Genomic DNA, 55,466 nt, shown 5'->3' on the forward strand with positions numbered 1-55,466 from the left:
GATGGGCGTTAGCGATCGGATGCAGTATGCTGCCGCTGCTCGCGGGACAGACCTGGCTGACCAGTGAGCGCATTTGGACGGATCACAAGTTATTGAAGCATAGCGACACAAGCTCTCGCAGATCAATGAAAGAATAGTAAGGCCCGCGCCGACGGCCAGATGTTCCACGGATATCAGCCTGCGGCATACCGCACAGCAATGTTTCCGGCCGTGATCAATCGAGACGCAGATTGCTTTTCGCGAGTTTCGCTTTTGCAGTCCGCATCACCTATACTGCGCGTTTCGTTGAAGAGGTAAATCCGAACTGCGTCACCCACTTAGATTGCTGTTATCCATGAGTAACCACCTCAGGCTCGCAATCAGTGTTCAATGAGAAAGCAGAACTGGAAGTCTGACCTGCGTGAATATCCCCCTCGTTGCGCCACCAAGAATGAAGTCGCGTATACGGGAATGACCGAAGCCTCCCATCGCCAGAATCTGTGCCCCTTCGGTCAAGGCAGCGTCCTGCAATGCCTCGTCAACGGATCTTTCGCCCAGTGTAATTGTGATAGGCTTGGCGCGGATCCCCCTATTTTCCAGCGAGGAAGCCAGAGTTCCAGCGAGATTTGACCCACTCAGTGGCTTTTCGTCCTGAACCGTCAGCACTGAGACGCGGCCGCCTTCAGCTAGCAGTGCCAGAGCATCGCCGAGCGCACGTGCAGCGACCCGTCCTCCGTCCCAGGCTATCGCGATATGTTTAAGGGCAGCAGCGCGGGCGGACGGCGGTACTAGGATGGTCGGTCGGCCCGAACCGAACACGACAGCCTGGGCCATATCTTGAGCAACCATTGTTTCCCCTGACCAAGGAAGCAACGCAACGTCGAAATATCGTGCTTGTCCGGCAGCTGCGTCCAGCACACCGCCGAGCACAGCCGTTCTAGTCGTACAGTAAACATCAAGCCTCTCTCCCGCATGCTCTTGAACCAGGGCATGCAGACGATGGCATTCGGCTTTGCTCTTCTGCTCGACCGCACGGGCCAGACCCGGGACGTCGACAAAAAAGTCGCCCAACCCCGAGGACATATAAGGAATATCGACCGCGAACGTCGTGACGTGGAGTGTGCCTCCAAGCACAGCTGCGTAACTCGTAGCCGCCAGCACCGCCCCGTCCGCAACTACCTCGGGATAGGTGGCTATAGGCATATAGGCATTACGCGTGTACATCACTAGAACCTCGACTTTTGTCAATTGCTCGGATCACCCAGGCGCCATGGTCGCTCCACGACCGAAAAAACCTCGCATTTCATCTTTGCACAAAAGTCTTGAATCAGACTTGATCCCAGTCAATCCCTAACAGATGAAATTGATTATAGTATACCGTACATTACGGTTGGGGCTGACCGGCGCGATACCATTGCGCGCGAGAGAGCATGCATGAAACGGATCAGGTCCGGATTCCTTGGCTTATAGCTGACCCCACACTTCCGCCAGCGATGAGGCACTAAGGACAAAAGACATACAGAGATAAATGATAACCCGGAATTTGATTTCGCGAAGTAGACGAGCCTATGATTTGATGTATAGCATTGGACTGTGGCTCTGACCTTGCCCGAAATTTTATGAAGTTTTGAGTTTGCTCCATACCGCGGCTGGATCTGCCCTTTTTAGAAAGCGGACGCTCTCAGGTTAGAGCATCTGGCTCAGGATCTCGCGTGGAGCTGCCGTCTGCACACTGGTGCACGGAACACTGTTCCACTGCAGTAACTTCGAGGAGGAATACGGCGTCATTCGAGATGAAGCTTGAACCAGATCGGTAGGCCGCTAAATAGGCTTTTCCAGAACATTATTGCGCCCAAAGCGGCGCTCGACGACAGTGAGGACAAGTCTTCCACGTCTTCGCTCTTGAACTAATACATGGCGGCGGGTCAAGCGATTCGGTCTTGATCTACGTCAAAGTCATATTTCTCAGTTTTGTTAAGTTCAACATTGCCTCGCAAAGTCACCGAGTACCTATGGCGGGGTAGGTCGAGGCGTCTGCTTTCCAGTGCGGAGCCTCGACCGCATTGAAGCAGCCTTGCTTTCAATCACCGATAACTGCGCAAAAAAAATCACGGTAAAATTTTGATCCACATCAAAGCCATTCACGCGGACTCTGCTAACATTTCCTTGTTCCGTAGTACGAAACCGAATGGCGCCATCGGACGGGACAGGTCGAGGCGTCGGCACCGTGGTGTAACACCTCGACCACCTTTGATAATAATAAGTTATGAGTTAGCGAAAGATATTCGTTGATGGAGATCATAAACCAAGGTTACTCATGGCAAAACGAAGTAACGTACCGGAATACATTTTTCCAAGCTTAGTTCTGCGATAACCGGAGTATTCGACTCTTTCAAGAATTTGGCATGGAAAAAGAAAAGCTCTGTTGGAAGTGTGCTCTGTCGGACTGGTGGTATGTTTTCATGCGGTTCAATACGATGCAGATGACTTGGAAAGGCGATCACAAACCGGAATGGAGTTAATTCTAAGTTAACGCTCTCTTCATGACAGAGAAAATTGGAAGGCCTGTATCTTCCTCATAATGATACAGCAGGTCACCTTCCAGAGTGGATCCGATTAACCCTTCATTGAGGGAGCTTATCGTTGGTAACTTTGAAGTTTTTGGGTGGAGCGGGGACAGTTACCGGTTCAAAATTCCTGCTCACATTCGACCACAACAACCTCCTTGTTGACTGCGGGCTCTTCCAAGGGGTGAAAAATCTTCGCGAGCTTAACTGGGCCAGCCTTCCCCTTCCCGCAGACGCGATAGATGCGGTGGTCCTTACGCATGCGCATCTGGATCATAGTGGGTATCTGCCCAAGCTCGTTCATGACGGATTTCGAGGCAAAATCTATTCGACACCTGCTACCCGGGACGTTGCAGAGTTAATATTAAAAGATAGCGCTCATCTCCAGGAAAAAGATGCCGAGCTTCTTAATCGACATTCACTTTCAAAACACAAGCCCGCTCTTCCCCTTTATACCGTGCAAGACGCGGTCAGGGCATTACAACACTTTTCCAGGGTTGAGTTTAATCAAACTGCTCTGCTTAACCACGGTGCGCGAGTTCATTTTCGCTATGCGGGCCATATCCTCGGCGCAGCAAACGTGCAGATTGACTGGGGCGGCAAGAAGATAGTTTTTTCGGGAGATATCGGTCGATATAATGATCCAATAATGCGAGACCCGGAGACTCCTCCGGATGCTGATTACGTAATTATCGAATCCACTTACGGTGATCGTCGTCATCCCGAAATTGATGCTACTGATGCACTGGGGGATGTAGCAGAACGAACATTGAAACGTGGGGGTACATTAATTATACCAGCTTTTGCTGTAGGTCGGGCCCAAGAAATACTCTACCATCTATGGAAATTGAAAGAAAGCGGACGACTTGCCGGTATACCGATCTATCTTGACAGCCCCATGGCCATTGATGCGACAGAGTTGATGAGCGCCCATATTTCCGATCATCGGTTGTCCCCGCAGGCTTGCCGCAGAGCTTTTAGCATCGCACGCTATACCAACGATGTCGACAGTTCGAAAGCTATTACAGCCAGTTCTCTTCCAAAAATTGTTATCTCCGCATCTGGAATGGCTACGGGAGGACGAGTTCTTCATCATTTGAAATCTTTCGGGCCCGACCCCAGAAATACGATTTTACTCGCAGGCTTCCAGGCAGCGGGAACGCGGGGACGGTCACTAAGAGACGGCAGCAGAGAATTGAAGATTTACGGCTCCTGGATCCCGATCAATGCGGAGGTTGTTTCATTGGAAATGCTATCGGCGCACGCGGATGCAACTGAGTTGATACGGTGGCTATCTGGTTTTAAAAGAGCGCCAAAAGGAATATTTATCGTACATGGGGAACCTGAAGCATCTGACGCCTTGCGGGTCAGGATCGAACGACAACTCGGCTGGACAAGCCTTGTTCCGCGTCAGGACCAGAAGTTCATGCTATAAACGTAACAACTTCAACTTGTGCTCCGGCGCCCTGGAATGGATACAATTGTCCTCTTCGAACGTCTTGGTCTTGCTATAGCGATTGGTGCAATCGTCGGCGTGGAACGCCATTGGCGCGACCGCGACGAAATGCCAGGGCAAAGAACGGCTGGCCTAAGGACATTTACCCTATGTGGCATGCTCGGCGGACTATCCGGTGCAATTGAGTTATATCTAAATAGTCCTGGAAGACATACCGGACTGGTCATCGCGGGCTTTTTTGGCATTTTTTCAGCAGTACTCGCGCTTTTTGAGATGAGAGAGGCCATATCCCTTCGTCGTTATAGTGTGACATCCACAGTCGTCGGTATGACGACATTTGCACTTGGTGTATTGGCTGTGATTGGTAGCCAGCCGTTCGCTGTCGCCGGCGGCGTCACTTTGGTCGCACTGCTTGCAAGCCGACATGCTCTACATACGTTCATGCGGACTTTAACATGGGAAGAGTTACGATCGGGAATTATCTTTCTTGCCATGATATTTGTGATCTTGCCGATCATTCCTGGCCAAAGACTGAAGTATTTCGGCGGATTATCTCTTTCCGATATCTGGACATTGGTGGTGTTGTTAACCGGAATATCTTTTACAGGATACTTGGCACTCAGAATATTTGGTGAGAAGCTGGGGCAAATATTGGCCGGCGGCTTGGGTGGGGTGATTTCATCGACCGCCGTCACGCTGACAAATTCCCGCCGCAGCAAACAGTTGTCGTCCTGCCATGATCTTGTGGCCGGAGCACTTGCGGCCAATAGCATATCACTACTGAAAACCTTGATAATGACCGGATTTCTTTCGTTTCCGTCAGCTATACGGCTGGCGCCGGTTCTAGTCACCGCGGCACTGATTCTGGCTACTGGATCCCTTTTCAGTGCAAGAAGTACCCAAAATGAACCCAAATTTCCGACTGCGCGCAGTCCCTTTCAACTAAATGAAATATTCAGATTGGCGCTGCTTATAACCGCCGTCACCCTCGCAGCCCGCGTTGCATCTGTATGGCTCGGTCACACCGGTCTTATAAGTGTTGCCGCACTATCAGGATTAGCTGACACAGACGCTGTTATTGTGAGCTTAGCAGCGCTACCCAGACAACTGGAACCTGATCTGGCCGCACTGGTTGTTGGGGTTGCAGTAATAACAAATACGGTTGCCAAATGTGGTTTCAGCGTTGTACTGGGATCAAGAATGTTCAGCCAGTATTTCTCACTTTTCAGCTTAACTGCGCTGTTCGTTGGAATTTTCATATACTTCATCTTGTCGTGACAGCGCATCACCCCCGTAACCACTTCAACAGGTTAAGGGGGTGATGGATTAATTGCATTCAACTCTTTTGAAGCCTCTTGCTGACGAGCAATAAAGTGGCGTCATCAGGATATGGTTCAACCGAAAACCCCTGCTCCCGCTCCAGTTCGATCGCTTCATGGTTTTCTCGGCTTTCGATTGCTTCCAGTAACTTCACACCCTGGGCTTCAGCATAACGTGCAATATGTCTTAGAAGCTCCCAGGCAACTCCTTTGCCTTTAAAATCAGCTCGAACAGAGATTGCCACCTCGCCGCGCTCAAACCGGGGATCGCATGCCAGCATGGCTGTTGCAATGACGTTGTTATTGTCGGGGAGAACTGCCAGAAAATTTTCTTTCTGCTTGTGGTCTATGTCTATCATTGACAACATTCGTTGATGGCTGATTTCTTTCGCACCGCTCAGGAAGCGAAAGCTCAAGTCCTCCGCTGAAACCTTGGAGAAGAATTGCTTGAGAGCCTGCTCATCCGTCACGTTTACCCTCCGTACATGAAAGATAAGGCCGCTTCTCGTTCCCAGCATACAATCCCAGCTATCCTTGGCAGTGTTAACCGGTTCAAGTGCATTGTCAGAAATAGACTTGGGTATGGCCGCAGCGCTGGTCTCAATGATTACTTTAATTGCCCTGGTTTTCGCGGCTTGTTGAAATGTATCATACGCATCAATGACATCATCGAGCTTGAACCGATGCGTAATTAGTTTTTTGGGGTCAATTTTACCCGACTGCACGGTACGCATGAGCATCGGAGTAGTAAACGTATCAACCAGACGTGTTGTAATCGATATGTTGTGCGCCCACAGTTTTTCCAGATGTAAGTCGACCGCGGTCCCGTGAACACCGATGTTGGCAATCCTCCCGCCAGGTGCGATGATTTCCTCACACAATTCGAAAGTTGCAGGAACTCCTACAGCCTCAATTGCGGTATCAACGCCCGTTGAACCAGCGATCTCAAATACCTCTTGAATTGCTGCTTTCCCGGTAGCATTGATGGTATCGGTAGCACCGAATCTCAAAGCCACATCGAGACGCGACTGATCAAGATCAATCACAATGATCCTGGCAGGGGAATAAAACTGGGCTGTGAGTAACGCCGCTAGGCCGATGGGACCAGCCCCAACTATTGCAATCGTACTTCCCGGTGCCACATTTCCATTAAGAACGCCGCATTCGAACCCGGTTGGAAGAATATCACTGAGCATCACCAGAGCTTCTTCGTCAGCGCCCTCTGGTATCGGGTAAAGACTCGTATCCGCGTGAGGTATTCGCACAAACTCGGCTTGAGTTCCATCAATCGTATTGCCAAGTATCCAACCACCGGTCGTACAGTGCGAATACATACCCCTTCGACAATATTCACATTTCCCGCATGAAGAAATACATGAAATAAGTACGTGGTCACCTTTTTTGAATTGGGTGACACCAACGCCCACCTCCTCAATAATCCCGACTCCCTCGTGACCGAGTATTCGGCCCGGCGTACAACTCGGCACATCTCCTTTAAGGATATGGAGGTCGGTGCCACAGATGGTCGTGCGAGTGATCTTCACTAAGGCATCGGTAGAATCCTTAATAACCGGGATGGCTTTATTTTGCAGCGATTTTTTACCGGGACCTTCGAAAACAAGAGCTTTCATCGTAATTTCTCTCAGCTGTCTGATATCAAAAGTTTACCCGTTTTAACCAAACTGTCCTTGACGTAGATCAACTCCGGCCTCCTGACGGTTTTCACGATTGCCCGTCTGAATTGAACGCAGAGAACGCCAATCCTCGCACTGGCGTACCAACTCAGCGCATTGGGGATCACTCTGCTGCGAAACACAGCCTGGAGTTTGATCATGACCGTGACAAATTTATCCGCAAGGTCGGCAGATATGGCTGAAGCGCCCGCCAAAGGCAAATTGCGTCTAGGGGCTCTTTCTGCCCTTGTAATCGGGTCCATGGTGGGACCGGGCGTATTCAACCTTCCGCTAAATATGGCCGCCGGCGAAGGTCTGCTCGCCATTATCGCCGGGTGGGGGATTACTGCTGTTAGAATGCTAGCTCTTGTCATTGTCTATCGAAAATTGCAACCCGAGTAGTTTTTGTCAAAACGTCGGCAAAAACGTTGCAATCGGGAGGCTTGAAGATGCTTCGGACATCATCAGCGGGCGTGCCGGAACATTAGTCCATCCCGCGAAAAGCGCCGCGTCGTAACTCCTTTTCGATAAGCCAATATTCAATTGACCCACGTCAATGTAGCCGTTTTCCAGCGCGCTATACTGACCGTCTGAAGCTTCAATCGAAGGAACTAACCGATGAGCTACAAGTCCATTCTGGTATCTCTGGATGTCGACGCACCAATATACAATGTCATTAGAACTGCAATCCACATTGCAGGCTGCCACGAAGCCAAACTGATCGGTCTTTGCGCCGCAGATGTAGCACTTCCTTTGGTCGGGACGGAAGATCCATCGCTTGCCATAGAAGTCTGGCAAGAAACACGCGACGACTTATCTATGCGAAGGTTCGTTCAGGTGCGAAAAGAGTTCGATCGATTGAGTGCCGGTTTTCTCAGAACCGAGTGGAGACAAGGACTGGCGGCGGCCACATCGGCTATTGTCGATGCTGCTCGGGTAGCCGATCTTGTTATCATGGCGGCATCAGATACCGCGTTCCCTGTTGACAATTACCGTCATGCAGATACGGCCGGCGTCGTATTGAGATCTGGTCGTCCCCTACTTATTCTGGGCAGAACGCTCGAGGAAATACATTTCAAGAAAATCCTGATCGCGTGGAAAGATACAAGGGAAGCGCGTCGAGCGGTAGCAGATGCTGTTCCCCTCTTACGCGAAGCAAATGAAGTTATTGTCGTAGCTGCAACTTCAGATATCCAACAAGAATTGCATGAGAGCACTAATGATATCAAAGATTTTCTGGTAGGCCATGGCGTTGTCGCCAGAACCGAGTTCATCAAAACCGACGACGAAGTGACTTCTTTGTTACGATTCATCGATGAAAGTCGGGCGGACCTAGTTGTAGCGGGAGCTTACGGACATAGCCGTTTGCGTGAGTGGGCGTTCGGGGGGGTCACACGCTCCCTTCTAAAGCAACAAGAACTTAACCTGCTTATTTCCAGTTAAGTAATATTCGTGACCATGGTGAGCATCGAATGTCACCACGGAGGACGCTAATGCATTCGTCTTCACAAACGTCACGACACATGGCAGACGAAGCAGCGTTCTGGTCGTGGCATATAGAAATTGTGTATCATGGCTCGGACCCCCTATGCAAAGGGCTCTTTGGAGGTGCACTTAGTCACCTCCTTTCAGCCATTTATCGGAATCTGGTCTCTGTCATTGTTAAATCATGACGCAAGTTTTTCTAGATGCTTACGATTGACGAGTTTCACACATCGCAGACTAAACAAACGAATAACGCCGTTACATTTGAGCCTGGAGAAGGTGCGTGACACCGTTTCGAGTGACAAGCCGAGGTAATCGGCTATATCGTTTCGTGACATCGGAAGCTCTACGATTTCCAAATCACCCTGCCGCTCCGCCATCTCCAGAAAGAATGCTGCGATGCGTTGCGTGGCGTCCTGACGCCCAAGCACGAGGAGATGTTCCTGAGCTCGCACAAGGCCTTGAATAGCCATGGGTAATAACTCAGCGTCCATGGTTCTGGAAGACGTGTTCATCGGCCAGCAGGAAACAGCTGAATGACAAAGGGTCTCTGCAAAAAAATGATGTGTTTCGCCCGATTCAAAACCAAATATCTCACCTGAAAGGCAGAACGCAGAGATTTGTCGACGACCGTCTGCCAGCAATCTGAAAATGCGTACTCCACCGAATGCCACCTTATATAGGGCATCGCATTTCTCACCTTGCGCATATATCTCGAATCCTGCGGGCAAGTATTTTTGCGTGGAGGAACCGGCTGGGACACCGTTCATCTGGAATGCATGGTTCCCTGTGACCCCGGTCGAACCGGGAGATAAAGATGCGAATTGAGTGATACTCATTGTTCATCCCTCTTTGTTCCGAATGAATAATTGCAGAGCAAAGGATGAAGTGAAATTCGGTTTTGTCCGTAAGTAAGACTACGTATTGGAACGCAATGAGTCTGACACTATTATTGCCCGTATCATGGCGACGAGCGGTCGCCCCAAAAATGGCTTGGTCAGCGGCACGACGAGTGGCAATGGCGGCATGCGGGCAATATCACTTGTTAGAAACACCATCGGTTTGCCAAAATGAACAAGTTGAGGGATGAATGTGGCAACATCACCTTCGATAATGCTGTCATCTATGATAGCGCATATTGCTGCCTTGGCGTGATTTGATGCAAACGCTGTTTCCAAATCCGGAAACGCTATTCCGGTAATTTTTTCGCTTGCAAGCAAGAATAGTATCGAATCCCGCAAAACAGGATCTGCCGCAGATATGACGACCAAAGGCCCTGCCATATTGGCGCCTCCTCATGATCTCGTCTGGAGAGGAATCGGATCAGGATAATGGTCGTGCTAAATTTGCATTATTGCTTTGTCACAGATCAAAATCTATCAGCATTGTCAATTTTCTCGACCAATGGATGACAATCCAGCCGAAATCGCCATTCGCACCAGATCGGGCAGGTTGCGAGCATGCATCTTGTTCATGATATTTGCTCGATGTACTTCGACTGTACGAGGACTGATTGCAAGATTATGACCTATGGATTTATTCGGAAGCCCCGCGACAACCAAAAGAAGAACTTCGCGTTCCCGATCGGATAGCTGCATAAACCCACTCCGCACCAACGCTTCATTGCAATCCGCGTTATGGTTGCTTAAGGCCTCAGATGCTCTACGAAGGGCCTCGACCAAATTTTCCTCCGAAAAGGGCTTTTCCAGAAAATCGACCGCCCCGGCCTTCATCGCGGTTACGGCCATCGGAATGTCCCCATGCCCAGTGATGACAATAGTCGGGATCCTGACGTCCATACGCGCAAGTTGTTGCATCAATTCAACGCCGCTCATCCCCGGCATCCTAACATCTGTGATCAAACATGCGTTACTATCGGAAGGAACCCGCGCCAAGAACTCGGCCGCGGAAGGATAGATGCGCACCATGAATCCCATAGCGGTTAGCATGAAAGCCAACGACTTTCGGACAGGTTCTTCGTCGTCGACAATATGCACGCTAAGATCATTTAACAGCATGGGTGCTATCCTGTCTTAAGATCGGGAGAACAAACCGGAATACGGTTCCGAATTCTCCATTTTTCTCCATTTCAATCGAGCCACCGTGCGCATCCAGAATACGCTTTGAAATCGAGAGTCCAATCCCCATTCCATTGGGTTTACTGGTGACAAAAGGTTGAAATAGACGAGATGCGATTTCGTCCGGTATTCCTGTTCCCGTATCCATCACCTCGATCATGATATGTTTTTCATCCGACAGACAAGTGCGGATTAGAAGCTCACGTCGACGCACCTCCCGCATGGATTCGACCGCATTCCGGATTAGATTTATGAGCACTTGCTGGATCTGAATCTTGTCGGCCAAAACCTCTGTTGCATTTGTCTTGAGCTCAAACGTTGTATGTACCCCAAGCTCCCGCGATCCCACCAAGGCCAGTGCACTCGCCTCTTCAACCAGTTTCTGGACATTGACAGCTGATCTTTCCATATCACCTATAGTTACAAATGCACGCAGGCGCTGAATAATTTCGCCGGCACGCAAAGCCTGCTGTGCTGTTTCCTCAAGAGCACCCCTGAGGTAATCAGATGTTTCTTTATCCAGGCCATTGAGATATTGCACTGCGCCATGCGCATAATTTGATATTGCTGCGAGCGGTTGATTGAGTTCATGTGCCAAGACAGCCGCCATTTCCCCCAGCTCATTTAGTCTTGCCAGTCGCGCGAGCTGATTCTGAACTTCGTACAACCGGGCCTCCGTTTGCTCGCGTTCTGTCAGATCGCGAATGAACCCTGTAAAATGTCGCCCGACCGGAGAAATAGACTCTCCGACGGCAAGTTTCATCGGGAAAGTTGAACCATCCTTGCGCAATCCGACAACCACCCGATCGATACCGATAATTCTCTTTTCTCCGGTCGTAAGATATCGCTTCATATAGTCGTCGTGCTCATGTTGATAAGGTTCTGGCATCAGCATCTTGACATTTCGACCCAGCACTTCTTCCTCGGTATAGCCGAACTGTCGAACCGCCGCAGAGCTGAACGAGGTAATATGTGCCTGCTCATCAATTACGATAGTGGCGTCAGGGACCGTATCCAGTATGGAGCGGAGATGAGCTTCGCGCTCGCTTAGCTGATCTTTCGATCGATCTAAAATGCGCCTGGCACGATGTAACATCTCGCCCATCCAGACAATTATGGTTCCAACGACAACGAATGTTGTAAGCTGCAACCAAACTGCGCCATCTGGTTGCAACCATATCAAGCAAGCCACAAGCGAGAACCCCAGTGCCAAAACTCCTGGGCCCCTACCTCCCAGAATTGCTGACACCAGAATAGAAGGAACAAATAGTATGAACGGAACAGTGTTTCCCAACGCGCCTGCCAACATGAGGCGGACAATCAGCGACACACCGACAACAAAGAAAGCCAGAATATACCCAGCCATGCCTTCAAACTGGCGAGAAACGATTGCTTGCGGAAAGCGGCCATGCGATCCTGGTGAATCGGTTTCCGGCATCAAAGTCCCCATTGGTGTTTTCATACCAAAAGGATCACCGACCCCGCTATAAGAAAGTCCGCAACCCGAACACGCCCCTAAATTACAATACACTCAAATAGCTGCCCGGAAAAGCGTCGATATGACTTCACTGGAGCGATCAACGCCAAGCGTTTTATTGTGCCGCAATCTTTCCTTACTGAGAACCAGTAGCGTCTTTTCGCCATTTCGTTGCCTGCTGAGAAACAACCTTGAACTGATTTTCGGCGACAGATCTTCATGGCACCCGGTGAGAGACCGCGATTTCGCTTGTAACGGAGCGGTGGCGAACTCGTCGATGAAATTTGATCCTCGTCAACGCGCACCTGCAGATATTGATGCAGGATTACCTTATGATGAACAATTTTCAGTTTAGCGATAGAACCGATGCTGGTCGACGGCTGGCTGCCAGACTGCTCGAAGCCAAACCCAAAGAACCCATTGTTTACGCATTACCGCGAGGAGGTGTTCCGGTAGCGCTGGAAATCGCTCTCGCCTTGAGAGCACCTCTTGATCTCATTCTCGTTCGCAAAATTGGCGCGCCAGGTGCACCGGAAGTTGCACTTGGTGCCGTTGTGGAAGGCGATCCGGACGAGGTGGTGATTAATGAAAAAGTTCAGCTAGTGACGGGGGCAACCGATGCGTATATCGAGCGCGTAAAGCGGCATGAACTTTCAGAGATTCAGCGAAGGCGCTCTCTTTATCTTGACGGCCGCACCCAGATTCGCCCTGCCGGGCACACTGCCATAATTGTTGATGATGGTCTGGCCACTGGTGCCACGGCCAAAGCTGCAATTATTGCCATGAGAAGTCAGGGAGCATCCAGGGTAATTCTTGCTATTCCTGTTGGCCCGGAAGAAGCACTTGCCGAGATGAGGCAGTTTGCCGATTCAGTCATCTGCTTGCATACCGTCGCCAAATTTTCGGCGGTAGGTGAATTCTATGAAGATTTTCATCAGCTTACAGATGAAGAAACCACCGGGTACTTGCGCCAAGGCTGGAAGCTCGCCGACGAAAGCCAGATCGGAACAGTTGCGCGTCGCGTCGCAATTCCGCCCTGTAACCTGCTTGGTGACCTTTACGTACCTGCAAATCCCAAAGGCATTGTCGTGTTCGCACACGGTAGCGGATCGAGCAGGCTAAGCCCACGTAACATTTCGGTAGCCAGGCGACTTAATCATGAAGGGTTCGCAACTCTTCTTCTGGATTTGCTCACGACCGACGAGGCCACTGATCGACATAATGTCTTTGATATCTCCTTGCTTGCCGGGCGTCTGCTTGATGCTTCAGTATGGATTATCGGGGAGCCAGATGTTGCTGACCTGCCCATGGGCTTCTTCGGCGCGAGTACCGGGGCCGCGGCTGCGTTAATGGCAGCGTCAAAAATTCCAGAGCGAGTGAGAGCTATCGTGTCTCGTGGAGGCCGCCCGGATTTGGCTGGTTCGGCTCTTGCGACAGTCGCATCACCAACGCTCCTGATAGTAGGTTCCAAAGATGAACAGGTACTCAAACTGAATAATGATGCACTGTCTTCAATCAGATGTGACAAAGAAATCAGAATTGTACCGGGAGCAACCCATCTATTTGAGGAACCGGGTGCACTCGAAAAGGCTATCGGGATGGCTGCTGAGTGGTTTCAGCATTATCTGACGACCTCGTCGTCAGATGCGCCACGCTTACAATTGAGCAACACGGTTTCTACAATCTCCAAGATAAGATCCGCAGTCGAGCACCTGCCCTCCGTGGACGACGAGGAATTTGCCTGCGCTTTTGACAAATTTGCTGATGCCCGCCTGGTATTACTTGGTGAAGCATCACACGGAACAAGTGAGTTTTATCAGTCCCGGGCCGCAATTACACGTCGCCTGATCGAGAAGCACAATTTTACTATCGTCGCGGTCGAGGCCGACTGGCCCGATGCGGCAGCGATAAACCGACGCGTGCAGAATAGGCCCGCTCGTTCATCCACTTGGGCTCCCTTCACCAGGTTTCCCACATGGATGTGGCGTAACAAGGACTTTGAGGCTTTCGTGAGCTTTCTGCGTAACAATAACGTCGGCAAGCCTGCTTCAGAGCAGGTCGGCTTCTTCGGACTGGATCTTTACAATATGACGGCCTCGATTGGCGAGGTAGTATCCTACCTCGATCGTGTGGACAAAGACGCCGCTATCCGGGCTCGAAACCGTTACGCATGCATCTCCTCGTGGTCGCAGGAGCCATCGGCGTATGGTCGAGCATCTCTTTCCCAGGGATATGCATTGTGCGAGAAGCCTGTAATCCGGATGCTGGTTGATCTTCTGGAAAAGGAGCTTGAATACTGCAAAATGGATGGCTTCGATTTCTTCGAAGCGAAACAGAATGCCCGTCTGGTTGCCAGCGCTGAACGTTACTATCGCGCCATGTATTACGGCGCACATGAATCCTGGAACCTCCGGGACCAACATATGTTCAATACGCTGCAAAATATTATGACGCAGTCTGGACCGACTTCTAAGGCTGTTGTCTGGGCGCATAATTCTCATATTGGTGATGCCCGGTTCACTGATATGGGCAAGGAAAGAAGCGAGCTGAACCTTGGGCAGTTATGCAGACAGGCCTACGGAAGAAGTGCCGTGCTTATCGGCTTTGGCACACATACCGGGACGGTTGCAGCAGCGTCAGACTGGAATGCCCCAATGGAGCGCAAACAGATTCGCCCTTCCCTCTCCGACAGCTATGAATCGTTGTTGCACGACGTGGGATCTGAACGCTTTCTACTCGACCTTAGAGCCGGACGACACGATGAGGTTCGTCAAGCGTTGTCCAAACCCCGACTTGAGCGATATATTGGCGTGATATATCGGCCAGAAACAGAACGCTGGAGCCACTACAGTTATGCTTCATTGGCGAATCAGTACGATGCCTTTGTCTGGTTCGATGAAACACATGCAATCACACCCCTGTCGACAACCTCAGTTGGGGGTGAGGATGAAATGTTTCCCTTTGGCCTCTGATACCTGTGTCGCGCTCATAGCCCGCACTTATGTGACCAGTTCCATAGTAGAAACAGGGAGAAAACAATCAGTTGGCTGGCAAGCTTCGTAGGCAAAATAGTTCCGATTTCATTAAGTGATTAAAACTGAACGAAAGCGATCAGGATTGGGGTCGGGTAATCTATCGGCTCGCCCCAATCGCCCTGAAACTAATTCAAGCAGAAAATCGTGTAAAAACGGCTCCAAAAATTAAACGCACTTATTGGAATCTATATTGTCAATATTTATCATAAATTTTCAATTATAGTAAAAATTTGGAACTAGACAAAAATGACAACAATATTTCGTTGATATGCAAATTTCATTATTCATTGATGTGTTATTCATCGTATGTTCAATTCCCCCAGAACTGCTTCGAGATCGTCGGATGGTGTCTTTGTCAGATCCTTTGCAATCTCCGCTACTACCGCTTGCTTCAGATCCGGCGTCATCCTCTGACGTAGTGAACCTAACATGCGAGGTTCTGCAATTACAGTCAGCCTTACGAATTCGTGCTCAGAAAACCTCCGTTCCAGTTCCTTTATCAAAATTTCGGCAAAATGTTCCTCCTGTTGTCTTTCGGGATCCGATGAATACTCCAATGCGGAACGCCGTGTGCCCTGCGATGCGAAGCTGCGACCGGGTTTATCTGACATTATCTCTTGAAGTCGCTTGTGAGTGATGTCAAAAACACGAACGTTTCGCTGCTCATCATTCTTTTTTGCATCCAATCTAAGAATACGAGCTCTTGCTCCATCCGCGATAAGTACCCAGTGTTTCTTTTTCATGGTATAGTAATCCCGTTAATCTGGATATTTGCGCTTCAAGTGTGACGAAAACGCTGATTAAGTTGCTGAGTTAAAGCTGCAGGCATACTGGCCGACGCAACACTGCTAAGAACAGATTTACTAACACGGGCTCCGTTAAAGTATTCTCGCGCCTTTTTGCCGGATGCTTACGTCTTAAATCAACATTTCTTCAAATCATTCACGACGCGGAGCACAACTGTTATATGGAAAGCAGCTTTCTCTTTGCGGTCGATACCTAGCCCAACAATCAATTGGCAAACAAACAAGCGACGATTTCCGGAGGAGGATGTGAAAGGCAGGTTAGCGTTTTCGAATTCTCTGTTGAGCTTTCCCTTGGAACAACATCGATTAATCCGAGGGCCAGAGTTCCCGTAGCGATTTCTTCATTGAACCTCGCACTTGAACAATCTCGCCGTGAGATATATGGCGATCCAATAGTTTGAAAACCGCAGCGACAGCTGTTTCGCAATCTGCCGTATCTTCGTTGGTTAAGGTTTCTTGTACACTCCTGAGAAACGCATCTTTCGACCGTTCCCAGACGGGGGTCACTAGCGGATCCCAGCCCTCGAAATAAATACCTCGTATAAGCGTAGGCAACTGTGCAGACAGATCTGCCATTTCCTCCTGTGGTAGCCAATCACGAATTTGGTGTAGAACACAGCGTAGCAACCGGTAGGCACGCGGATGACTCCAGGACAAGTCCAAGCCTAGTTCATTTACCCATTCCTGAGCCTGCTGCGCCGAATGTGTCAACGTGGAAATTGAGGTACCAGCCATATCTGCCTCCTCCGAAGCGACAGAAAGTGCTCGGCGACCGCCTGCGGCGCCGATCTGCGTTAGCTATGCAGCCTTGATCGCGATTGTCTTCTCTGCTGTTTTTGCCTTAGCTGTCTTTGGCAGTTTGACCGTCAGAATGCCTTTGGAAAAGGTAGCCTCGACTTTGGGGGCGTCGATATCTTCAGGTAACTGGAAATTGCGGCGGAACGAGCCAAATCGCCGTTCAGACAAATAATAGTCTGTTCCCTGATCTTTCTCCTCCTCGCTTTTCTCACCCTTTATAACGAGACTATGATTGGATAGCTTCACTTCGATGTCATTCTCAGAAAGCCCTGGAAGTTCAGCAGTTATTTCGTAACTGTCTGCTTTCTCGACAACATTCATGGCCGGGGCTAATTCCCACGTCGAGGCTGCTTTGTAAGCAGACAATAGTCCAGGCCGGCGCTGTGGGAATCGCAGGTCAAAAAGAGAGAAACTATCAAACAACCGATCAATTTCATCCCGCATTCTTTCCAATGGCGACCATGCTTCCGATGTGGCAGGGACTGAAGGCTTCGTGACAGGCAAGCGCTTCGTATCGTCAACCATTTCTTCTCTCCATTTTTGGCTTTTAGCTAAGTTGTTACCGTGTTCAGTGCCAAACAGTTGATGTAGCCAACAAGTCGCTGGCCCAACGAGGAAACTTGTCCCAGAACCAAAAGTAAGCCCGCAGGAGGAAATCCACAACTTGCTCGGCTCACCACTAAAGACATCATTTGAAAAAGACATTCTTTGACACAGGTCAATTCTGAAGAACTGGGATCTTCCTAGCGCGAATTTGACCTACGGCAATGCGATACCACTTGAAAGGACCCAAACTGATTATTGTCGCCGCTGATGAACGATCGGCAATGGAGCCTTCGATGCATATTCGCACATTAACCTACGGAGAATGCTGTCACATTTTGAGTACTGGTCGGCTTGCACACCTGGCATGTATGGCGGGAAAAAAGCCTTATCTTGTTCCGATCTATTTCGCATATTCCGGCAATCATTTGTACGCTTTCTCGCTGCCGGGGAGGAAAATTGATCTTATGCGTGTCAATCCTTATATCTCAGTGGTCATCGAGCAGTGGATGCAAGGCAGAGAATGGAGAAGCGTATTAGTTGAAGGGCGCTACCAGGAAATTGCAAATGACGAGGAACATGAGGCCGAGCAGCAACATGCTTGGCAAATACTGAGTAAACACTTTGACTGGTGGGAACCCGGAGCGCTCAAGCCCGAGGCCCGTCCAATAGCCCATTGCTCCGATCATATTTTTTTCAGGATATTTGTTGACCATTTGACGGGTCGGGAAGCAACAGAAGTCTGAATTGCGAGGCACTACTCTTCAATCTCCTCAGGTTATTTTTTCGCGTGTGAGCGGATGTGCCAACCCTTTTCACAACTGATAATCCATCAAGGTTCGAAAAGGTGACAGTGGTATTGCGGCTCAGGGTTAGCATCATGAAAACATTCGCGAATTTTGATGTGGGTCAATGCGAAATGGAATAGTCCCAAGCTACAAGAATAAAGGTTGGACAGGATACGTTCTGGAAAAGCATACACAAATCGAAGGAATGTAATTTCGTCTTTATAAATATATATAATATCGTTTACCGAGGTTTAATATAATTATGAAAACTAAAATTGAATAATTCTAAATAACAATTGTTTTCGCCACTCTTGATTAACAATAGCACTAACGATATTAATTTTACTAGATGAGGATTGATATGACGCTTGATAACAACCTAAATGGCAATTACTACACGAGAGAAGAAATAATTTTACTACGGAAGCTTGTCCGCGATGCAACGCACGTTGTTCCGGAGAGCATGAGTGCCGACCGGCCTACTGAATTAGCTCTTCAGGTAATTAGAATATACAATAATCTGAGTGCTACTAAATCGCATTCTCCCATAGGCCAAAGACGCATTGCAACCGCAATATTCAACCAATTAACGCAGCAAAATCTATATACTCACCTCAAACCATCTGCCGGACCTGCTTTAGCGGGGAGCACAACCAACAGATTGACTGAAGAGGAAGAGTGAAGCCCGCCAATCTTCCCGGAAAGTCGCACCACTGCTGTTCATTGAAAAAACGAACCAGCTCTTACCAAACGATATCAAATGGCTCTTCTCTCATACAGTCCTGCTTCACAGGCCTCTCCGCGCGACTTCACTGTGAGGATTTTGATCTATATCAAAGCGTGGGTCACCTCCATCTATATACTTGGTAGTGAAGGGAGAGACTCATGGCAGCATTAAACGAAATTACATCAAGCTTTCGGCATGTTAGATTACTCCTCGCACGTGAGAAAGATCATCCAGAAGGCGCTTCACGAGAAGGTATCGATCTTCTTATTCCGCTCGATAGTAACGGTCGCCTGGACTTCAGACAGTGGAAGTCGCATCAAGAGCTTTGCCGAGTACGCTACTTCAACCAACATGGCACAGTAAAAGTTGGCCTGTTAAAGTACAGACCTGTCGATCAATGGTACATTGATTTTAAAGAAGGTGAACAGGACGATGAAGTTGGCTTTCGGCTGGGCGCGGAATCCTTTACCATTGGAGAGTATGTTGCAATAAACGCCCCTGGCAAGAACCACACCTATAGGGTCGCGCGGGTTGAAAAGCCTTGATGCAGCTAATCCAGCCCAATCAAAATCTTCCATGAAGCGGTATTGGACAACCCTACGTCAATAAATGTGGAATGGGAGTCTTCAAACATATCCTTGGTGCGACAGATGAATCGGATCTCGCCGAACGCTGCATAAAACGAAGAATCACATTCGCAAGGGCCCTGCGGGGGACGACCATCAGTAGCCCATAGATAATCTGACCCCCCAGCGCTTTAAACTGGAAATCGAGACGAACGGCATTAATCATCTCAGGATCACTACCGTGTTCGTTATCGGCCAGAGAGAAGCGTTTAAAATAAAAGCTTGAACTACCCCCAATGAGCTTAACTTTAATACAAACTTAATGACTGGATACGTTGCTGCTTTTGGAGAAAGCAATGAAACCGAACCTGATTGCCATACTGTTTTTAGTATATCTGGTCATTGCAGTCCTTATATACCTATTGCTGCGTACAGAATAATTTTCCCATAATGCGTATATTATCAATAAGATCCGTATGTAAAATTATGCGAACAACTCAACTATCTATGCAAGATCCGGCCTTATAGGCGATCTAAATTTTCTTATACTTATAATATTGAGCACCTTGCATTTTCCAAAATCATGAAACGTCTTTATGGCTCCATAGTTACCGTCCGCACTGACCTCAGCATATGCTTTCTTCGTCCATTTCAGACATTTCCTTAACCACCCAAGAGGGCTTACTGACACCTCAGGTCACCGCTTAGGCCTACCCCCTGCAACAATGAGAGTTGACGCATATCAACGCACACTCGAGAATCTTCTGCAATAATGGCCACGTTAAAAGCGCACAGGGCCTCACTCCCAGTTCATTTAGTTAACTTGCTACATAGGCGGGAGTGATTTTCATGCCCCCCGCGAAACCGCGAGCATGTTAGTCCGGGAGTTAAAGATGAGTTGCAACAAACTGTGCCTGTTATTGGCGTCATTCTTTCTGGTCTTCATTGGAAATGCTCCGGCTGAAGTTCGCGAAACGATCGCGCCAATCGCAAAAAAGGTCATCCCATCTGTCGTCACCTTGCGTGTTAAAGCAAGAGGCGAAGATGAAGTCGCGTCGCCGCAGATACCGCCGAATGCACGTGAACCCGAAGCCGGAGAGACCGCTCCATTGGCTGAGCATCCTGGATTCGAGCTTTCTGGATCTGGAATTGTGGTAGATGCCCACCGTGGCTATATCATAACGACCTACCACGTTATCGCAGCCGCTGCAGATCTGATGGTAGTGCTCCCGACAGGAGAGGAACTGCGTGCTACGGTTGTCGGAAGCGACCCGGAAACCGATATTTCAGTACTAAAAGTAAGATCCACTAACCTCGTTGAGATAACCTTCGGCGATTCTGCAAAACTTGAGGTTGGTGACTACGTTGTCGCCGTGGGCAATCCATTTGATCTGGGGCCTACGGTCACGCTTGGCATTGTCAGCGCGCTCGGGCGCGACGAGCTTGGGCTGGGACCATATGAAAATTTCATTCAAACGGATGCATCGTTGAACCCGGGGAATTCCGGCGGCGCTTTGGTCGATATGGATGGTGCGCTGATCGGTGTCAACAGCGCGATAATCGCGCCAGCTGGCGGAAATGTTGGCGTCGGCTTCGCAATTCCTGTTTCTATAGTCAGGACGGTTATGGAAAGGCTCATAAGCGAGGGTGTCGTACGACGCGGGCGTCTTGGAGTTACGGTTCAGAATCTTTCATCAATTCTTGCTAAAGCGCTTGATGTGCAAGTCAGAAACGGAGCCGTCATAAGTGAAGTGGCCAAAGGATCAACCGCAGACCTCGCCGGGCTTGCATCAGGGGATGTTATCATTGCCGTTGATGGAATGACCGTCACTGGAGCAACCGGCTTTCGAAATATTGTGGGGTTCGCCCCACCAGGACAAACTGTGAAAATTACTTTGTTGCGCGGAAGGCAACAAATGTCCATCGGCGTGACTTTGAGCGAAGATAAACTGTCAACCGAGCCTGCGGAAGCAACGAATAGGGTTATTGGAGAAGGCTTTCTGACAGGAGTTGCATTTTCCGCAGATCCGAACGGAGGTTCACTTGTCGTCTCTGTTGATGAGGGTTCAAAAGCCGCCGGAGCAGGTATCCAGACAGGCGACGTAATAGTGAGCGTCAACCGGCACGACGTCAGTTCACCATCAATGCTTTTGCAAGCTGCAACCGGTCCCACCGAAATCTTACTGCTTGGCGTTCGACGAAACGGCCAGCTGTGGTTGGTTGCTATAGAATAGCTTGGCTACTCGAGGCGGTTTTCGTCGAGGTCGACCATGATGATCTGGGCCGGTGGATAGAACCGCGCCATTGTCAGCGACACCAGCCCAATTGGCACGGAACCGACGATGGCAATAGTACTACCCGGCTGGACCTTGCCATTCCGCACACCGTATTCGAAGCCGGTCGGCAGGATATCGCTCAGCATAACCAACGCTTCCTCATCCGCCCCGTAGGGTATCTGATAGAGGCTGGTGTCAGCTGATCACGTCGGCGCCTGTCTCTTCCAAGATGCCAACAACTTCATGGCCGAGGATGCGGTCTGACGTGCAGGTCGGCACACCACCTTTGTGGATGTGTAGGTCGATGCCGCAGATGGTGATCCTGGTCACCTTCACGATCGCATGGGTCGCGGCTTCGATCTTCGGTATGAGCAGTTCTTCCAGCGACTTCTGTCCCCGGCCCTTCCTATACGAGAGCTTTCATCCGATTTCTCCTTGGTTCGCGGCAGATGCCGCCTTCGAATTTGCGGCTATCTTGCATCAACGGAAGTTTGGCAACTTTGCCCCCGGTCAATGCGTCAGCCCGCGGGCCAGATAAAAAATTAAGCAATTGGAAGATCGCTTCCGCCTTTCGCAGTCATCAAGGTTCCGTCGATGAAGAAATTGCCGCTTTCCAAGGTCTATCAGCTGATTGAACCCGGCCCGGTCATCCTGCTGACGACCAGTCACAAGGGTCAGCCGAACGTCATGACCATGTCGTGGCACATGATGATGGAGTTCACCCCACCCCGCATCGCCTGCATCGTGTCCAGCAACGATTTCAGCTTCATCGCGCTTCGCGCAACGAAGGAATGCGTGATCGCCATACCGAGCGTCGACTTAGCCGAAAAAGCCGTAAAGGTCGGCAACTGCTCGGGCCGCGACACCGACAAGTTCGCGACCTTCGGATTGACGCCGCTTCCGGCCGAGCAAGTCTCGCCACCGCTGATCGCCGAATGCTTCGCCAATTTCGAATGCCGGGTCGTCGATACCAGGATGGTGAACAGACACAATCTCTTCGTGCTGGAGGTCGTCGAGGCATGGATCGACCCGAAGCAGGTCGATCCAAAGACTATACACCATCGGGGCTATGGCGCCTTCTCGGTCGATGGCGAGGTGATTCATTTCAAGTCAGGGATGCCCTGACGGGATTTTCGACCCCTTTTGGAGGTTTTGACGCGCGTCAAAGCCAAATGCGCGAAACCGGCCCATTCTTCAACCAAATGGCCCCAAACTCTTGGAGATGCACTATGGCCTCTACAGATATTCCATCGGCTTCCGCACCTTCTCTTCCAGCATCAAAAGAGGGCAAGCTGCGCCTGGGCGCGTTGACCGCCCTTGTCATCGGCTCGATGGTCGGTTCGGGCGTGTTCAGCCTGCCGCAGAACATGGCCGCCGGAGCCGGACCGCTTGCCATCATCATCGGTTGGTGCATCACTGCCGTCGGCATGCTGGCGCTGGTTTTCGTCTATCAGTCGCTCGCTACCCGCAAACCCGAACTGGACGCCGGACCTTATGCCTATGCCAAGGCCGGTTTCGGTGCCTTCGTTGGCTTCAACAGCGCCTGGGGCTACTGGATCAGCGCCTGGGTCGGTAACGTCTCCTACGCTGTGATCGTCTTCAGCGCGCTGTCCTATTTCTTCCCGTCCTTCGGAGATGGCAACACCTGGCAGGCTGTGGTCGGTGCATCCATCCTGCTTTGGGTGATCCATTTCCTGGTCATGGCCGGCGTGCGGCAGGCGGCGATCATCAATCTGGCCGTCACCGTGGCCAAGATCGCACCCATCGTGCTCTTCATCGGCATCGTCGCCGTGGCCTTCAAGGTAGACATCTTCAACGCCGATTTCACTGGACTCGGCAATGCCAGCCTTGGCTCCATCATGAATCAGGTGAAGAGCACCATGCTGGTGACATTGTGGGTGTTTATCGGCATCGAGGGCGCCAGCGTCTTCTCAGCGCGGGCCGAACGACGCAAGGACGTCGCCACAGCTACCGTGCTCGGTTTTTCGGCTTGTCTAGCACTCTATGCGCTCGTATCGCTATTGTCTCTCGGAATCATCAGCCAGCCTGAACTGGCCGCGCTCAAGAACCCGTCCATGGCGGGCGTCCTGGAAGCCATCGTCGGTCCGTGGGGGGCGATTGTCATCAACCTGGCGCTTGTCGTCTCGGTAGTCGGCGCATTCCTGAGCTGGACGCTACTCGCCGCCGAAGTTCCACATGTGGCAGGCAACGACGGCACCATGCCGAAATTTTTCGGTCACGAGAACGAACGCGGCGTCCCCTCCACGTCGCTCCTCATCACCAATATTCTGGTCCAGCTCTTTCTGATCATCACACTGTTCGCGCAGAGCACTTATCAGGCACTCTTCTCTATCGCCTCTGTTGCTATCCTTGTGCCATATATCTTCTCGGGCGCCTATGCCGCGAAGCTCGCTTTCACCGGCGAAAGCTATGGTGTCGGAGAAAACCGCAATGGCGCAATGCTCCTCGGTCTGTTGGCGACGATCTACGGCCTCTGGCTTGTCTATGCCGCTGGCCTTTCATTCCTGTTCATGTGCGCAATCCTCTACGCCCCAGGCATCATATTCTTCATCTGGGCCCGTCGCGAAAATGGGCAGCGCATTTTCCACCCGGTCGAAGCCGTCCTTGCCGCCGCTCTTGTCGCGGTCAGTCTCTACGCCGCTTATGAAATGTGGACGGGAGCGGTCAGTGCGCTCTGAGCCAAACCGCTCTTTCAAAAAGGAACATCCTATGACTGCTCTTGGCGCTCATTCCGAAGTCGGTCGGCTGCGCGAGGTGATCGTTCACCGGCCCGATCTCAGCCTGCGTCGGCTCACCCCCGACAATTGCAAGGCGCTGCTGTTCGATGATGTGCTGTGGGTCAAACGGGCGCGGCAGGAGCACGATGTCTTCGTCGACGCGCTTCGCGAGCGCGGGGTCATAGTGCATCTGTTCGGCGAATTGCTGGCTGAGACCATGGCGATCGCTGAAGCCCGCGACTGGCTGCTTGACCGCCGCGTCGACGATTCGGTCGTCGGCTACGACATGGTCGACGAAATGCGCGGATGGCTGGACGAGATGCCTGCCGACGAGCTTGCCTCGCTGCTTGTGGGCGGCATCGCCCGCGCCGAACTGCCGTTCCAGCCGGGCGGGCTCACGGGCAAGACCCTACTGCCGCAGGATTTCGTTTTGCCACCATTGCCCAACCAGCTCTTCACCCGCGACAGTTCCTGCTGGATCTATCGCTCGGTGTCGGTCAACGCCATGTATTGGCCGGTGCGCAAGCCGGAAGCGGCCAATGTCGAAGCCGTCTATCGCTTCCATCCGCGCTTTCGCGATGCCGGCCTGACCTTTGTGTCCCCCGACAATCCCGGCCCCGGCGTTAGCTTGGAAGGTGGAGACGTCATGCCGGTGGGTGGCGGCCTGGTGCTGGTCGGTATGGGCGAGCGCACCACGCCGCAGGCTGTCGGCGGGCTCGCCCGCAGCCTGTTCGCCGCCGGCGAGGCGACACGGGTGATCGCTGCGCTAATGCCGCGCGACAGGTCATTCATGCATCTCGATACGATCTTTACCTTCTGTGACCGCGATCTGGTCACGATGTATCCCCCGGTGGTCGAGCGGCTGCGGGCTTTTTCGCTGAGACCCGGCGAAGGCACCGCCGCTGTCGACGTCGTCGAGGAGACGAAACCTTTCGTCGAGGTGGTCAAGGAAGCTCTCGGACTGAAGACGCTGCGCATCGTCGCGACTGGCGGCGATTCCTACGAGTCCGAACGCGAACAATGGGACGACGGCAACAACGTCATCGCCATCGAGCCTGGCGTGGTCATCGGCTACGACCGGAACGTCTACACCAACACACTGCTGCGCCGCGCCGGAATCGAGGTCGTCACTGTCGAGGGTGCCGAACTCAGCCGTGGCCGTGGCGGCGGTCATTGCATGACCTGTCCGATTGCACGCGATCCAATCTGAGGAAGGAGAAAATTGACATGCCCTTCAACCTACATGGCCGCAACGTGCTGACGCTCGACGATTTTTCCGGAGCGGAGATCCGCTATCTGCTCAGGCTTGCCGCGGATTTGAAGACCGCGAAGCAGGCAGGTACGGAAGTGCAGCGGCTATCACGCAAGAACATCGCGCTGATCTTCGAGAAAGATTCCACCCGCACCCGTTCAGGCTTCGAGGTCGCTGCATATGACCAAGGAGCCAATGTCACCTATATCGGGCCTTCTGGCAGCCATATCGGCCATAAGGAATCAATGAAAGACACCGCAAGGGTACTCAGCCGCATGTACGATGCGATCGAGTACAGGGGGCACCAGATCGAATTGCTGGCAGCCTATGCCGGCGTGCCGGTCTACAACGGGCTGACAGACGAGGCGCATCCCACGCAGGTCCTCGCCGATTTCATGACGATGCGCGAGTTCACCCACAAACATCTGTCGGACATGAAGGTTGCCTTCGTCGGCGAAGGACGCGATAACGTCGCCCAGTCGCTTGCCATTGGCGCCGCCAAGATCGGCATGGACATACGTATCGCATCCCCCCGGGAATTGTGGCCTGAAGACCGTTTCTGCGCCCATGTGAAAGGAATAGCTGAACGCAGTGGTGGCCGCTTCAGGCTGGACGAGGACATCAAGGGCTGCATTGAAGGCGTAGATTTCATCTACACCGACGTATGGCTCTCCATGGGAGAGAACGAAAGCGGCTGGCGCAAGCGTATCGAGTTGCTGACACCCTACAGGATCACGAGCGAACTGATGGCAGCAACCGGCAATCCTTATACGAAGTTCATGCACTGCCTGCCTGCCTTCCACGATACAGAGACAGAAGTCGGAGCCGACATTGAGTGCCAATACGGCATCAATTGTATGGAGGTCGAGGATGCTGTCTTCGAATCCGAAGCCTCCATTGTCTTTGATCAGGCTGAGAATCGCATGCACTCGATCAAGGCGATCCTCGTCGCCACGATCGGCAGCTGACATGCGTATCGTTGTGGCGCTCGGCGGCAACGCACTGCTCAAGCGGGGCGAACCGATGACGGCCGAAAACCAGCGCGCTAATATCAGGCGTGCCGCTGCGGTGCTCGCCGAGCTTGTAGCCGCTGGGCACTCGTTGGTGATCACACACGGCAACGGCCCGCAGGTCGGTCTGCTCGCGCTGCAGGCGGCAGCCTTATCAGAGCAGTCCTTTCCGCTGGATGTGCTTGACGCCGAGAGCGCCGGCATGATCGGCTACGTCCTGCAGCAGGAACTCGGCAATGTCATGAAGGAGCAGCTCTTCGCCACACTGCTTACGCAGGTCAGAGTCGATCCGGACGATCCTGCTTTCGGCAAGCCAACAAAGCCGATCGGCCCGAGCTATGATGAGGCGACTGCCCGCAGGATCGCCGCTGAGCGCGGCTGGCAGATCGGGCAGGACAACGACAAGTGGCGTCGTGTCGTCGCCTCTCCAAAGCCGCTGGCGATCCTGGAGGCCCAGGTGCTTGCTTTTCTGATCGAGCAAGGCGTTATCGTCATCTGCGCTGGCGGTGGAGGCATTCCTGTCATCGAACTGAACGATGGAAGCATCGCGGGCGTTGAGGCGGTCATCGACAAGGATTTGGCCTCGTCACTCCTTGCACGGCAGCTCAAGGCAGAATTTTTGCTCATGTTGACCGATGTCGACGCCGTCTATGTTGGCTGGGGCACGCCACAGGCACGCGCGCTTGGCCATGTGAAAGCGTCCGATCTTTCGATAAACGACTTCGCGACCGGATCGATGCAGCCCAAGGTGGAAGCCGCGGTGGATTTCACCTATGCTTCTGACCGTCGCGCTGCAATCGGCAGGCTTGAGGACGCGGTGGAGATTGTCGCCGGAAACCGGGGCACATTGATTTTGGCCGACGAGATGCTTCCCGCCAGCGGACAGTCAACATGGCCTGCATTGGATTGATCAACGTCAAGGCAATTCTTGCCTTATCTCGTATTGTTCCGGCACAGCTGAATTCCTGAGGAAGGACGCGCAAATGAGCTACAAACCCATTCTTGTAAATATAGACATCAACGGTCCCGTTGTACCGATCCTGCAGGCGGCAACAGGACTTGCCCGATGCCACGAAGCGAAGCTGATCGGTATTTGTTCCGCCGACGCACCGATGCCGATGGTCGGACCGGAGGCTGCAGCTCTCGCTGCGGAAACATGGCAGCAGATGCGGAACGACATCGAAAAGCGCTTCAAGGAAGTCCATAGGGAATATGACCGGGTGATCGCCGGCGCTATAAAAACCGAATGGCGAGAGCCTGAAAAACCCTACCCATGCGCTCGTCCAGGCATCGCGGTCGGCCGATCTCATTGTTACGGCGGCATCCGACGGAGCTTCGACAGGAGATGCCTATCGTGTTGCCGATCCCGCCAATGTCGTGTTGCGTGCAGGTCGCCCTTTGCTGGTCGTTGCCGACAGGGCCGAACATGTGCAGGCGAAGAAGATCGTCGTTGCCTGGAAAGACACACGTGAGGCCAGGCGCGCTGTGGCTGACTCTATCCCGCTGCTGGTAACCGCCAAGGAGGTGATCGTGGTCACTGTTGTCCCAGAAGCCGACGATTGCGTTCGCGACGGTCCAACCGACGTGGTCGCCTTTCTGGCTTTACACGGCATTGAAGCGAAGCCCAAACTGATCGAAGGTCCGGACGAATACATCGAACTCTTCAATTTTATTGATGGAAGCGATGCCGATCTGGTGGTTTCGGGAGCTTATGGGCACAGCCGTTTCCGGGAATGGGCCATCGGCGGCATAACGCGCTCGCTGCTTGACGAAACCAGGCTCGATCGCTTCATGCCGAGTTAAGCTGGATTCAATCTTCGCTTCTGGATGGTTGCGTCACGCTATCCGCAAAAATGAGAGTATCAATGCAGGCGCTTGGGGAGCCCCATGCAGGAAAGACGAGCATTGCAGCAATCCGCAGCCAAGACGGCCTATTGGTCCATCCCGGCGGAGCGGCTTCTCTCGGATTTGCAGGCCCGGAATACCGGTCTTTCCTCCGAAGAGGCAAAGGTTCGACTGCACGATACCGGTCCGAACGCGATCGGTCGCAAGGGCGGCGCATCGGCCGTCACCGGTTTTGCAAGGCAGTTCCGCAGCCCGCTCATCCTGATACTTATCTTCGCCGCTGTGGTCTCGGTCTTCGTCGGTGAAGGCAGCGAAGCTGTAATCATCACCGTTATCGTGCTCGCGAGCTGCGTTCTTTCCTTCACGCAGGAATATGGCGCGTCTCGCGCCATGGAAGCACTAACGGTGGGTATCGCGCGCCAGGCGCTGGTCGTACGCGACGGGAAAGATGCGTCGGTTGCGGTCGAGGAAATCATACCGGGCGACATCGTCAGACTTTCGGCAGGAAACCTCATCCCGGCCGACGGTATCCTGCTGGAAGCACGCGACTTCAACGTCAGCGAGTCCGCGCTGACTGGCGAGACGTTTCCGGTAGTGAAGGCGCCCGGCGTCTCTGCACCGGATGCACAGATCGGCCAGCGAAGCAATGCGGTCTTCAGCGGCACATCGGTGCGCAGCGGCACCGCCACCATAGTGGCGGTAAATACCGGCAAGCATACGGAATTCGCCTCCATTGCCGCGACAATCGCTCGCAGCGTGCCAGAAACCGAGTTCGCACGCGGGATCCGTCGCTTCGGCTACCTAATGACAGAGATCATGCTGGTGATCGTGATCCTAGTCTTTTTCGTCAATCTGCTTCTGCACAGGTCGACCGTCGACTCCCTGCTGTTTTCCCTCGCGCTGGCGGTTGGCCTAACGCCGGAACTACTGCCGGCGATCATCAGCGTGACGCTTGCCCGCGGCGCGCGCGCCATGGCTGCGAGCGGCGTTATCGTGCGCCGCCTCGACGCCATCGAGAACCTCGGCAGCATGGATATTCTATGCACTGACAAGACCGGCACCCTGACCGAGGGCGCCATTCATCTCGACGCATGCGTCGGGATCGACGGGATGGCTTCCGCGCAGGTGCGTCTGTGGGCGCTGCTCAATGCCTCGCTCCAGACTGGACTGGCGAACCCGCTGGACGAGGCGATAACCGCCGGCAAAAGCGAAGGGGACGACCTTGGCCTATATTCCAAGGTCGATGAGATACCGTACGACTTCGTCCGCAAGAGGCTATCGGTGGTCATACGCCAGTCGAACCAGGCAGAGGATCTAATGATCTGCAAGGGGGCCGTCCAGAACGTCGTCGAGGCCTGCACGTCGATCATCAATGCGACCTCGACCCTGCCGCTGGACGAAGCGCAGGTCAGGGAAATCAACGACAGGTTGCGCGGATGGAGCATGCAGGGCTATCGTGTGCTCGCTCTCGCGATGCGCCGCTTTTCGCGACAGGACGCATACCTTCGTGAAGACGAGACCGGCTTGGCCTTCGCCGGCTTCCTACTCTTCCTCGATCCGCCAAAACCGGGCATGGCAGAAACACTAAAGGCACTCGCGGCGCGCGGCATCAAGGTGAAGGTCGTCACCGGCGACAACCGCTATGCCGCCGCGCATCTGGCCGCATCCATCGGCCTGCCCTATCGGCAGATACTGACAGGTACGGAACTGAGCAAATTGACCAAGGAGGCCTTGTTCGGTCGCGTCGCCCGCACCGACATTTTCGCCGAAATCGACCCGAACCAGAAGGAACGCATCATCGGCGCGCTCCGCAAACGCGGCCATGTCGTAGGTTATCTTGGGGACGGCATTAACGATGCTCCGGCGCTGCACGAAGCCGATATCGGCATTTCAGTGGACAGCGCCGTAGACGTGGCGCGCGAGGCCGCCGACATGATCCTGCTCAAACGCGACCTTGGCGTGCTGCTGCGCGGGGTGGACGATGGACGCAAAACATTCGCCAACACGATGAAGTATATCGCCATCACCACCAGCGCCAATTTCGGTAACATGGTCTCCATGGCAATTGCCTCGATCACCTTGCCCTTCCTGCCACTGCTGGCCCCACAAATTCTTCTCAACAACTTCCTGTCCGACGTTCCTTCGCTGGCGCTCGCAACCGATAATGTCGATCCAGATCAGGTCCGCAAGCCGCACCACTGGGATATCGGGTACGTTCGTCGCTTCATGGTCACCTTCGGTCTTGTCAGCTCGGCATTCGATTTCGTGACCTTCGCCTTTCTGCTCCTGGTGGCAAACGCGACCGCGCAGATATTCCAGACCGCCTGGTTCGTCGAATCCCTGATTACAGAACTCGCCATTGTGCTAATCGTGCGAACCCGCAAAGCCTTCTGGCGAAGCCGCCCAGGCGCGCTGCTTTCATGGCTCACGCTGGTCCTCGCCCTTTTTGCCATCGCCATCCCTTATTTGCCAGGCGCGGACTGGTTGGGCTTCGCACCGCTGCCGGTCACTGTCGTCGGCGGGTTGGTCATCATCACGCTTGCTTATCTGGCCGCATCGGAAGCAGCCAAACACTGGTTCTTCGTCCGAGAGCGCCGGCAAGCAACAAAGCGTACCTGACGAGTGGCAACGCTGAACCGCGCTAGGCTGGTCACCCTGTTGATCCTCCTGGACCATGTTCCAACCTTCCTCCTGGATTTCACGGCTTCTGCAGTTGACGAGCCGCCCGCTATGACTTTGACTGCAATCAAGTCCATGGTTTTCGCAATGGCCATTGAAAAGGACCGTCCGCCGGAGAGAAACCCGATGCCCAGCTGAATTCTCGTCTTTCTCGGTCATCCTAACCCGAACGCGAACCGCCTGTGCAGGACGCACGCTCGGTCGGGCATAGTCTCAAGATCATCGATACTGCGACGCTCGAGTTTCCTGTTCTGCATATGATGGAGGAGTCGGGGGAGTGGCCCATGCCGGTTAATCTTGAGAACGCCGCGCAGGCGATCACGGATTGCCAAGCAGATCGTCTTTGTCTTTCCGCTTTGGCTCGGAACCATACCCGCTTCGTTGAAAGCCTTTCTGAAACTGGTGATGCGTTTAGGCGTTGCATTCGCCTGTCCGGAGGCGGGTAAGGGTAGATTCGCCAATACCCGCTCAAGGGCCACTGGTGCCGCGTGTGGTTACGAAGGGAATGCCGGCCTTCTTCGGATCGACCTACGAACTGACTGAAACATATTCCCCAGCAGCTATGGACACCGAACCCGCGATAAGGCAGCAATGCCGGCGACAAGAATGCAGCTGGCAGAAGCGACCGAAGCCGCAAGGCCGACTATGAAGCCAACCGTCGAGAGGATGCCGTTATTTGCTCTCAGAAGCGCTGCATTCAATCAGCCGGTTCTTTCAACAAGACGGCTTTCGCGATGCTGTGTGAAGCGGGCTATTGTAGAATTCCTTTCACGCAAGGGCTGTGGAAGAGAACGGAGGCGCATCGATAGCTCTCGTCGGCCTCAGGGCACGAGCACAGCCGCTCCGCTCAGACTGCCCAAGCGGAGATCGGTTAGGGCATCGTTGGCGCCCTCGAGCGGATAGATGATGGTATGGGTCCTAACCCGAGCGGCGTGGGCTATTGGAAAGAACTCCTCCGCATCCCTGCGCGTCAGGTTGGCGACCGAGAGGAGTTCACGTTCCTCCCACAGGATCGCATAGGGCATGGACGGAATGTCGCTCATGTGGATACCGCCGCAGACGACACGCCCCCCCTTGCGAACGACGCGCAATGCGGCTGGCACGAGCTCGCCAACAGGCGCAAAGATGATAGCGGCATCGAGCTCAACCGGCGGCACTTCATCTGATCCTGCTGACCAAACCGCGCCAAGGCTCGACGCAAATCGTTGCGCTTTCATATCGCCTGGGCGGGTAAAGGCATAGACTTCACGCCCTTGCCAAACACAAATCTGAGCGATGATGTGCGCGGCCGCGCCGAAGCCGTAAAGGCCGATGCGCTTGCAGTCCCCCACCTTCCTGAGCGAGCGCCAGCCGATCAGCCCCGCGCACAGTAGGGGCGCCAAGGCCACTGGATCGGCTTCTGGGTCGAGATCGAAGGCGAAGCTTGCATCGGCCACCGTATGAGTCGCAAAGCCGCCATCGCGCGTATAGCCGGTAAAGAGCGGCGCATCGCAGAGGTTCTCGGCGCCAGACCGGCAATAGGGACAGGCTCCGCAGGTGTGGCCAAGCCAAGGCACGCCGACGCGACGACCGAGCCTGGAAGTATCGCCACCCTGCCCGACGGCCTCGACGATGCCGACGATCTCATGTCCCGGCACGAGCGGCAATTTGGGGTGATCAAGTTCGCCGTCAACAACGTGAAGGTCCGTGCGACAGACGGCACAGGCTTCGATCTTCAGCATGATCTGCCCCCACCCCGCCACCTGGTTGGGCCGTTCCTCCATGACCAGGGGCATTCCTGGCATCTTGAGCACCATCGCTTTCATTGAAGCCTCCACGCAAAACATGCCTGAAAGAGCGTGAGGCGGAGAGCTTACCCGCCGCCTCACAGGTTTTCGTGCACGAGCGGGAACCCCACGCATCAACCGACAGTGATGCGGTCCTCGACCGTGTTTACGCCCGCTGCAGACCACGCCGCCCGTTCTGCCGCGCTGCGCTCGGACCAGGCGTGCACCCGGCCTTCCAGCCTGACCTTGCCGCCATCCAGGACGTTGACGCTGATCGACTGCGCCTCGATTTCCGCGTTGCGCCTCAGCGCATCCTCGATCCGCTTTTTCACGTCATAAGCAGAGGCGCGCTGCTTGATATCAATCCGGTTTGTGACACCGACGACGCCCGAAAGATCCCTCACCGCGTTGGAGGCGGCGGTCTTCTGATACTGCCACTCGACCATGCCGGTGAGCGTCAGCCATCCTTTCTGGACCTTTACCTGCACTGCGTTATCCGGCACGGACGTGTTCCAGTTGATCGTGTTTATAGCACGTTTGGCGATCTCGTCGTCAGCCGTGTGATTGGCGCCGAGAGGCCGGACTTCAATCTCCTCAGCTATGCCCTTCACACCCTTCACCCGGCGCACGACATCCTCGATCGTAGCCTTCTGGGCATAAGTCGGTACATGCCCAGTTAGTGTGACGACCCCATTCTCCACTGCCACGCCAATGTCGGCGGCGTCGATACTGGGCTCGAAATCGAGTTCATCGATAATGTCTTGTCTCAATGTACCGTCGTTCATTGTCATTTACCTCACTGTTCTGGGCGAACTCCAATTGACCGCCTTACCGGAGGAATCTGCACCAGCATTTCTCGATCGGCCTTGATCCCGGTCAAAGCTCCAGTGGAAATGGGTTGAATCCTGGCCGTCATTGGCGGCCAAGAGGTTCATGGAACATTCATTGACAGGCTATAGCGGTAGGCGTAGGTCCTGAATCGTTCGTTTGCGAGGGCAAATTGGATGGAATGCCTGAACCTGCACCGGGAACAGCGACAAGGATGATATGTTGTTCGATCATATCGGGGGCCCCTATGACCTTGCTCCGTTTGGACCCGATCAAAATCATATCCTCCGCCATCGGCGGATGCTGCTTTGGGACCGATCCAACTTCACTCTCGATGTTAACGAATTCGATTCGGCTTACGTGGCTGCAACTTAGCCTACGACACCCAGCGAGATCGTCATACGCACCAGTTCGGGGAGGCTGCGAGCCTGCATTTTTGGACATAATGTTCGCGCAATAAATCTCGACTGTACGAGGACTGATTGCGAGATCGTAGCCAATGGTCCTGTTTGGCAAGCCGGCCACGCAGCCGCCAAGATTTGGCGCTCGCGTTCCGTTAGCTGAGCGAGACGTGATTTCAGAGCCGCGACCGCCATTCCGGTCAGGAAAGTCGCTTGGGCTGGTTCGCCGACGCTGGCTTGTCGGTTGCGTGACTATTGAGAAGGCTGATGACCTCCTCTTCCGATATTTGGGGAAAGTCGTGGTAGTGATACCCTAGAGCGAAGAAGCGAGCCGGTTTGCTGAGACAGATAACCGTGTGCGCCTCACCTGCCAGTTCCGCCAGTGTGTCCGCCGGAGCCACGGGAAGCGCAACGATGATCTCACGAGGCGAGCGCCGCTTGATCGCGCGGATGGCCACCTTCATAGTGGCTCCAGTTGCCGCGCCGTCATCGACAAGGATCACGATCTTGTCTGTCATTGGTACTGGCTCACGCCCGCCGAGATAGGTGATCCTGCGGCGCTCCAGCTCGGGGCGTTCGCGATCGACGAGCATCCGCAATTCGGAATCGTCGAGGTTGTAAGCTTCCACTATCTCTCGATTGAGGACGACATCGGGTGGATTGCCGTCGACGATCGCAGCGACCGCCAGTTCGGGGTTTCCCGGCGCGCCCACCTTTCGGACAATGATAAGGTCGAGCGGCGCTTTCAGCGCATTGGCGATCTCGACCGCAACAGGAACGCCTCCGCGCGGCAGCGCCAGTACAACTGGATCGACAAGCTTAAGCTTGGCAAGCTCACCGGCCAGTTTTCGCCCTGCTTCGTTGCGGTCCCGGAACATGATTTCAATCTGCTGGCCACAATTCGCGCAGAGACTTTTTCATGGAGTTCCGGACTTGGACGATCTCCCCATGCGAAATATGCCGGTCCAGCAGCCGAAAAACGGCCGCAACCGCACGGTCTGGATCGTTCAGGAGATCGTCGGAAAAGGCTTCCTGCACACGCTCCATGAAATCAGCTTTCTTGCGCTCCCACACGGGCGTTTCGAGCGGCTTCCAGCCCTCGAAATAGACACCGCGGACAAGGACGGGGAGCTGGGACGAAAGATCAACCATCTCTTCCTGTGGAAGCCAGTCGCGCAACGTCTGCAGAACGCATCGCAACAAACGATAGGCTCGGCGTTCATCCCAATTCAGTTGATCGGCAAGCTCCTTAACCCATTGCTGTGCCTGCTGTGCAGCCTGCGTGAAATTAACGATTGATGTAGCGCCCATTTGGCATCTCCTCTTTTTGCGAACATGGACCATGGCAGCGGCGCGTCGGCGGATCGCATCGCTGCCATGGAAACGAAATCACTCTCCCTTAACCGCGATATTCTTTTCCGCCCTCTTCGCCTCGACGGTCTTGGGCAACTTCACCATGAGAAGGCCCTTGGCGAAATATGCGTCGATCTTGTCATTATCGACACCGTCGGGAAGCAGGAAACTGCGCTGGAATGAACCGTATCGGCGCTCGGACAGATGGTAGTCTTTCTGCTTATCCTCCTTTCTCTCGCTCTTTTCGCCCTTGGTCGTCAGCGTGTGGTTGGACAACTTGATCTCGACGTTCTTTTCGTCGAGGCCAGGAAGTTCCGCCGTGATCTCATAAGCATCATCCTTTTCAACGAGGTCTATCGCAGGAGCTATCTGCCATTCGGCGCGGGAGATGCGCGGCACCTCGAAACCCAGAACCTTTGACGGCAGGCGCCAGTCGAACGGCCGAAAATCGTCAAAAAGCCGATCGATCTCGCGGCGCAGGTTTTCGAAGGGCATCCGCTCTCCGGTCGTTGCGGGGGCAGCGGATTTGGTAATAGGTAGTTTGGTGGCAGCTTCGGCCATAGCTGATCTCCTTGGAGTTGAACAAATGTTCGCAGGAACCGCTGCCTACGCCCCTTCAACCTTAGGGTCTCTCCGGAGGCACTAGAGCAAGAGGACAGTGGAACCGCCTGTCGGATATCTTCGCCGATCCGGGTCCATCACTTGGCCGGTCGCGCCTGAAAACGCTTCGTTCGCCTGGCTTCACCCGATCCAGTTCAATCCAACAAAGGCCTCAGCAAACCCCGTTTGGCGCCCTCTTTCCTTGACGCGGATCAAAAACTGGTAAAAAGACGAGCCGCATCCGCACTTTGGCTCCAAGATGCTCGTCCTCGGAACCGGCACACGCTAGCTCGCCAAGTCGCTTGCATCATAATTATCCCGCCCAGGCCACTTAAGGGCGGCATTGTGCTGACAGCGGATTGCAAGCCTCTGATTTATGGCAAGTGAGGCTTTGAAAACACTTCTTTTAAATGCAAGGGACAAGAGTTGACGAAAGCTGAAGATCCATACCACCGACGATCGGTCAGGCGGCACTCAGAGAAACGTGGTTCGCTCAATCAAGCCGAAAGCCGTAAGCACCCGAAATGAAGAACCTTTCCGTGATCAACGGATTTTTGAGGAAGGGGCTCTGTTTGTCCCTGCCCTGGATCGGGAGGCCTGCAACGTAGGAGGCAGCTTTAAAACTGTCCGCCATATGGTGGATAAATGCTTTCCTGCTGTTTGACCGGGGTCAATGCCCTCCCCTGCGACAATGCTAAACTTTAAAAAAGCGCGGACGATATAAAAAATATCAGTGCGATCAGTTTGCAGGATGTCAGATGCATGCGGTGCTGGCAGCCCCTAACGTTGGAGAGAGGTTCTTGGGTATTTCAAACCAAACTGATGCAATCGCCTTGTTGACCGATATCGGCAAGCCTGGAGTTTCCGAGTCCGTCGAGATCATCGACACGCATATTTCCCGGATCATTCTTGCTGGCGACTGCGCCTTCAAGATCAAGCGCGCTGTCAAGTTACCCTATGTCGACTTCTCGACGCCAAAATTGCGGCTCGCGGCGTGCCTGAAGGAAGTCGAATTCAACTCCATCACGGCGCCGGGGCTCTATGTCGGTGTCAGGCGCATTGTGCGCAATATGCAAGGTCGGCTTACGCTGGATGGAGACGGAGAACTGGTCGAAGCAGTGATCGAGATGAAACGCTTCGACCAGTCTCTTCTGCTTGATCGCATGGCCGCGGTCGGAAAGTTGACGCCCGAACTGATGACTCAGACTGCGCGCATGATCGCCCGTTTTCACTCCCAAGCCCCGGCTGTGCATAGCGGCAGCGGCTCCGAAAATCTCGCGAGCGTACTCGACATCAACAAGGCTGGCTTTGCCACCAGCCATTGCTTCCGCGAAGAGGAAGTTACTATTCTAGACGGCGTGTTCCGAGAGACGCTTTCGCAGCACGCCGATGTTATGAACCAACGTGAGGTGGGCGGCAAGGTGCGACGCTGCCACGGCGACCTGCACCTGCGCAACATCTGCTTGCTCGACGGCCAGCCCTGCCTGTTCGATTGCATAGAATTCAACGACCAGATCGCGACGGTGGACGTGCTCTACGATCTGGCCTTTCTGCTTATGGACCTGCGTCACCGTGGTTTCCCGGAACTCGCAAATCTGGTGATGAACCGGTATCTAGATGAGACGGACAACGAGGACGGTTTCGCCCTCCTGCCTTTCCTTATGGCCATAAGGGCCGCAGTGCGCGCCCATGTCACCGGCACGCAAATCGAGGAAAGCGGCGATCTGTCGGGTTGCCTGCGCGCCGAAGCCCGTGCCTATTTCGACCTTGCCATGGAATTGCTCGAGAAGCGCCCTCCCCGCCTCATCGCCATTGGCGGGCTGAGCGGTTCGGGCAAGACCACGATCGCCGAGGCGCTCGCCGCCCATATCGGAGCGCCGCCGGGAGCCCGCATCGTGGAGAGTGACCGCATCCGCAAGGCACTGCACGGAGTACCGCCGGAAACGCGCCTGCCGGAGGAGGCGTATCGGCCGGAAGTCTCCGACCGAGTATATGGTGAGATGGTATGGCGTGCAGAACTCATCCTCGCCGGGGGTGGAACCGTCCTCGCGGATGCCGTCTTCGATAGACCGGCGGATCGCACTCGTATCGAAAAAGTTGCGATGGAACAGCATGTGCCATTCATCGGCATCTGGCTGGATGTCTCTCCCGACGTGCTGTGGCGCCGCGTCGACCAACGGCGCGGTGGCCCGTCTGACGCAACGGTCGACATCCTCTCTCGACAGCTGAAAAGGAACGCAGGTGAGATTACCTGGCGCCGCTTCGATGCCGACCGAAGCCCCGCCGATATCCTATCCGGCATCCTGGCCGCGCCGATCAACTGACATTAATCGGCATCGGGTCGAGTTTACGGCACAACAACCACTGTGCAGGGAGCCAGGCTCACCAGCTTCTGCGAAACGCCGCCAAGCAAAAGGCCCGCTAGTCTGCCACGTCCCCTCCGCCCCACAACGATGGCATCAACATTATCGCGAAAGGCCATTTCGAGGATCACCTCCGCCGGATCGCCCCAGACCGTCCGCACTTCAACAGCGGTGACTCCTGTTTTTGTCGCGATATCCCTTGCCTGACAAATCACCTGTGTGGCAAATCCCTCGACGGCATTGGTCAACGTCGCTAAGGGGCGCGCCATTCCATAATCAACAGCCCTATTTCAGAAAGCGCCCAAATGCCGCTAAGCATCCAAATTTCGAATTGACAGCACCAATATATCCATTATTCTGGATACATGGAAAATGAAGACGCAATTACGGCGCTGGCCGCCCTCGCCCAATCGACAAGGCTCGATACCTTCCGGCTGTTGGTGAAGCACGAACCAGCGGGAATCCCCGCCGGTGAACTGGCGCGTATTCTGGATGTACCGCAGAACACGATGTCTGCACATCTGGCAACATTGTCTCGTGCTGGGCTTGTGAACGGCGAACGTCAGAGCCGCTCGATCATCTATCGCGCTGATCTCGACCGATTTAGAGAACTGACCCTTTTCATGATCAAGGACTGCTGTGGCGGCAGTGCCGAGCTCTGCGCACCTCTTATAAAAAGCCTGACACCCTGTTGCGAACCGAAGACGGTCGCCCAGTAACACAAGGCCGCTGAATTCGGCCTTCCATAAACGGACTGATAAAATGACGGATCGGATCTACAACGTGCTCTTCTTGTGCACGGGCAATTCCGCACGCTCAATTTTGGGCGAGGCAATTCTGAACAAGGATGGCGAAGGACGTTTTCACGCCTATTCGGCTGGTAGTCAGCCAAAAGGCGACGTTCATCCTCTCGCAATCAAGGAACTGGATGCTCTTGGCTATTCCACGGAGAACCTGAGTTCAAAAAGCTGGGATGTGTTTTCAGGTACCGAAGCCCCTCAGATGGATTTCATTTTCACGGTCTGTGACAGCGCTGCCGGAGAGGCCTGCCCTGTCTGGATTGGCCATCCTATGACAGCCCACTGGGGCATTGAGGACCCCGCCGCTGTTGAAGGAAATGAAGCAGAAAGACAGCGCGCCTTTGCACAAGCCGCCCGTTTTCTGAAGAACCGGGTATCAGTGTTCCTGAACCTTCCCCACGCCACGATAGACCGAATGGCGCTTCAAAATCATCTGAAAGAAATCGGCACCATGGAAGGTAGCACACAGACAAACGTGGAGAATAACTGATGTCCACATTCGAACGTTATCTGACTGTCTGGGTGGCTCTGTGCATTGTCGCAGGCGTAGCTCTCGGCCATTTCTTTCCGACAGTATTTCATGCAATCGGATCTGCTGAAGTCGCCAGGGTCAATATTCCAGTCGCCATTCTCATCTGGCTCATGATCATCCCCATGTTGCTGAAGATCGATTTCAGCGCATTGAGACAGGTCACTGAGCACTGGCGTGGCATCGGCGTCACGCTCTTTATCAACTGGGCCGTCAAACCATTCTCTATGGCGCTTCTCGGCTGGCTATTTATCGGCTGGTTGTTTCGCCCTTATCTGCCTGAAGACCAGATCGATTCCTACATCGCCGGGCTGATTATTCTGGCGGCCGCACCTTGCACAGCAATGGTGTTCGTCTGGTCCAACCTGACCAAGGGCGAACCGCATTTCACTCTGTCGCAGGTCGCACTGAACGATGCGATCATGGTTGTGGCATTTGCCCCTATCGTCGGGCTACTGCTCGGACTGTCGGCAATTACTGTCCCGTGGGACACGCTCGTTCTGTCGGTTGTCCTCTATATCGTCATTCCGGTGATTATCGCGCAAATCCTGCGCAGAAGCATTCTCGCCAGCGGTGGAGAACGAGCTTTCGATGCAATACTGAAGACACTACAGCCGCTGTCCCTGATTGCGCTTTTGGCGACACTTGTTCTGCTATTCGGGTTTCAAGGAGAGCAGATCATCGCACAGCCCATGATCATTGCGATGCTAGCCGTCCCGATCCTCATCCAGGTCTATTTCAACTCTGGCCTCGCCTATCTGTTGAACCGAATTTCAGGAGAGCAACATTGCGTCGCCGGTCCCTCAGCTTTGATTGGCGCATCCAACTTCTTCGAGCTGGCAGTAGCAGCCGCAATCAGCCTTTTCGGCTTCTCATCTGGTGCGGCGCTCGCAACAGTGGTTGGCGTTCTTGTGGAAGTGCCGGTCATGCTCTCGGTCGTCTGGATCGTGAACCGCTCCAAGGGCTGGTACGAACGCGGTGCCAATCAAAAGCCAGTCACCGAAACAGGAAAACTCTGATGTCAGTTACGATCTATCACAATCCGAACTGTGGCACCTCTCGCAACACATTGGCCTTGATCCGTGCCAGCGGCGAAGAGCCTGTCGTCATTGAGTATGTACAAAATCCGCCATTGCGAGAACGACTTGTCGAATTGCTTCGAGCAATGCAGATGACGCCTCGCCAAATCCTTCGCGAGAAAGGCACGCCATATGCCGAACTGGGATTGTCCGATCCCAAATGGACCGATGATGAACTGGTCGACTTCATGATGGCGCATCCTATCCTGACCAATCGTCCAATCGTGGAAACGTCACTTGGCACCAGACTGTGCCGTCCGTCAGAACTGGTTCTCGATATTCTGGAAAACCCGGTGTCGTCATTCACCAAAGAGGACGGAGAAGTCATAAACTATGAAAGAAAGTCGCGCTGACATGGACCTGCCGAACCTCGATCAGAATTCCTTCGCATTGCCCGACCTGGATGCATTACGCGCCGACTTTTCAAAGCATAAGCCTCGCATCCTTTTGCTCTATGGCTCACTTCGTGATCGTTCCTATAGTCGGTTTCTGACGCTGGAAGCGCAGCGCCTTCTCGATGCGATGGGTGCTGAAACGCGTGTCTTTCATGCCAATGGTCTTCCTTTGCCAGACGATGGTTCAGCAGAGCATCCGAAGGTGCAAGAATTGCGTGAGGCAATGCTTTGGTCAGAAGGGCAAGTCTGGACCAGTCCCGAACGTCATGGAGCCATGAGCGCTGTCATGAAATCGCAGATCGACTGGATTCCATTGCCGGGTGGTGCAATTCGTCCGACGCAGGGCCGAACTCTCGCATTGATGCAGGTATCCGGCGGATCGCAGAGCTTCAACGCTGTCAATCAGATGCGCATTCTGGGACGCTGGATGCGAATGATCACCATTCCAAACCAGTCATCCGTCGCAAAGGCGTGGCAGGAATTCGACGACGCTGGACGGATGAAACCTTCATCCTTCTATGATCGCGTGGTGGACGTAATGGAAGAACTAATGAAGTTTACACTTCTTACGCGTGGCATCTCGGATTATCTCACAGACCGTTATAGCGAGCGCAAGGAAGAAGCTGCCAAACTCGAAAAGCGTGTTTCGTTGAAATCAATATGAGCGCTGAACGGCTTCCCATTGCGGCCATCGCCGGTCTCGGACTGACCCAGAATATCGGTTACGGCACTTTATATTATTCCTTCAGCATTCTCGCGCCGTCCATGGCGGGGGACTTCTCCGTTTCCAACGAATGGATTTTCGGAGCGCTGTCGGTTGCCCTGCTGGCAGGAGGCTTTCTGGCTCCCTGGTTAGGCAAATGGATTGATCGTTATGGCGCAGGTCGCATGATGACGATAGGCTCGATACTGGCCGCCGTCTCTCTCATACTGTGTTCGCTTTCTCCAAATGCTTTGGTGTTTGCAGGTGCGCTAACGATCATCGAAATCGCCGCAAACCTCGTCCAATATGGAGCAGCCTTTGCATTATTAGTGCAATTAGCGCCAAATTTTGCCCAGCGTAGCATCACCTATCTGACACTGATTGCAGGCTTTGCCTCGACAATTTTCTGGCCCATTACAACAACCCTTCAACATTGGCTGACCTGGCAACAGACCTATTTGCTGTTCGCTTGCCTCCATTTGTTTCTCTGCGTGCCGGTACACCTTATGCTCGCGCGTTCGATTGCAAAGAGTGGTCAGAAGCGATCAACAAATGGAACAGTCGCAACTGCCTCTTCAGGTGATCTGCCTGCCCATCAACGGCGCAAAGGTTTCGTGCTTATTCTCGTGGCATTCTCGACGCAGGCTCTCGTTGCAGCGGCCATTCTGGTCCATATGGTGCCGATGTTGGGCGCGCTCGGTCTTACAGGTTCTGCAGCTTTTATTGGAGCGATATTCGGACCTTCTCAGGTAGCCAGCCGCCTGATCAACATGCTCGGTGGCAAAAACCTCGCTCCGATCAGTCTGGCAGTAATCTCTGCCTCCTTGATGGGTTTAGCCCTCATTGTTCTGCTATTCGGTGCTCCATCCATTATTGCGACGATGATGTTTGCCTGTCTTTTTGGCTTCGGGAACGGTCTCTTCAGTATTGTCTCCGGAACGTTACCCTTGTCGCTATTCGGCAGTGATGGCTACGGTGCCATGCAGGGCAAAATCATATCAGCCAGATTAATCGTGTCCGCCACTGCACCGTTAGCGATGGCTTCCAGTATAACGAACTTTGGTGCGAGCTGGAGCCTCACTATTCTGGCTCTTACTGCCGCTTTAGGCGTCGCGATTCTCACAGGATTGAAGTTGCTTCGTTGATGTCAGCTTACAGGCAAACGTAGTTGGAACGAAACCACGGCAGTAAAGCGCATTTCGCCCAACCCGGAAGAATCAAGCTGATCGATACAATAAAAATCGAGGCCCAAGCCAAGCCGCAGACCGCCCATTTCAAACCATCGAGGGACTTTCTGCTGTGTCCGCACAGAGGTGGCTCGGGAAATCTGCACAGCTCGGATAAGTGGAATTTCTGCCTGAGTTCGGCTTAGATGCCAGGAACAGGAGATACCATGACGAGACGACCGCGCCGGAACCACAGCCCGGCTTTCAAGGCAAAAGTGGCGCTTGCTGCGATCCGAGGTGAGCAGACACTGGTGGAATTATCCCAGCAGTTCGACGTGCATGCCAATCAGATCAAGCAGTGGAAAGACCAGCTTCTTGAGGGTGCGACAGGCGTTTTCGGTGATGAAGTGAAGGCGGAACCGGCCGGACCGAGCATCGATGTGAAAACGCTTCACGCCAAGATCGGCGAACTGACCTTGGAGAACGATTTTTTGTCCAGTGCGCTCGGCAAGGCGGGATTGCTGGGCGGAAAGAAATGATCGACCGCGAGCACAAGCTGTCGGTCGTGAGGCAGGCCAGGCTCCTCGGCTTCAGCCGTGGCAGCGTCTACTATTCGCCGCGTCCAGTATCTGATGGCGATCTTGCCCAGATGCGCCGGATCGACGAGCTGCATCTCGAATATCCGTTCGCGGGAAGTCGGATGTTGCAAGGGCTTTTGAAGGGAGAAGGCCTGGAAACTGGGCGGCTGCACGTCGCCACGCTGATGAAGAAGATGGGTATCGAGGCGATCTATCGTCGCCCGAACACGTCAAAACCAGCGCCAGGTCACAAAATCTATCCCTACCTCCTGCGCAAGCTGGCGGTTACCCGGCCCAATCAGGTATGGGCGATGGACCTGACCTATATCCCCATGGCGCGTGGTTTTGTCTACCTCTGCGCCGTCGTGGACTGGTTCAGCCGTCGGGTTCTGTCGTGGCGATTATCGATCACGATGGAGGCGGACTTCTGTATCGAAGCGGTCGAGGAAGCGCTGGCTCGCTATGGAAAGCCGGACATATTCAACACCGACCAGGGATCGCAGTTCACATCCATCGACTTCACGGCGGTGCTGAAGAAAGCTGAGATTGCGATCTCGATGGACGGCAAGGGCGCGTGGCGGGACAATGTCTTCGTCGAACGGCTTTGGCGGTCGATCAAATACGAAGAGGTCTACCTCCACGCCTACAAGACCGTGTAGGAGGCCCGCGCGGGGATCGGTCGTTATCTGAACTTTTACAATACTCGACGTCCACATTCATCTCTTGACCGGCAGACGCCGGATCAGGCTTACTTCAACGCGCTGGCACCGATGATGGTGGCGGCATAACCGAGGCGGAAATCCACTTAACGAGACGCCCGAAACTGTCCAAACAAACCGAGCCACCTCTATCATCTATGGTGCCGCCTCTCCGCCGAAGCCAAGAGAGCAAGCTTGCTCTGACTTCCGCCGTAATCTCGAACTGTACAGGACGTACGGTTTTCTGCTGTATGACCGTTGCTCGTGTTCGGATATTCTGGCCCGTAAAGAGAGTTCCGATCTTGATCCTAACTAGATCGCAGCCTCGTAGCTTGCTATCGATCGCGAGATCGAACAACGCTCGGTCTCGCATCCGCCCCTCTCTATCAAGAAAGAAACGAACTGCCTAAATCTGCCGCTGTTTGAGCGGCTTCTTTAAGTAAGCCTTCCTGCCAGCGTTCCATACGGAGCGCCCAGTGCAGCAGGATCATATTGTGCGATACCCATTTGAGTTCTCCTTCGGCCACCATTGGCCGGTGGAAGAACGCGCAAATTCAAGCTTCGTTGCGTGGGGCTGGGAACTGTCGGTCAGCTTTTCGCTTTCATATAAGGAACCGGACGGTCATCTCGTTCGGTTAATGCCGCCAGGCGAATGTAGGTAATCCGATGCCTGAGCCAGTCCTACTTGAATATATGAGCCACATAGCTGATAATTTCGGCATGCGAGAACCTACTTTATCAACAAAGCCCAATTAAGCACAAAAGCATGGCCTTCGCGCTCGCCGACATCTCCACGACTTGCTATCGATTTTTGGCAAGCTGAATGTATGGCCATTCTTGAATTAAAGAGCGCTAATCCATATCTGGGATATCGCCATACTGGAAAAAAATTGCGGGCGGGCCATACTCTCCAATATCAGGATCTGCTTCGCGGCTCCAGGCTACAACTCCAATGTGCTTTCCTTGCAATTCCGCCGCTGCGCGTAAAGCACGACCCTCGGTTTCAAAAGCCATTGGGTCGAATGCAGCAACTAATTCACCCGCATCATTACGATCGAATGCCGCGACAACAATGAGCCGCGCTTTGGTCATTTTGGTGTCATTCCCTTTGTCCTTGATCATAGATGAACTTGTGAGCTTAACGCTACCGGCCGTTGCGCCCACCCTTTTTGAGGTTGACGGCATAATGCTCTTTCTCTCAAGACGTTGTTTTCGCAAGCGGAGAGTCTTGGCATCCCGCTCACTTACCTCAGCGTCCAAGATAGAACGTACAGCTTTGTCTGTGCGTGAGGCGACCGACTCTCTGCCCGATGGAATTCGCTTGAAAAGCGTATCTTTCGTAAAAGCAATCAGGGAATTTTCCGTCAAGTGAGAAGTTCCTTATGAGAAAAATAAAAAGGCCAAGCATTGCTTGGCCCAAAGCTAGTTTTTTCGCTTGTGCCAGTACATCTGTGGTCACAAGAAAGAAGAAGCCTCATTTACGCTGCCTGCAAATTACAAACAGTCATTTTCCCAGACTTGCGATCCTGTTCCAGGTCATAAGTCAGTTTCTGGCCCTCATTGAGCGTATGCAAGCCTGCGCGCTCAACTGCAGAAATATGAACAAATGCATCCAAGCCGCCATTGTCAGGCTGAATAAAGCCAAAGCCTTTTGCTGCATTAAACCATTTAACTGTGCCGGTGTTCATGTGAACCCCTTTCCTAGCAATATTGATAGCTGCGTTTGAAAAACGCAGAGATGAAACGATTTTTTAAAGGGAGTTTTCGTTCAGCGCACGGTGCTAATCGCGCAGGGATCAAAGCTCAGCAAGAAAATCTCGATGGTTTTATTTTAGTTGTTTAAATAAAATTTGTCAAACTATTAATATATTTTGGTTCATTAAATTGACGAAAAATACTTAAATCGCTTAATATTTTCATTGTTTTTACAGTGAAATAACGATTTCAAATTTATTATTTGAGAGGCCCGGTTTGGGCGCTCTCAAACGATAATTGTTAAGCCGTGCCATAGGCGGAAGACATTTCCGTCTGTGGACCTGGGTCCGTTTGAATGTCGCCCATTACTCCAGCCATAAAACTCTTCAGAATCAACGCTGACTCATTATAATGGGGTCCTGGGAGGGGCTTCATCCTGGACGTGAGATAGCCGGCCTTAATAATCATCTGCTTCAGAATGCGATGGTTTGAGTGAAAATCGCCATTATAGATATTGGAAGACATGGCGTCCTCCTTTCAAATTGCGGGCAAGGGTAATTCGACCCACGTCAGCAGAGCCCGTATTCAATCAATTCACTGACAATTTAGGATGGACTGTTTGTGATTTGATAGCAAGCGAACAATTAAGGTCACTTAGGGGCAGGATACTCGATCTGACACATCCTGAGTGATTTCATCTTCAGAAATCGAGCCCCACATAAAAAGCACCCCGCAGCGGGATCGCGCGGGGCTAGCTGGAAGGTTATCATATGCCTGCATTCAAATTTTATTCAGGGAAACTTGAAAATCAAGAACCTTTTCAATCGCTCTGTTTTTTCTCGGTATCTTCGAGGCGCGCTAAAAGTTCAAAAAAAATATCTTCGTTATTGTTGGAGGATGTCATCATCAATCCGTCTTTCAATGCATCTGCGATTGCTTGTGAGGGAAGATCACGACGCCTCACGCTGGTGGCAAAACGTCTAGCGGTTTGGTAAATGTTTGGTCGTTCTGGCATGCACCCAAAGCTTTCTCATTCTCAGTATAACAAACGTGCGGTGGCTATGTTCCGATGCCGGCAAACCGAATTAAGTTTTCAACAGAAAGCCCGGGACATTCAGGTACATCCCGGGCAGCAGTCGGCAAATGTGGTGCATGTCCTTGCCAGCGTTCTATCCGCTGAGCTTCGTACGCACCCAGCGAATAATTGGAAAGATGCCCTGCCTTAGGGACGAGCTGGGTAGGGCTACGCCATATCCCCGTGTTAAGTGAGTTTCTGGCGCGTGGCGGCTGTCATCGCCTCGTGAGATACTACGCCAGCGAGATTTTTGTTCCACGTCAAGCAAACGGATTATATTCCGTGGGAACAGTTGGCACAGCCTGCGCCGAGCCATTGTTGTTTGCCGCTGGAATTCTCTGAATGTCGTGTCGAGTCTGATATCGCTGATGAGCAAGACGGGCAGCTAGCTCACAGATGTACAATTGGTCTCTCAACCCGCTCTCGTACAACATGATGATGCTCGATGCTAATTCCGACGGAGAATAGTCGCGGTCGCTCTCTTCGAGCATGATTGCTGCATTGCTAAAGCAACTCCGCATAAAATTGACTTCCAATGGGTTATATATGCGGCTCGCTTCGTTAAATAGCGGCATAGTGGCCTCCCTTCAGCTAGTGCCAAAGCAACGCCCCCAAAACAATGAATGCGTCATGAAATTATATGGATGACTCCAACCGAATCAACCCGCAAAGTCCTCGCCGGCCAGAATGTGACCGACGAGGGTAGCGCCTGCCGAAGCGAGCCAAGCCGCTACAGACGCCGCACACCCTACTTGCAGAAAATGTGTTTGTTCCGAAAATTAGGTGAGTACGAAAACTACATCCAGCCATGCAACTTAAATTAGTGAACTAGAAGAATTCTCGCGGAAATTGATCACAATGGTGCTATACTCAAAATCCAACGCATAATTATGTGCGTTCGATCGTTGAAGATCGGATACCATCATGAACAGGCTTGAATGGTTAAAGCCCGCACTCGGCGGAGCATTGATTGGCGCCATTGCGGCAATTGCTATCGGGTTTTCCGTCGGAGGTTGGGTCACGCACGGTACTTCTGAGCGCCTGATTGTATCCAACATGTCCGACGGGGTGGCGCTTGCCCTGACGCCTTACTGTCTTGAAAAATCAAGAAACGACCCGGCCGTTGTGAACATCCTGGCTGAGTTTAAGGCCGCCCCAGCTTACTCTCGCCGTAGCCTTATCGAGAAGTCAGGGTGGGCAACACCGTTGGGTGCAGAGCAACCCAATGCCGCGCTGGCAACAGCGTGCGGCAACGAACTCGCTAAGGCGCTTTAATAGGGCGGGGAAGCTGAATGAGGAGGCTGTAATGAAAAAACAACGTAACCGTAACATTGCATTGGAAACTGTTTCTGTACGTCCGCGGCATGATGAGGACACGACGGCTAGCAGAAGTGATCTCACAAATGCTCGTGAACAGATGAGCTCACCATCAAAGGATTGGACGCAGCTAGCGAACATTCTTCGGCGTTCTTGCGGCGGATTCTCACGTTCCCGCTCGCCGCGCCATTCTTCACCGAGGAGTAAACGCAATGGCTAATGACACCACAGCTCTGGAACGAAAGGTTCTTGCACACGAGCAAATACTTCAGGTTCTCATTGGGCATCTAGCTGAAACTGAACCCAAATTTCTGGATCGACTAAAAGCGGTATTCACGCGCCATCATATTCTTGGCTCCAATGAACAGAACTACGTTAATACAGCGCAGTATGCGGAACAATTCATTCATGAAATTGAGAGGATGCAAGAGTATAAGGCGACGCGTTGATTTTCGTCGGCTCACGATAGTATTCCAAGATTCTTGATCCGCTTATTCCTAAATAAACATCAAATGTTAGCTTGTGATTTATTCCGAAAAGGTGCACGGTATATCATCAACAGCTTTTTGAAACGGGCGCTGTCGTTGGGAGAGAACAATCTCCTGCCCCAAAAATGAAGGGGGACACAGGATGTCTTCCGCTTCACACCTACCCTACTTTGGCCCCGAAGATTTCCCTTCGCTCCGCGATTTCATGCAACGCTCCGGATATTCGTTGGAGGGGTGCGAAAAACCAGAGACCCGCTTGGAAGCCGCCAAACACCTTTGTGAGATATTCAGCGACGGGCGCCATGTTCCTGTGCAAATGCTGGACATGCTTTTGGCAGTTCGCGCCCAACGCTTGTCGCAATCTAATCAAAGAGAACTGGAAACCTGGGAAAATGAAGGCGGCTACACCGCTCCGCAAGTTGCGGCAAAGCCCTCGGTCCTGCGATGGCCACCTCGAAAGAAGCTCCGATTGAGATTGGCTTGATATTATGCGTACCTCAGTATCAGGCGTTGTGTTAAGCGAGCAAAGGGTTGGATTTCGCTCCAAACAGCTCTATCCCGCGATCCGGAATATTGTGCGGATAGAACATAGGGTCCGCGAGCCGTTCAGTGCAAGGTGTTTGGCCAAACACATGCCCTCAACGCATTTACCCTGGTTGAAAACCTACTTGAGCTCCAATGCGGCGAGTTCGCATCGGGACCGAGCGGCCTATTTCGTGAGGGTATGTCGGGGCTGGTATCGTCTCAATGACACGTGATCAATCTGGCGAGGAGAAAATGTCAGCCCACAAATCTGTGGATCGTAAAATGAGTGTTTACTTGATCGCAACTCTCATAATATGCATCGATATTGGATTGATGGCATGGGTGCTGGGTTCCTATATCTATTAAGTTCGAACAGTAGGGTTCTAAAGCGTGTGCTTTCCCACCAGAATGAAGTCTGCACTTCCATGGATGCTGACGTTTCGTACGTCCACACTCAGCAAGCCATCACCTTTTTCCGATGATAACTGAACCAGCTCACCTGAATAAGCCTGCCGGAGCATCTCCATGCTCGCCCACATCGTCCCTGTTGTAAACGTCTTTTCGCCTTCTGTGAGCAGGGAGATGCTGTAGTGAACAGACCCAATATTCTTTCCCTCGCAATACAGATTGCCTGTTGAACTAAAAGTAGAGCTTGACATGATTATATCCTCAAACGGATGTTGCGATATTATGAATAATAATTAATTAGATTAAGAGATAACGAAGCACCCCAAATTATCTGGACTTGGATCGTCGAGATTTACAACTTCCGACCAGCCGCAACTTTCGAAGTTTGAACGAAGTATGAGGCAGCGGCGGGGTATTACGTCTTTTGCGCTGCAGTTTAAGCGGGAGTACGAGAGAAAGCGAGTTCGGCTCGTGTTTAGGGGCTATAGATGAACGTACTGAGTGCGTTTCCAGAGAAGCTTGTCGCCTCGTCTCTCTTGGTGAGGCGACACAGCTATAACTAATGCCGTTTGGTTTTGATCAAGTCATTGGTAGAGGTAGGGAAGCGTCCTGCAACAACTTCAGTTGACGCAACTTTCGCCTTGGACTTGTCTTGCTTTGGTTTTCTTATTTCTCGGTTACTTCTTTTCTGACCGCGGGGCATTTTGAAAACCTCCTGTCTTTCAGGATTAATTATTCCTTGGGTATCGGACCAATCCGTTGATGGTTCAAATCACGGCTGGAGATCCATCCACATTCTCAACTGTATGACGCCGAGAAAACTTCGAAAGTCGTCGCGATTGCGAGCGTCCAGATTGGAACTCTTGAATGAGCAACTTTGCTGCGACTAGGTGAGCGGTTCGGTTTTCTGCGGTATCGTAAAGCCGATAGCCAGCGCGTCGCAATATTTCGCGCATCATTCGAAAGTCGGTAGGTCCAAAGTAGGGCTTGATAATTTTGGAAGACATTTCATCCTCCTTTTATTGGGGCTGGAGTCTGCACTCGCAACCGACAGCGCCCGTTTCAAAAGCTGTCGAGACATGCACCATGCGCCTTATTTTTGAGCAAAGCAAGTGAGGCTGGGATGTGACGGCAGATAGGTTCACCTACTACTTCAAGATTTGCAAAAGAAGCTACTTCATGTCATCAGCAGCGATCCGATAAGAAGTTTGCCGAGCCTGGGCAAAAACTTCGCGGGCAACATTGTAGATCAGTTTCCGAGACGTCGGAGCAGCAAGAAGCGAAAATTCCATTGCTGCGATGACGCCATTTTTCTACAGTACGGTTTTATCGATTAGAAACGGAACCGAGGTCATTCCGTCGTAGCTGACAAAGCCTACGCCGACCTCAAAATCATCGAAACTTCTGCTAGGTCTGGAAATGAAAGGGACCTTATTTTTCTCTTTCTACCGCGCCGCCGCCATCATCATAGCGATCAGCGGACTTTGCCATTGCCTTATGCTTCTGGATGAACTGTTTCAGGGCGATCTGCAGGCGACCTTCATCACGAGTTCCCTCCTGAAACCGGCGTGCAAGATATCGTGCAGCGTCAGTGCGCAAATCCTGCGTGTCGCCAGGTTTACGAGCCTCCCTAAGAAGGCGCGAAATCATAGTAATGTTTCTGGAATTCAAGGCGATGGAAGACATTATGTCCTCCTTTGTTGCGGGTCAGGCACTTGAAGCCCGAATGACAGCACCCGTTTCAATTGCTATCGATGACCACCATGCGCCTTATGTAAGAAGAAAGCAAATAAGGCTGTAATACCAGCGCTGCTAGCTCAGACTGGGCTGCGTGGCTAGCAATGATTCCTTGGCCATTTAAACTGCAGTTTTCAACGGCGGTTCGCGGCCATCCATATTTACAATGCCAATACGTGGAGACCGCTGCGCCGACTATAAATTGTAGACTTGTCCAACTCCTTCGCAATGCGCTTCCGGGGGACTTCGGGGCCGCGAGCGGCCTGTTCGATTACGGATAGGCAGAGCGGGAAAGCAGTCTTCACCCGTAGCCGGACATGGCCGTCGCCGGCTCGGATGTTCTGATCCGTTATTCAGCGTCCCTCGTCGCCCAGCATGTGATCGGCCAGACTGCAACAGTGGCTCGCCTGATAGGCGTTCCGGCCCCGGTTCATGTGCGTCAGATTGAATGCCCGGATGGCCCGCAACGCCCGGCTCGCCGCGAGAAATTTGCCAATTGAGGGAAAGCCACGGACCTTGACGCCAAACATGTCCTCTCCGCGGGGAAAAAAATAGCTGACGTCTTCAGGGGCCACGACACAACGTTCCAGAAAAGCGTCGTCCACCTGGCCGTGATCGCGTGAATGGTCGGTGGTGAAATCGGAAAGATGCACCACGAAAAGCGCACGGATATCGTCGCCATCCGCATAAAGCGAGAAAAACTCCATCCAGCTCGCATTGATGCGGACGAGCGCCTTGCCGGGGGGCGACGGCAGACAGGAAATCGACCAGTAATGCCGCTCGGTCCGGCGCGGGATCAGGATGCAGTCGCGACCGTAGCGCCTAAGAATCTCCAGAACCTCTGGAGCCTGTGGCATGCGCAGCAGCTTCTCGAACCGGGCGGCGTATTTGAAACGCAGTTCGAGGGATTCCAGGCGCTCCTCGGCGTCGCGCAGGATCGTTTTGCCTTCCATCCAATCGCGCTGTTGCTCGAAATCGAGGAACTGGCGAAGACCGGTTCGGCTTTGTTGGCGAGTGGCGTTCATCGGCGATCGAGCAGTCTGGCTACCGCCTCGCGGACAAGGGCGGGGACACGTTCGGCGTCATCCAGATAGGCACTTTCGAGGAGACCGTCCGAAAGCGCGACGAGGAGGGACGCGGTGACGGAAGGAGCCGGATCGCCGTCCTTTGCGAGAAGGCTCTGGAGGCTATCGTGATACCAGACGCGGCGCGCATCGATGGACTGGCGCACGGCGCTGGCCGGATCTGGATATTCGGCTGCCGCGTTGAGAAACGGACATCCCCGCCAAGGGCCCGCAGTCACAGTCTCGCTGATGCGCTCCATGATCGCCGAGATCATTTTCCGGGGCGATTGCTTCGGAAGCGCAGCCACCGCTGCCCGCCCGACCCTATCGATCTCTTGGAGATAGGCGACGACGAGGTCGTCCTTCGATGGAAAGTGATTGTAGAAGGTCGCTTTGGCTACGCCGGCTTCCGCAATGATGCGGTCGATGCCGACAGCATGGATGCCTCCTTCGTAGAAAAGCCGTGTCGCGGTCTCGAGCAAACGACGACGCGCGGAACCCGCTTCGGACTGGGTTTCAGATTTTTTCTGCTTCATCGCTTGACCTTAACAGACAGGTCTGTATAGTGCAACATATAGACAGACCTGTCTGTATAAGAGGAAGCCATGCATGCGAAAGACACAGCCGAAGTCATCCACCGATTCAACCAGGCGTTTGAGGAGCACGATCCCGAGATTTTCGAGGACCTGGTCGCGCCGGATTGCGTCATGGAGTCAATCCAGCCGGCACCGAACGGCACGCGCTACGAAGGCTACGATGTCAACCTGGCGTTCTGGCAGGCCATGGCCGCAGACCGCGTCAACCGCTTCGAGGTCGAAGACACTATCGTCATGGGTGACCGCGCAAACATCCGTTGGCGGTTCCATTTCGGCGACAGCGGCTCGATCCGCGGCGTCACCCTGATACGTGTTCGTGACGGGCGGATCATCGAAGCCCTGGCCTACGCCAAGATGCCTGGTGAGTCGGCGCCGCTGCCGGAATGACGGTCGCATGCGGCCAGTCGCAAAGCACGTGAGAGAGAACCAAGCCGACGATATCCGTTCGAATCGAGCCGTGGTTCATCTGTCTACGCGGAATAGACCCGGCTCCATCGCTCAATGAGGTGAGAAGATGACCAGTGACAGCAAAATTACTCATGAAATTGTGGAACGCTTCCACAACGCATTCGAGCAGCATCACCCCGAAGACCTCGATGACCTCATCGGCGACGGCTGTGTTCTCGAAAATACGGCGCCGGCCCCGGATGGCGCGCGCTACGAAGGACGTGAGACCTGCCTTGCTTTCTGGAAGGGCGTCGCGTCATCCGACAACCTCGTCTTCAAAGCAGAGGAAATCTCCGCGATGGGCGATCGCGGAATCATCCGTTGGCAACTTCGTTGGAGCAACCGGGTAGCGGACCGGGGTCGAGACGTCAATATTATGCGCGTCCGTGACGGAAAGATCGTCGAGGGTCTGGGCTACGTGAAGGGGGGCTGATGTTCTGACCCTGAACCGGCGATCCCCGTTGATCGCTACCCAGGACTGCACGGCGGCGCGCCGCCGCAACAGGGGCGCCAGCCCGAAGGAGAGAAGCGATGATGATCAACAAAGCCGGGTACACCCGAATGAAGCCACAAGCGGGACAGTGCTGTGACGGTCATTCTCGAAGCATTCAGCGCGATTGGCGCGGCTGTTACTTGACCGCACCATTGAGATAGAGATCTTCACCTCGCTGCAGCGGCGTGAAAATGAAGTCGTCTTTTCTGAGAAAGCTGTTGAACCAGCCTAAAAGATCATCTTTGGTCGACGAGTTGCGATATCCGACCAGCTTGACGGTCAGGGGAGCACTAAAGGCTATGTCAAAGGCAGTGGCAAACTGGGTGGCGCCTGAAAGCTGAACCGAAAACATGCCACCACCGTCGTGACGGATGGAAATTTCCGCACGAGCGAAAAACTCATCGCTGTAGGTGGTGATAAGACCTGGGGCTTCCCACCAATCTTCACTCGTCAAAGCGTTTCGAGTTCCTTCGCCTTGGAAGTCGACCCGGATTTCCTGGAGGCTGCGATAGTCATCGTTCTCGAAGCGCTTCAATGGTATTTTGAGCCACTGTGTATCCAGACCCGGGTTCAACCACTGGGAGACGTCATCCTCGGGGTCATTGTCAGGATCGAAGAAGAATTTCGGAGATTTCACGTCTAAATCCAAGACGACGTAGTCATCCAGCTGCTGACCAGGCCAAGATCCACTTGAGGCCCGCAAGGTGATGCGTGGCTCTTCGACTGGAAGGTCGAGCGGATAGCTCTGATAAACAAGCTTAAAATGTCCCATGCGGTTCCCCGGTCTGAAAACTCAATGTGGATTCCTTAAGATAGCGGCTGATGGTTATACTTTACTATGTCACATCTTTCTGCAACAGATCGCTCGCAATTACTGCTTCTGCCGGGAGCAGTCGATGATTATGTGGGACCGGAAAACTTGGTCCGCTTCATCGAGGACTTCGTTGACGACCTCGATCTCAAGGCTGCCGGCTTCGTGCGGGTTGTCAGCTTGAAGTGCTTAGGCCCCTCTCCACCCCATAATGGTCGTTAGCAGTAAGAAAAAGCGGAATGACCGCTTTGGAAAGCTTGAGAATGCTAAGCTAATGTCCGGAATAAGACGCTTCACGGACATACATGGAACAGTTAGCAAACCGACTGATTACAGGCGTACGCGAGACTTTGTCTCAACAGCGGAATAAGACGGCACATTACAGACCGACAACTTTCGACCTTGATTGCAGACCTTCTCCGAACTTCGTCCAACCTCCGAAGCAGCCATCCGT

Annotated in this window: 58 protein-coding genes and 4 pseudogenes (1 of these 62 cut by a window edge); 33 read left to right on the top strand and 29 right to left on the bottom strand. The window is 53.1% G+C overall.

From position 1 onward, the window contains the following. Positions 1-137 carry the 3' end of a cation-translocating P-type ATPase gene (locus tag ABDF71_RS18630; protein ID WP_094514959.1) on the top strand. The gene continues 2,599 nt to the left of window position 1, outside the view, so the window shows 137 of its 2,736 coding nt (coding positions 2,600-2,736); its start codon lies beyond the left edge, outside the window; it ends in the stop codon at positions 135-137. Positions 138-366: 229 nt separating this feature from the next. Here ABDF71_RS18630 and ABDF71_RS18635 read toward each other — a convergent pair whose 3' ends face one another. Beyond that, positions 367-1,203, bottom strand: coding sequence for a universal stress protein (locus ABDF71_RS18635; RefSeq protein WP_094515066.1), 837 nt, complete (start codon positions 1,201-1,203; stop codon positions 367-369). Between the two features lie 1,419 nt (positions 1,204-2,622). On the opposite strand from ABDF71_RS18635, the gene ABDF71_RS18640 reads away from it, so the two are divergent. Both ABDF71_RS18640 and ABDF71_RS18645 read left to right on the top strand, forming a co-directional pair. After that, entirely contained in the window at positions 2,623-3,981 is a 1,359-nt protein-coding gene (locus ABDF71_RS18640; RefSeq protein WP_094514957.1) for an MBL fold metallo-hydrolase RNA specificity domain-containing protein, read from the top strand. A 36-nt stretch (positions 3,982-4,017) separates the two neighbouring features. Continuing rightward, complete coding sequence (locus tag ABDF71_RS18645; RefSeq protein WP_114048144.1) at positions 4,018-5,280, top strand: MgtC/SapB family protein; 1,263 nt, start codon at positions 4,018-4,020, stop codon at positions 5,278-5,280. Positions 5,281-5,338: 58 nt separating this feature from the next. Here the strand turns inward: ABDF71_RS18645 and ABDF71_RS18650 are convergent, their stop codons facing one another. Together ABDF71_RS18650 and ABDF71_RS18655 are read right to left on the bottom strand one after the other, a co-directional pair. Further along, positions 5,339-5,839: a GNAT family N-acetyltransferase gene (locus tag ABDF71_RS18650; RefSeq protein ID WP_202988017.1), complete on the bottom strand. Its 501-nt coding sequence runs from the start codon at positions 5,837-5,839 to the stop codon at positions 5,339-5,341. Positions 5,840-5,920: 81 nt separating this feature from the next. Then, positions 5,921-6,952 (bottom strand): annotated as a pseudogene (locus tag ABDF71_RS18655) (zinc-dependent alcohol dehydrogenase family protein); the annotation flags it as partial. A gap of 201 nt (positions 6,953-7,153) precedes the next feature. Here ABDF71_RS18655 and ABDF71_RS18660 point away from each other — a divergent pair. Continuing rightward, positions 7,154-7,396: a hypothetical protein gene (locus ABDF71_RS18660; protein WP_181834086.1), complete on the top strand. Its 243-nt coding sequence runs from the start codon at positions 7,154-7,156 to the stop codon at positions 7,394-7,396. Between the two features lie 216 nt (positions 7,397-7,612). Further along, positions 7,613-8,437: a universal stress protein gene (locus tag ABDF71_RS18665; RefSeq protein ID WP_114048141.1), complete on the top strand. Its 825-nt coding sequence runs from the start codon at positions 7,613-7,615 to the stop codon at positions 8,435-8,437. A gap of 224 nt (positions 8,438-8,661) precedes the next feature. Here ABDF71_RS18665 and ABDF71_RS18670 read toward each other — a convergent pair whose 3' ends face one another. The 4 genes from ABDF71_RS18670 to ABDF71_RS18685 all read right to left on the bottom strand — a co-directional run bounded on the left by ABDF71_RS18670 (position 8,662) and on the right by ABDF71_RS18685 (position 11,995). Then, positions 8,662-9,318, bottom strand: a complete 657-nt coding sequence (locus ABDF71_RS18670; RefSeq protein WP_114048140.1) for a helix-turn-helix domain-containing protein — start codon at positions 9,316-9,318, stop codon at positions 8,662-8,664. A gap of 78 nt (positions 9,319-9,396) precedes the next feature. Further along, the gene (locus tag ABDF71_RS18675; protein WP_114048139.1) at positions 9,397-9,762 is read right to left on the bottom strand and encodes a hypothetical protein; all 366 of its coding nucleotides are present in this window, start codon (positions 9,760-9,762) and stop codon (positions 9,397-9,399) included. Between the two features lie 105 nt (positions 9,763-9,867). After that, entirely contained in the window at positions 9,868-10,497 is a 630-nt protein-coding gene (gene fixJ / locus ABDF71_RS18680) for a response regulator FixJ (RefSeq protein ID WP_114048138.1), read from the bottom strand. Then, complete coding sequence (locus ABDF71_RS18685) at positions 10,484-11,995, bottom strand: PAS domain-containing sensor histidine kinase (protein WP_114048165.1); 1,512 nt, start codon at positions 11,993-11,995, stop codon at positions 10,484-10,486. Before ABDF71_RS18685 ends, fixJ begins: the two co-directional genes overlap by 14 nt. 371 nt (positions 11,996-12,366) lie before the next feature. Between ABDF71_RS18685 and ABDF71_RS18690 the strand changes: the two genes are divergently transcribed. Beyond that, positions 12,367-15,006 (top strand): erythromycin esterase family protein, encoded by a 2,640-nt coding sequence (locus tag ABDF71_RS18690; RefSeq protein ID WP_500061824.1) that lies wholly within the window; start codon positions 12,367-12,369, stop codon positions 15,004-15,006. 362 nt (positions 15,007-15,368) lie between these two features. Here the strand turns inward: ABDF71_RS18690 and ABDF71_RS18695 are convergent, their stop codons facing one another. From ABDF71_RS18695 to ABDF71_RS18705, 3 genes are all read right to left on the bottom strand, one after another. Continuing rightward, complete coding sequence (locus ABDF71_RS18695) at positions 15,369-15,812, bottom strand: host attachment protein (RefSeq protein ID WP_094515255.1); 444 nt, start codon at positions 15,810-15,812, stop codon at positions 15,369-15,371. A gap of 369 nt (positions 15,813-16,181) precedes the next feature. Continuing rightward, on the bottom strand, positions 16,182-16,610 hold the full coding sequence (locus ABDF71_RS18700) for a DUF2267 domain-containing protein (protein ID WP_114048137.1): 429 nt from the start codon (positions 16,608-16,610) through the stop codon (positions 16,182-16,184). Between the two features lie 63 nt (positions 16,611-16,673). Beyond that, positions 16,674-17,198 carry an Hsp20/alpha crystallin family protein gene (locus ABDF71_RS18705; protein WP_094515253.1) on the bottom strand — a complete coding sequence of 175 codons (525 nt, stop codon included), beginning with the start codon at positions 17,196-17,198 and terminating at the stop codon, positions 16,674-16,676. 314 nt (positions 17,199-17,512) lie between these two features. Here ABDF71_RS18705 and ABDF71_RS18710 point away from each other — a divergent pair, with 314 nt between their 5' ends. The 4 genes from ABDF71_RS18710 (at position 17,513) to ABDF71_RS18725 (ending at position 21,531) form a co-directional block, all read left to right on the top strand. Next, a complete protein-coding gene (locus tag ABDF71_RS18710) occupies positions 17,513-17,962 on the top strand; it encodes a pyridoxamine 5'-phosphate oxidase family protein (protein WP_094515276.1) in 450 nt (149 codons plus the stop codon). A 403-nt stretch (positions 17,963-18,365) separates the two neighbouring features. Beyond that, positions 18,366-18,686, top strand: a complete 321-nt coding sequence (locus ABDF71_RS18715) for a hypothetical protein (protein ID WP_094515252.1) — start codon at positions 18,366-18,368, stop codon at positions 18,684-18,686. A gap of 203 nt (positions 18,687-18,889) precedes the next feature. Continuing rightward, entirely contained in the window at positions 18,890-19,276 is a 387-nt protein-coding gene (locus ABDF71_RS18720) for a hypothetical protein (RefSeq protein ID WP_094515251.1), read from the top strand. Positions 19,277-20,190: 914 nt separating this feature from the next. Beyond that, a complete protein-coding gene (locus tag ABDF71_RS18725; protein WP_166942599.1) occupies positions 20,191-21,531 on the top strand; it encodes a trypsin-like peptidase domain-containing protein in 1,341 nt (446 codons plus the stop codon). Between the two features lie 5 nt (positions 21,532-21,536). Here the strand turns inward: ABDF71_RS18725 and ABDF71_RS18730 are convergent, their stop codons facing one another. Together ABDF71_RS18730 and ABDF71_RS18735 are read right to left on the bottom strand one after the other, a co-directional pair. Continuing rightward, positions 21,537-21,719 (bottom strand): hypothetical protein, encoded by a 183-nt coding sequence (locus ABDF71_RS18730; protein ID WP_235819967.1) that lies wholly within the window; start codon positions 21,717-21,719, stop codon positions 21,537-21,539. Between the two features lie 49 nt (positions 21,720-21,768). Beyond that, on the bottom strand, positions 21,769-21,909 hold the full coding sequence (locus tag ABDF71_RS18735) for an alcohol dehydrogenase catalytic domain-containing protein (protein ID WP_235819966.1): 141 nt from the start codon (positions 21,907-21,909) through the stop codon (positions 21,769-21,771). On the opposite strand from ABDF71_RS18735, the gene ABDF71_RS18740 reads away from it, so the two are divergent. From ABDF71_RS18740 to ABDF71_RS18780, 9 genes are all read left to right on the top strand, one after another. Continuing rightward, positions 21,878-22,111, top strand: coding sequence for a hypothetical protein (locus tag ABDF71_RS18740; RefSeq protein ID WP_235822950.1), 234 nt, complete (start codon positions 21,878-21,880; stop codon positions 22,109-22,111). The two genes, ABDF71_RS18735 and ABDF71_RS18740, sit on opposite strands and share 32 nt — an antisense overlap. Before the next feature lie 56 nt (positions 22,112-22,167). After that, entirely contained in the window at positions 22,168-22,698 is a 531-nt protein-coding gene (locus tag ABDF71_RS18745) for a flavin reductase family protein (protein ID WP_151665450.1), read from the top strand. Between the two features lie 104 nt (positions 22,699-22,802). Then, a complete protein-coding gene (gene arcD / locus ABDF71_RS18750) occupies positions 22,803-24,272 on the top strand; it encodes an arginine-ornithine antiporter (protein ID WP_094515249.1) in 1,470 nt (489 codons plus the stop codon). Between the two features lie 31 nt (positions 24,273-24,303). Next, on the top strand, positions 24,304-25,521 hold the full coding sequence (locus tag ABDF71_RS18755; RefSeq protein ID WP_094515248.1) for an arginine deiminase: 1,218 nt from the start codon (positions 24,304-24,306) through the stop codon (positions 25,519-25,521). A gap of 17 nt (positions 25,522-25,538) precedes the next feature. Further along, positions 25,539-26,531, top strand: coding sequence for an ornithine carbamoyltransferase (gene argF, locus ABDF71_RS18760; protein ID WP_094515247.1), 993 nt, complete (start codon positions 25,539-25,541; stop codon positions 26,529-26,531). A gap of 1 nt (position 26,532) precedes the next feature. Next, the gene (gene arcC / locus ABDF71_RS18765) at positions 26,533-27,483 is read left to right on the top strand and encodes a carbamate kinase (RefSeq protein ID WP_094515246.1); all 951 of its coding nucleotides are present in this window, start codon (positions 26,533-26,535) and stop codon (positions 27,481-27,483) included. A 467-nt stretch (positions 27,484-27,950) separates the two neighbouring features. Next, a complete protein-coding gene (locus ABDF71_RS18770) occupies positions 27,951-28,376 on the top strand; it encodes a universal stress protein (RefSeq protein ID WP_235822942.1) in 426 nt (141 codons plus the stop codon). Positions 28,377-28,460: 84 nt separating this feature from the next. Further along, positions 28,461-31,037: a magnesium-translocating P-type ATPase gene (gene mgtA / locus ABDF71_RS18775; RefSeq protein WP_094515245.1), complete on the top strand. Its 2,577-nt coding sequence runs from the start codon at positions 28,461-28,463 to the stop codon at positions 31,035-31,037. A 357-nt stretch (positions 31,038-31,394) separates the two neighbouring features. Beyond that, a complete protein-coding gene (locus ABDF71_RS18780) occupies positions 31,395-31,640 on the top strand; it encodes an NAD(P)H-dependent oxidoreductase (protein ID WP_255411959.1) in 246 nt (81 codons plus the stop codon). A gap of 278 nt (positions 31,641-31,918) precedes the next feature. Here ABDF71_RS18780 and ABDF71_RS18785 read toward each other — a convergent pair whose 3' ends face one another. From ABDF71_RS18785 to ABDF71_RS18810, 6 genes and pseudogenes are all read right to left on the bottom strand, one after another. After that, positions 31,919-32,902, bottom strand: a complete 984-nt coding sequence (locus ABDF71_RS18785; RefSeq protein WP_094515242.1) for a zinc-dependent alcohol dehydrogenase family protein — start codon at positions 32,900-32,902, stop codon at positions 31,919-31,921. 95 nt (positions 32,903-32,997) lie between these two features. Further along, the gene (locus ABDF71_RS18790; RefSeq protein ID WP_094515241.1) at positions 32,998-33,648 is read right to left on the bottom strand and encodes a BON domain-containing protein; all 651 of its coding nucleotides are present in this window, start codon (positions 33,646-33,648) and stop codon (positions 32,998-33,000) included. Between the two features lie 414 nt (positions 33,649-34,062). Next, positions 34,063-34,272: pseudogene (locus ABDF71_RS18795) on the bottom strand (LuxR C-terminal-related transcriptional regulator); the annotation flags it as partial. 20 nt (positions 34,273-34,292) lie between these two features. After that, the gene (locus ABDF71_RS18800; protein ID WP_094515240.1) at positions 34,293-34,970 is read right to left on the bottom strand and encodes a phosphoribosyltransferase; all 678 of its coding nucleotides are present in this window, start codon (positions 34,968-34,970) and stop codon (positions 34,293-34,295) included. 4 nt (positions 34,971-34,974) lie between these two features. Beyond that, positions 34,975-35,403, bottom strand: coding sequence for a DUF2267 domain-containing protein (locus ABDF71_RS18805; protein WP_094515239.1), 429 nt, complete (start codon positions 35,401-35,403; stop codon positions 34,975-34,977). Between the two features lie 78 nt (positions 35,404-35,481). Next, positions 35,482-36,006, bottom strand: coding sequence for an Hsp20/alpha crystallin family protein (locus ABDF71_RS18810; RefSeq protein WP_094515238.1), 525 nt, complete (start codon positions 36,004-36,006; stop codon positions 35,482-35,484). 845 nt (positions 36,007-36,851) lie between these two features. Here ABDF71_RS18810 and ABDF71_RS18815 point away from each other — a divergent pair. After that, on the top strand, positions 36,852-38,369 hold the full coding sequence (locus ABDF71_RS18815) for a bifunctional aminoglycoside phosphotransferase/ATP-binding protein (RefSeq protein WP_235819973.1): 1,518 nt from the start codon (positions 36,852-36,854) through the stop codon (positions 38,367-38,369). A 23-nt stretch (positions 38,370-38,392) separates the two neighbouring features. Here ABDF71_RS18815 and ABDF71_RS18820 read toward each other — a convergent pair whose 3' ends face one another. Beyond that, entirely contained in the window at positions 38,393-38,677 is a 285-nt protein-coding gene (locus tag ABDF71_RS18820; protein WP_094515236.1) for a universal stress protein, read from the bottom strand. A gap of 96 nt (positions 38,678-38,773) precedes the next feature. Between ABDF71_RS18820 and ABDF71_RS18825 the strand changes: the two genes are divergently transcribed. The 7 genes and pseudogenes from ABDF71_RS18825 (at position 38,774) to ABDF71_RS18855 (ending at position 44,446) form a co-directional block, all read left to right on the top strand. After that, positions 38,774-39,127: an ArsR/SmtB family transcription factor gene (locus ABDF71_RS18825; RefSeq protein ID WP_094515235.1), complete on the top strand. Its 354-nt coding sequence runs from the start codon at positions 38,774-38,776 to the stop codon at positions 39,125-39,127. A 43-nt stretch (positions 39,128-39,170) separates the two neighbouring features. Then, positions 39,171-39,698 carry an arsenate reductase ArsC gene (locus tag ABDF71_RS18830; protein ID WP_094515234.1) on the top strand — a complete coding sequence of 176 codons (528 nt, stop codon included), beginning with the start codon at positions 39,171-39,173 and terminating at the stop codon, positions 39,696-39,698. Continuing rightward, positions 39,698-40,756, top strand: coding sequence for an ACR3 family arsenite efflux transporter (gene arsB / locus ABDF71_RS18835; RefSeq protein WP_010660310.1), 1,059 nt, complete (start codon positions 39,698-39,700; stop codon positions 40,754-40,756). The genes ABDF71_RS18830 and arsB overlap by 1 nt, the downstream gene beginning before the upstream one ends. Then, positions 40,756-41,169, top strand: coding sequence for an arsenate reductase (glutaredoxin) (arsC, locus tag ABDF71_RS18840; RefSeq protein WP_500061700.1), 414 nt, complete (start codon positions 40,756-40,758; stop codon positions 41,167-41,169). Before arsB ends, arsC begins: the two co-directional genes overlap by 1 nt. Continuing rightward, positions 41,150-41,875 (top strand): arsenical resistance protein ArsH, encoded by a 726-nt coding sequence (arsH, locus tag ABDF71_RS18845; RefSeq protein WP_094515232.1) that lies wholly within the window; start codon positions 41,150-41,152, stop codon positions 41,873-41,875. Before arsC ends, arsH begins: the two co-directional genes overlap by 20 nt. Next, entirely contained in the window at positions 41,872-43,059 is a 1,188-nt protein-coding gene (gene arsK, locus ABDF71_RS18850) for an arsenite efflux MFS transporter ArsK (RefSeq protein WP_010660313.1), read from the top strand. The genes arsH and arsK overlap by 4 nt, the downstream gene beginning before the upstream one ends. Before the next feature lie 248 nt (positions 43,060-43,307). Next, positions 43,308-44,446, top strand: a pseudogene (locus ABDF71_RS18855) (IS3 family transposase). Between the two features lie 61 nt (positions 44,447-44,507). Here the strand turns inward: ABDF71_RS18855 and ABDF71_RS18860 are convergent. The 5 genes and pseudogenes from ABDF71_RS18860 to ABDF71_RS18880 form a co-directional block, all read right to left on the bottom strand. Further along, positions 44,508-44,863 (bottom strand): annotated as a pseudogene (locus tag ABDF71_RS18860) (site-specific integrase); the annotation flags it as partial. Between the two features lie 345 nt (positions 44,864-45,208). Continuing rightward, complete coding sequence (locus ABDF71_RS18865) at positions 45,209-45,724, bottom strand: hypothetical protein (RefSeq protein ID WP_308669824.1); 516 nt, start codon at positions 45,722-45,724, stop codon at positions 45,209-45,211. 110 nt (positions 45,725-45,834) lie between these two features. Continuing rightward, positions 45,835-46,044, bottom strand: coding sequence for a cold-shock protein (locus ABDF71_RS18870; protein WP_029928430.1), 210 nt, complete (start codon positions 46,042-46,044; stop codon positions 45,835-45,837). Positions 46,045-46,351: 307 nt separating this feature from the next. Next, positions 46,352-46,576: a hypothetical protein gene (locus tag ABDF71_RS18875; RefSeq protein WP_029928432.1), complete on the bottom strand. Its 225-nt coding sequence runs from the start codon at positions 46,574-46,576 to the stop codon at positions 46,352-46,354. 295 nt (positions 46,577-46,871) lie between these two features. Continuing rightward, positions 46,872-47,066, bottom strand: coding sequence for a hypothetical protein (locus tag ABDF71_RS18880; RefSeq protein WP_143851094.1), 195 nt, complete (start codon positions 47,064-47,066; stop codon positions 46,872-46,874). A 984-nt stretch (positions 47,067-48,050) separates the two neighbouring features. On the opposite strand from ABDF71_RS18880, the gene ABDF71_RS18885 reads away from it, so the two are divergent. The 3 genes from ABDF71_RS18885 to ABDF71_RS18895 all read left to right on the top strand — a co-directional run bounded on the left by ABDF71_RS18885 (position 48,051) and on the right by ABDF71_RS18895 (position 49,415). Continuing rightward, on the top strand, positions 48,051-48,401 hold the full coding sequence (locus ABDF71_RS18885; protein WP_029928436.1) for a hypothetical protein: 351 nt from the start codon (positions 48,051-48,053) through the stop codon (positions 48,399-48,401). A 254-nt stretch (positions 48,402-48,655) separates the two neighbouring features. Continuing rightward, positions 48,656-48,892 (top strand): hypothetical protein, encoded by a 237-nt coding sequence (locus ABDF71_RS18890; protein WP_051686661.1) that lies wholly within the window; start codon positions 48,656-48,658, stop codon positions 48,890-48,892. A 181-nt stretch (positions 48,893-49,073) separates the two neighbouring features. Next, positions 49,074-49,415, top strand: a complete 342-nt coding sequence (locus ABDF71_RS18895) for a hypothetical protein (RefSeq protein ID WP_143851093.1) — start codon at positions 49,074-49,076, stop codon at positions 49,413-49,415. Positions 49,416-49,839: 424 nt separating this feature from the next. Here ABDF71_RS18895 and ABDF71_RS18900 read toward each other — a convergent pair whose 3' ends face one another. The 4 genes from ABDF71_RS18900 to ABDF71_RS18915 all read right to left on the bottom strand — a co-directional run bounded on the left by ABDF71_RS18900 (position 49,840) and on the right by ABDF71_RS18915 (position 53,201). Beyond that, positions 49,840-50,115 (bottom strand): hypothetical protein, encoded by a 276-nt coding sequence (locus tag ABDF71_RS18900; RefSeq protein WP_029928442.1) that lies wholly within the window; start codon positions 50,113-50,115, stop codon positions 49,840-49,842. A 1,180-nt stretch (positions 50,116-51,295) separates the two neighbouring features. Further along, positions 51,296-51,550, bottom strand: coding sequence for a hypothetical protein (locus ABDF71_RS18905; RefSeq protein WP_029928444.1), 255 nt, complete (start codon positions 51,548-51,550; stop codon positions 51,296-51,298). A gap of 404 nt (positions 51,551-51,954) precedes the next feature. Further along, positions 51,955-52,626, bottom strand: coding sequence for a hypothetical protein (locus ABDF71_RS18910; protein ID WP_258125150.1), 672 nt, complete (start codon positions 52,624-52,626; stop codon positions 51,955-51,957). Then, complete coding sequence (locus ABDF71_RS18915) at positions 52,623-53,201, bottom strand: TetR/AcrR family transcriptional regulator (RefSeq protein ID WP_029928448.1); 579 nt, start codon at positions 53,199-53,201, stop codon at positions 52,623-52,625. The genes ABDF71_RS18910 and ABDF71_RS18915 overlap by 4 nt, the downstream gene beginning before the upstream one ends. Before the next feature lie 69 nt (positions 53,202-53,270). On the opposite strand from ABDF71_RS18915, the gene ABDF71_RS18920 reads away from it, so the two are divergent. Together ABDF71_RS18920 and ABDF71_RS18925 are read left to right on the top strand one after the other, a co-directional pair. Next, complete coding sequence (locus ABDF71_RS18920; RefSeq protein ID WP_010660320.1) at positions 53,271-53,648, top strand: nuclear transport factor 2 family protein; 378 nt, start codon at positions 53,271-53,273, stop codon at positions 53,646-53,648. 127 nt (positions 53,649-53,775) lie between these two features. After that, positions 53,776-54,141 carry a nuclear transport factor 2 family protein gene (locus tag ABDF71_RS18925; protein WP_094515228.1) on the top strand — a complete coding sequence of 122 codons (366 nt, stop codon included), beginning with the start codon at positions 53,776-53,778 and terminating at the stop codon, positions 54,139-54,141. A gap of 196 nt (positions 54,142-54,337) precedes the next feature. Here the strand turns inward: ABDF71_RS18925 and ABDF71_RS18930 are convergent, their stop codons facing one another. Then, positions 54,338-54,973, bottom strand: a complete 636-nt coding sequence (locus tag ABDF71_RS18930) for a hypothetical protein (RefSeq protein ID WP_167387132.1) — start codon at positions 54,971-54,973, stop codon at positions 54,338-54,340. Between the two features lie 66 nt (positions 54,974-55,039). Between ABDF71_RS18930 and ABDF71_RS18935 the strand changes: the two genes are divergently transcribed. Beyond that, the gene (locus ABDF71_RS18935) at positions 55,040-55,234 is read left to right on the top strand and encodes a hypothetical protein (protein WP_081861797.1); all 195 of its coding nucleotides are present in this window, start codon (positions 55,040-55,042) and stop codon (positions 55,232-55,234) included. The last annotated feature ends 232 nt before the right edge of the window (positions 55,235-55,466 follow it).

Source organism: Ochrobactrum sp. WV_118_8, assembly GCF_039631535.1.
GTDB classification, from domain to species: Bacteria; Pseudomonadota; Alphaproteobacteria; order Rhizobiales; family Rhizobiaceae; genus Brucella; species Brucella anthropi.

What these genes read in the sequence shown, in the direction of transcription:
- arsK (WP_010660313.1), top strand. Translation starts at nt 41,872, where the DNA reads ATGAGCGCTGAACGGCTTCCCATTGCGGCCATCGCCGGTCTCGGACTG.
- arsB (WP_010660310.1), top strand. Translation starts at nt 39,698, where the DNA reads ATGTCCACATTCGAACGTTATCTGACTGTCTGGGTGGCTCTGTGCATT.
- ABDF71_RS18885 (WP_029928436.1), top strand. Translation starts at nt 48,051, where the DNA reads ATGAACAGGCTTGAATGGTTAAAGCCCGCACTCGGCGGAGCATTGATT.
- ABDF71_RS18755 (WP_094515248.1), top strand. Translation starts at nt 24,304, where the DNA reads ATGACTGCTCTTGGCGCTCATTCCGAAGTCGGTCGGCTGCGCGAGGTG.
- arsH (WP_094515232.1), top strand. Translation starts at nt 41,150, where the DNA reads ATGAAAGAAAGTCGCGCTGACATGGACCTGCCGAACCTCGATCAGAAT.
- mgtA (WP_094515245.1), top strand. Translation starts at nt 28,461, where the DNA reads ATGCAGGAAAGACGAGCATTGCAGCAATCCGCAGCCAAGACGGCCTAT.
- ABDF71_RS18920 (WP_010660320.1), top strand. Translation starts at nt 53,271, where the DNA reads ATGCATGCGAAAGACACAGCCGAAGTCATCCACCGATTCAACCAGGCG.
- ABDF71_RS18710 (WP_094515276.1), top strand. Translation starts at nt 17,513, where the DNA reads ATGCATATTCGCACATTAACCTACGGAGAATGCTGTCACATTTTGAGT.
- ABDF71_RS18875 (WP_029928432.1), bottom strand. Translation starts at nt 46,576, where the DNA reads ATGTCTTCCAATATCTATAATGGCGATTTTCACTCAAACCATCGCATT.
- ABDF71_RS18910 (WP_258125150.1), bottom strand. Translation starts at nt 52,626, where the DNA reads ATGAACGCCACTCGCCAACAAAGCCGAACCGGTCTTCGCCAGTTCCTC.
- ABDF71_RS18900 (WP_029928442.1), bottom strand. Translation starts at nt 50,115, where the DNA reads ATGTCAAGCTCTACTTTTAGTTCAACAGGCAATCTGTATTGCGAGGGA.
- ABDF71_RS18880 (WP_143851094.1), bottom strand. Translation starts at nt 47,066, where the DNA reads ATGCCAGAACGACCAAACATTTACCAAACCGCTAGACGTTTTGCCACC.
- ABDF71_RS18905 (WP_029928444.1), bottom strand. Translation starts at nt 51,550, where the DNA reads ATGTCTTCCATCGCCTTGAATTCCAGAAACATTACTATGATTTCGCGC.
- ABDF71_RS18725 (WP_166942599.1), top strand. Translation starts at nt 20,191, where the DNA reads ATGAGTTGCAACAAACTGTGCCTGTTATTGGCGTCATTCTTTCTGGTC.
- ABDF71_RS18650 (WP_202988017.1), bottom strand. Translation starts at nt 5,839, where the DNA reads ATGCTGGGAACGAGAAGCGGCCTTATCTTTCATGTACGGAGGGTAAAC.
- ABDF71_RS18645 (WP_114048144.1), top strand. Translation starts at nt 4,018, where the DNA reads ATGGATACAATTGTCCTCTTCGAACGTCTTGGTCTTGCTATAGCGATT.
- arcC (WP_094515246.1), top strand. Translation starts at nt 26,533, where the DNA reads ATGCGTATCGTTGTGGCGCTCGGCGGCAACGCACTGCTCAAGCGGGGC.
- ABDF71_RS18665 (WP_114048141.1), top strand. Translation starts at nt 7,613, where the DNA reads ATGAGCTACAAGTCCATTCTGGTATCTCTGGATGTCGACGCACCAATA.
- ABDF71_RS18730 (WP_235819967.1), bottom strand. Translation starts at nt 21,719, where the DNA reads ATGCTGAGCGATATCCTGCCGACCGGCTTCGAATACGGTGTGCGGAAT.
- ABDF71_RS18720 (WP_094515251.1), top strand. Translation starts at nt 18,890, where the DNA reads ATGGCAGCATTAAACGAAATTACATCAAGCTTTCGGCATGTTAGATTA.
- ABDF71_RS18830 (WP_094515234.1), top strand. Translation starts at nt 39,171, where the DNA reads ATGACGGATCGGATCTACAACGTGCTCTTCTTGTGCACGGGCAATTCC.
- ABDF71_RS18685 (WP_114048165.1), bottom strand. Translation starts at nt 11,995, where the DNA reads ATGCCGGAAACCGATTCACCAGGATCGCATGGCCGCTTTCCGCAAGCA.
- ABDF71_RS18790 (WP_094515241.1), bottom strand. Translation starts at nt 33,648, where the DNA reads ATGAACGACGGTACATTGAGACAAGACATTATCGATGAACTCGATTTC.
- ABDF71_RS18740 (WP_235822950.1), top strand. Translation starts at nt 21,878, where the DNA reads ATGCCGCAGATGGTGATCCTGGTCACCTTCACGATCGCATGGGTCGCG.
- ABDF71_RS18670 (WP_114048140.1), bottom strand. Translation starts at nt 9,318, where the DNA reads ATGAGTATCACTCAATTCGCATCTTTATCTCCCGGTTCGACCGGGGTC.
- ABDF71_RS18810 (WP_094515238.1), bottom strand. Translation starts at nt 36,006, where the DNA reads ATGGCCGAAGCTGCCACCAAACTACCTATTACCAAATCCGCTGCCCCC.
- ABDF71_RS18820 (WP_094515236.1), bottom strand. Translation starts at nt 38,677, where the DNA reads ATGGCGCGCCCCTTAGCGACGTTGACCAATGCCGTCGAGGGATTTGCC.
- fixJ (WP_114048138.1), bottom strand. Translation starts at nt 10,497, where the DNA reads ATGCTGTTAAATGATCTTAGCGTGCATATTGTCGACGACGAAGAACCT.
- ABDF71_RS18695 (WP_094515255.1), bottom strand. Translation starts at nt 15,812, where the DNA reads ATGAAAAAGAAACACTGGGTACTTATCGCGGATGGAGCAAGAGCTCGT.
- ABDF71_RS18935 (WP_081861797.1), top strand. Translation starts at nt 55,040, where the DNA reads ATGTCACATCTTTCTGCAACAGATCGCTCGCAATTACTGCTTCTGCCG.
- ABDF71_RS18705 (WP_094515253.1), bottom strand. Translation starts at nt 17,198, where the DNA reads ATGGTTGACGATACGAAGCGCTTGCCTGTCACGAAGCCTTCAGTCCCT.
- arcD (WP_094515249.1), top strand. Translation starts at nt 22,803, where the DNA reads ATGGCCTCTACAGATATTCCATCGGCTTCCGCACCTTCTCTTCCAGCA.
- ABDF71_RS18930 (WP_167387132.1), bottom strand. Translation starts at nt 54,973, where the DNA reads ATGGGACATTTTAAGCTTGTTTATCAGAGCTATCCGCTCGACCTTCCA.
- ABDF71_RS18805 (WP_094515239.1), bottom strand. Translation starts at nt 35,403, where the DNA reads ATGGGCGCTACATCAATCGTTAATTTCACGCAGGCTGCACAGCAGGCA.
- ABDF71_RS18890 (WP_051686661.1), top strand. Translation starts at nt 48,656, where the DNA reads ATGGCTAATGACACCACAGCTCTGGAACGAAAGGTTCTTGCACACGAG.
- argF (WP_094515247.1), top strand. Translation starts at nt 25,539, where the DNA reads ATGCCCTTCAACCTACATGGCCGCAACGTGCTGACGCTCGACGATTTT.
- ABDF71_RS18895 (WP_143851093.1), top strand. Translation starts at nt 49,074, where the DNA reads ATGTCTTCCGCTTCACACCTACCCTACTTTGGCCCCGAAGATTTCCCT.
- arsC (WP_500061700.1), top strand. Translation starts at nt 40,756, where the DNA reads ATGTCAGTTACGATCTATCACAATCCGAACTGTGGCACCTCTCGCAAC.
- ABDF71_RS18690 (WP_500061824.1), top strand. Translation starts at nt 12,367, where the DNA reads ATGATGAACAATTTTCAGTTTAGCGATAGAACCGATGCTGGTCGACGG.
- ABDF71_RS18825 (WP_094515235.1), top strand. Translation starts at nt 38,774, where the DNA reads ATGGAAAATGAAGACGCAATTACGGCGCTGGCCGCCCTCGCCCAATCG.
- ABDF71_RS18635 (WP_094515066.1), bottom strand. Translation starts at nt 1,203, where the DNA reads ATGTACACGCGTAATGCCTATATGCCTATAGCCACCTATCCCGAGGTA.
- ABDF71_RS18700 (WP_114048137.1), bottom strand. Translation starts at nt 16,610, where the DNA reads ATGGCTGGTACCTCAATTTCCACGTTGACACATTCGGCGCAGCAGGCT.
- ABDF71_RS18715 (WP_094515252.1), top strand. Translation starts at nt 18,366, where the DNA reads ATGACGCTTGATAACAACCTAAATGGCAATTACTACACGAGAGAAGAA.
- ABDF71_RS18870 (WP_029928430.1), bottom strand. Translation starts at nt 46,044, where the DNA reads ATGAACACCGGCACAGTTAAATGGTTTAATGCAGCAAAAGGCTTTGGC.
- ABDF71_RS18660 (WP_181834086.1), top strand. Translation starts at nt 7,154, where the DNA reads ATGACCGTGACAAATTTATCCGCAAGGTCGGCAGATATGGCTGAAGCG.
- ABDF71_RS18745 (WP_151665450.1), top strand. Translation starts at nt 22,168, where the DNA reads ATGAAGAAATTGCCGCTTTCCAAGGTCTATCAGCTGATTGAACCCGGC.
- ABDF71_RS18915 (WP_029928448.1), bottom strand. Translation starts at nt 53,201, where the DNA reads ATGAAGCAGAAAAAATCTGAAACCCAGTCCGAAGCGGGTTCCGCGCGT.
- ABDF71_RS18925 (WP_094515228.1), top strand. Translation starts at nt 53,776, where the DNA reads ATGACCAGTGACAGCAAAATTACTCATGAAATTGTGGAACGCTTCCAC.
- ABDF71_RS18800 (WP_094515240.1), bottom strand. Translation starts at nt 34,970, where the DNA reads ATGTTCCGGGACCGCAACGAAGCAGGGCGAAAACTGGCCGGTGAGCTT.
- ABDF71_RS18785 (WP_094515242.1), bottom strand. Translation starts at nt 32,902, where the DNA reads ATGAAAGCGATGGTGCTCAAGATGCCAGGAATGCCCCTGGTCATGGAG.
- ABDF71_RS18675 (WP_114048139.1), bottom strand. Translation starts at nt 9,762, where the DNA reads ATGGCAGGGCCTTTGGTCGTCATATCTGCGGCAGATCCTGTTTTGCGG.